Source organism: Pseudomonas sp. HLS-6 TE3448 (assembly GCF_053629555.1).
On sequence record NZ_JBRJIO010000001.1, the window covers coordinates 1,946,840 to 2,003,580 of the forward strand.

General features: G+C 62.4%; 47 protein-coding genes and 1 pseudogene (1 of these 48 cut by a window edge). 14 read left to right on the forward strand and 34 right to left on the reverse strand.

The genetic code is table 11. From position 1 onward, the window contains the following. The 11 genes from purD to AB7M23_RS09065 all read right to left on the reverse strand — a co-directional run. A protein-coding gene (purD, locus tag AB7M23_RS09015; RefSeq protein WP_065757940.1) for a phosphoribosylamine--glycine ligase crosses the window boundary here: on the reverse strand, positions 1–1,266 show its 5' portion. The gene continues 30 nt to the left of window position 1, outside the view; only the first 1,266 of its 1,296 coding nucleotides appear in the window; it begins with the start codon at positions 1,264–1,266; the stop codon falls past the left edge of the window. Between the two features lie 121 nt (positions 1,267–1,387). Beyond that, the gene (gene purH / locus AB7M23_RS09020) at positions 1,388–2,989 is read right to left on the reverse strand and encodes a bifunctional phosphoribosylaminoimidazolecarboxamide formyltransferase/IMP cyclohydrolase (protein ID WP_065757941.1); all 1,602 of its coding nucleotides are present in this window, start codon (positions 2,987–2,989) and stop codon (positions 1,388–1,390) included. Positions 2,990–3,071: 82 nt separating this feature from the next. Then, positions 3,072–3,392: a DNA-binding transcriptional regulator Fis gene (gene fis / locus AB7M23_RS09025; RefSeq protein ID WP_003186237.1), complete on the reverse strand. Its 321-nt coding sequence runs from the start codon at positions 3,390–3,392 to the stop codon at positions 3,072–3,074. Then, positions 3,389–4,402 carry a tRNA dihydrouridine synthase DusB gene (gene dusB / locus AB7M23_RS09030; protein ID WP_065757942.1) on the reverse strand — a complete coding sequence of 338 codons (1,014 nt, stop codon included), beginning with the start codon at positions 4,400–4,402 and terminating at the stop codon, positions 3,389–3,391. Before dusB ends, fis begins: the two co-directional genes overlap by 4 nt. Positions 4,403–4,576: 174 nt before the next feature. Continuing rightward, the gene (locus AB7M23_RS09035; protein ID WP_454240645.1) at positions 4,577–5,836 is read right to left on the reverse strand and encodes a DUF3426 domain-containing protein; all 1,260 of its coding nucleotides are present in this window, start codon (positions 5,834–5,836) and stop codon (positions 4,577–4,579) included. A 40-nt stretch (positions 5,837–5,876) separates the two neighbouring features. After that, positions 5,877–6,755 (reverse strand): 50S ribosomal protein L11 methyltransferase, encoded by an 879-nt coding sequence (gene prmA / locus AB7M23_RS09040; RefSeq protein ID WP_099773437.1) that lies wholly within the window; start codon positions 6,753–6,755, stop codon positions 5,877–5,879. A gap of 151 nt (positions 6,756–6,906) precedes the next feature. Further along, positions 6,907–7,971, reverse strand: a complete 1,065-nt coding sequence (locus tag AB7M23_RS09045) for a 2,3-butanediol dehydrogenase (RefSeq protein ID WP_245704297.1) — start codon at positions 7,969–7,971, stop codon at positions 6,907–6,909. A 31-nt stretch (positions 7,972–8,002) separates the two neighbouring features. Next, positions 8,003–9,124: an acetoin dehydrogenase dihydrolipoyllysine-residue acetyltransferase subunit gene (locus tag AB7M23_RS09050; protein WP_454240646.1), complete on the reverse strand. Its 1,122-nt coding sequence runs from the start codon at positions 9,122–9,124 to the stop codon at positions 8,003–8,005. Then, positions 9,121–10,140 carry an alpha-ketoacid dehydrogenase subunit beta gene (locus AB7M23_RS09055; protein ID WP_409277273.1) on the reverse strand — a complete coding sequence of 340 codons (1,020 nt, stop codon included), beginning with the start codon at positions 10,138–10,140 and terminating at the stop codon, positions 9,121–9,123. The genes AB7M23_RS09050 and AB7M23_RS09055 overlap by 4 nt, the downstream gene beginning before the upstream one ends. A gap of 35 nt (positions 10,141–10,175) precedes the next feature. Further along, positions 10,176–11,153, reverse strand: coding sequence for a thiamine pyrophosphate-dependent dehydrogenase E1 component subunit alpha (locus AB7M23_RS09060; protein WP_065757977.1), 978 nt, complete (start codon positions 11,151–11,153; stop codon positions 10,176–10,178). 22 nt (positions 11,154–11,175) lie between these two features. Continuing rightward, entirely contained in the window at positions 11,176–12,234 is a 1,059-nt protein-coding gene (locus AB7M23_RS09065) for an ATP-NAD kinase family protein (RefSeq protein WP_065757948.1), read from the reverse strand. 280 nt (positions 12,235–12,514) lie between these two features. Between AB7M23_RS09065 and AB7M23_RS09070 the strand changes: the two genes are divergently transcribed. Next, a complete protein-coding gene (locus AB7M23_RS09070; protein ID WP_454240647.1) occupies positions 12,515–14,395 on the forward strand; it encodes a sigma-54-dependent Fis family transcriptional regulator in 1,881 nt (626 codons plus the stop codon). A 63-nt stretch (positions 14,396–14,458) separates the two neighbouring features. Here AB7M23_RS09070 and accC read toward each other — a convergent pair whose 3' ends face one another. From accC to AB7M23_RS09100, 6 genes are all read right to left on the reverse strand, one after another. Beyond that, positions 14,459–15,820, reverse strand: coding sequence for an acetyl-CoA carboxylase biotin carboxylase subunit (accC, locus tag AB7M23_RS09075; protein ID WP_065757950.1), 1,362 nt, complete (start codon positions 15,818–15,820; stop codon positions 14,459–14,461). Positions 15,821–15,837: 17 nt separating this feature from the next. Beyond that, positions 15,838–16,296, reverse strand: coding sequence for an acetyl-CoA carboxylase biotin carboxyl carrier protein (gene accB / locus AB7M23_RS09080; RefSeq protein ID WP_065757951.1), 459 nt, complete (start codon positions 16,294–16,296; stop codon positions 15,838–15,840). 90 nt (positions 16,297–16,386) lie between these two features. Next, entirely contained in the window at positions 16,387–16,839 is a 453-nt protein-coding gene (aroQ, locus tag AB7M23_RS09085) for a type II 3-dehydroquinate dehydratase (RefSeq protein WP_065757952.1), read from the reverse strand. Between the two features lie 172 nt (positions 16,840–17,011). Beyond that, positions 17,012–18,793, reverse strand: coding sequence for a protein-disulfide reductase DsbD (locus AB7M23_RS09090; protein ID WP_454240648.1), 1,782 nt, complete (start codon positions 18,791–18,793; stop codon positions 17,012–17,014). A gap of 113 nt (positions 18,794–18,906) precedes the next feature. Continuing rightward, on the reverse strand, positions 18,907–20,868 hold the full coding sequence (locus tag AB7M23_RS09095; protein ID WP_454240649.1) for a methyl-accepting chemotaxis protein: 1,962 nt from the start codon (positions 20,866–20,868) through the stop codon (positions 18,907–18,909). Between the two features lie 107 nt (positions 20,869–20,975). Continuing rightward, positions 20,976–22,592 carry a diguanylate cyclase gene (locus AB7M23_RS09100; protein ID WP_454240650.1) on the reverse strand — a complete coding sequence of 539 codons (1,617 nt, stop codon included), beginning with the start codon at positions 22,590–22,592 and terminating at the stop codon, positions 20,976–20,978. A gap of 282 nt (positions 22,593–22,874) precedes the next feature. Here AB7M23_RS09100 and AB7M23_RS09105 point away from each other — a divergent pair, with 282 nt between their 5' ends. From AB7M23_RS09105 to AB7M23_RS09125, 5 genes are all read left to right on the forward strand, one after another. Further along, on the forward strand, positions 22,875–23,948 hold the full coding sequence (locus AB7M23_RS09105; protein ID WP_454240651.1) for a DUF2333 family protein: 1,074 nt from the start codon (positions 22,875–22,877) through the stop codon (positions 23,946–23,948). A gap of 4 nt (positions 23,949–23,952) precedes the next feature. Further along, the gene (locus tag AB7M23_RS09110) at positions 23,953–24,489 is read left to right on the forward strand and encodes an NUDIX hydrolase (protein ID WP_099773444.1); all 537 of its coding nucleotides are present in this window, start codon (positions 23,953–23,955) and stop codon (positions 24,487–24,489) included. 193 nt (positions 24,490–24,682) lie between these two features. Further along, on the forward strand, positions 24,683–25,054 hold the full coding sequence (locus tag AB7M23_RS09115) for a translation initiation factor Sui1 (RefSeq protein WP_065757957.1): 372 nt from the start codon (positions 24,683–24,685) through the stop codon (positions 25,052–25,054). Positions 25,055–25,208: 154 nt separating this feature from the next. After that, entirely contained in the window at positions 25,209–27,122 is a 1,914-nt protein-coding gene (speA, locus tag AB7M23_RS09120; RefSeq protein ID WP_454240652.1) for an arginine decarboxylase, read from the forward strand. Between the two features lie 371 nt (positions 27,123–27,493). Then, the gene (locus AB7M23_RS09125; protein ID WP_454240653.1) at positions 27,494–27,811 is read left to right on the forward strand and encodes a DUF3077 domain-containing protein; all 318 of its coding nucleotides are present in this window, start codon (positions 27,494–27,496) and stop codon (positions 27,809–27,811) included. 106 nt (positions 27,812–27,917) lie between these two features. Here the strand turns inward: AB7M23_RS09125 and AB7M23_RS09130 are convergent, their stop codons facing one another. Then, the gene (locus AB7M23_RS09130; protein WP_454240654.1) at positions 27,918–29,282 is read right to left on the reverse strand and encodes an MATE family efflux transporter; all 1,365 of its coding nucleotides are present in this window, start codon (positions 29,280–29,282) and stop codon (positions 27,918–27,920) included. A gap of 171 nt (positions 29,283–29,453) precedes the next feature. On the opposite strand from AB7M23_RS09130, the gene AB7M23_RS09135 reads away from it, so the two are divergent. Continuing rightward, a complete protein-coding gene (locus tag AB7M23_RS09135) occupies positions 29,454–34,352 on the forward strand; it encodes an alpha-2-macroglobulin family protein (protein WP_454240655.1) in 4,899 nt (1,632 codons plus the stop codon). Between the two features lie 66 nt (positions 34,353–34,418). Here the strand turns inward: AB7M23_RS09135 and AB7M23_RS09140 are convergent, their stop codons facing one another. Beyond that, complete coding sequence (locus AB7M23_RS09140; protein WP_065757961.1) at positions 34,419–34,712, reverse strand: hypothetical protein; 294 nt, start codon at positions 34,710–34,712, stop codon at positions 34,419–34,421. 104 nt (positions 34,713–34,816) lie between these two features. Here AB7M23_RS09140 and pbpC point away from each other — a divergent pair, with 104 nt between their 5' ends. Continuing rightward, positions 34,817–37,171, forward strand: coding sequence for a peptidoglycan glycosyltransferase PbpC (gene pbpC / locus AB7M23_RS09145; protein ID WP_454242159.1), 2,355 nt, complete (start codon positions 34,817–34,819; stop codon positions 37,169–37,171). Positions 37,172–37,183: 12 nt separating this feature from the next. Here pbpC and AB7M23_RS09150 read toward each other — a convergent pair whose 3' ends face one another. After that, complete coding sequence (locus AB7M23_RS09150; protein ID WP_065757963.1) at positions 37,184–37,633, reverse strand: DMT family transporter; 450 nt, start codon at positions 37,631–37,633, stop codon at positions 37,184–37,186. Positions 37,634–37,813: 180 nt separating this feature from the next. On the opposite strand from AB7M23_RS09150, the gene AB7M23_RS09155 reads away from it, so the two are divergent. Further along, positions 37,814–39,481: a ShlB/FhaC/HecB family hemolysin secretion/activation protein gene (locus tag AB7M23_RS09155; protein WP_454240656.1), complete on the forward strand. Its 1,668-nt coding sequence runs from the start codon at positions 37,814–37,816 to the stop codon at positions 39,479–39,481. Between the two features lie 397 nt (positions 39,482–39,878). On the opposite strand, the gene AB7M23_RS09160 is transcribed toward AB7M23_RS09155, so the two are convergent. The 7 genes from AB7M23_RS09160 to AB7M23_RS09190 all read right to left on the reverse strand — a co-directional run bounded on the left by AB7M23_RS09160 (position 39,879) and on the right by AB7M23_RS09190 (position 45,016). Next, positions 39,879–40,349, reverse strand: a complete 471-nt coding sequence (locus AB7M23_RS09160; RefSeq protein WP_099773448.1) for a prepilin peptidase — start codon at positions 40,347–40,349, stop codon at positions 39,879–39,881. A 93-nt stretch (positions 40,350–40,442) separates the two neighbouring features. Continuing rightward, positions 40,443–41,003 carry a DUF4136 domain-containing protein gene (locus tag AB7M23_RS09165; protein WP_454240657.1) on the reverse strand — a complete coding sequence of 187 codons (561 nt, stop codon included), beginning with the start codon at positions 41,001–41,003 and terminating at the stop codon, positions 40,443–40,445. A gap of 26 nt (positions 41,004–41,029) precedes the next feature. After that, positions 41,030–41,650 carry a DUF4136 domain-containing protein gene (locus tag AB7M23_RS09170; RefSeq protein ID WP_454240658.1) on the reverse strand — a complete coding sequence of 207 codons (621 nt, stop codon included), beginning with the start codon at positions 41,648–41,650 and terminating at the stop codon, positions 41,030–41,032. 20 nt (positions 41,651–41,670) lie between these two features. Further along, positions 41,671–42,420: a methyltransferase gene (locus AB7M23_RS09175; RefSeq protein ID WP_065757968.1), complete on the reverse strand. Its 750-nt coding sequence runs from the start codon at positions 42,418–42,420 to the stop codon at positions 41,671–41,673. Beyond that, the gene (locus AB7M23_RS09180; protein WP_065757969.1) at positions 42,417–42,722 is read right to left on the reverse strand and encodes a MazG-like family protein; all 306 of its coding nucleotides are present in this window, start codon (positions 42,720–42,722) and stop codon (positions 42,417–42,419) included. The genes AB7M23_RS09175 and AB7M23_RS09180 overlap by 4 nt, the downstream gene beginning before the upstream one ends. Positions 42,723–42,800: 78 nt before the next feature. Then, entirely contained in the window at positions 42,801–43,661 is an 861-nt protein-coding gene (locus tag AB7M23_RS09185) for a MaoC/PaaZ C-terminal domain-containing protein (RefSeq protein WP_454240659.1), read from the reverse strand. A gap of 2 nt (positions 43,662–43,663) precedes the next feature. Then, positions 43,664–45,016, reverse strand: a complete 1,353-nt coding sequence (locus AB7M23_RS09190) for a 3-oxoacyl-ACP reductase (protein ID WP_454240660.1) — start codon at positions 45,014–45,016, stop codon at positions 43,664–43,666. A gap of 119 nt (positions 45,017–45,135) precedes the next feature. On the opposite strand from AB7M23_RS09190, the gene AB7M23_RS09195 reads away from it, so the two are divergent. Continuing rightward, positions 45,136–46,413 carry an acetyl-CoA C-acetyltransferase gene (locus AB7M23_RS09195; protein WP_102053409.1) on the forward strand — a complete coding sequence of 426 codons (1,278 nt, stop codon included), beginning with the start codon at positions 45,136–45,138 and terminating at the stop codon, positions 46,411–46,413. Here the strand turns inward: AB7M23_RS09195 and AB7M23_RS09200 are convergent. Next, positions 46,400–47,419 carry a bile acid:sodium symporter family protein gene (locus AB7M23_RS09200; RefSeq protein ID WP_454240661.1) on the reverse strand — a complete coding sequence of 340 codons (1,020 nt, stop codon included), beginning with the start codon at positions 47,417–47,419 and terminating at the stop codon, positions 46,400–46,402. The two genes, AB7M23_RS09195 and AB7M23_RS09200, sit on opposite strands and share 14 nt — an antisense overlap. Before the next feature lie 85 nt (positions 47,420–47,504). On the opposite strand from AB7M23_RS09200, the gene AB7M23_RS09205 reads away from it, so the two are divergent. After that, positions 47,505–48,293 carry an AraC family transcriptional regulator gene (locus AB7M23_RS09205; RefSeq protein ID WP_065761618.1) on the forward strand — a complete coding sequence of 263 codons (789 nt, stop codon included), beginning with the start codon at positions 47,505–47,507 and terminating at the stop codon, positions 48,291–48,293. A gap of 21 nt (positions 48,294–48,314) precedes the next feature. On the opposite strand, the gene AB7M23_RS09210 is transcribed toward AB7M23_RS09205, so the two are convergent. Beyond that, a complete protein-coding gene (locus AB7M23_RS09210) occupies positions 48,315–49,082 on the reverse strand; it encodes a methyl-accepting chemotaxis protein (protein WP_371918254.1) in 768 nt (255 codons plus the stop codon). Between the two features lie 90 nt (positions 49,083–49,172). After that, positions 49,173–50,261 (reverse strand): annotated as a pseudogene (locus AB7M23_RS09215) (cache domain-containing protein); the annotation flags it as partial. A 221-nt stretch (positions 50,262–50,482) separates the two neighbouring features. Between AB7M23_RS09215 and AB7M23_RS09220 the strand changes: the two are divergent. Next, a complete protein-coding gene (locus AB7M23_RS09220) occupies positions 50,483–51,364 on the forward strand; it encodes a PA4780 family RIO1-like protein kinase (RefSeq protein WP_099773457.1) in 882 nt (293 codons plus the stop codon). Between the two features lie 7 nt (positions 51,365–51,371). Here the strand turns inward: AB7M23_RS09220 and cueR are convergent, their stop codons facing one another. From cueR to AB7M23_RS09235, 3 genes are read right to left on the reverse strand one after another with little or no spacing between them, the layout of a single operon-like run. Continuing rightward, positions 51,372–51,773 (reverse strand): Cu(I)-responsive transcriptional regulator, encoded by a 402-nt coding sequence (gene cueR, locus AB7M23_RS09225; RefSeq protein ID WP_065761621.1) that lies wholly within the window; start codon positions 51,771–51,773, stop codon positions 51,372–51,374. Next, a complete protein-coding gene (locus AB7M23_RS09230; protein ID WP_454240662.1) occupies positions 51,770–54,172 on the reverse strand; it encodes a heavy metal translocating P-type ATPase in 2,403 nt (800 codons plus the stop codon). Before AB7M23_RS09230 ends, cueR begins: the two co-directional genes overlap by 4 nt. 55 nt (positions 54,173–54,227) lie before the next feature. Continuing rightward, positions 54,228–54,614: a hypothetical protein gene (locus AB7M23_RS09235; protein ID WP_099773459.1), complete on the reverse strand. Its 387-nt coding sequence runs from the start codon at positions 54,612–54,614 to the stop codon at positions 54,228–54,230. A gap of 148 nt (positions 54,615–54,762) precedes the next feature. Here AB7M23_RS09235 and AB7M23_RS09240 point away from each other — a divergent pair, with 148 nt between their 5' ends. Continuing rightward, complete coding sequence (locus tag AB7M23_RS09240; RefSeq protein ID WP_065761624.1) at positions 54,763–54,960, forward strand: heavy-metal-associated domain-containing protein; 198 nt, start codon at positions 54,763–54,765, stop codon at positions 54,958–54,960. Between the two features lie 119 nt (positions 54,961–55,079). After that, positions 55,080–56,261 (forward strand): multidrug effflux MFS transporter, encoded by a 1,182-nt coding sequence (locus AB7M23_RS09245; RefSeq protein ID WP_454240663.1) that lies wholly within the window; start codon positions 55,080–55,082, stop codon positions 56,259–56,261. Here the strand turns inward: AB7M23_RS09245 and AB7M23_RS09250 are convergent. Continuing rightward, positions 56,245–56,409 (reverse strand): hypothetical protein, encoded by a 165-nt coding sequence (locus AB7M23_RS09250; RefSeq protein ID WP_176717476.1) that lies wholly within the window; start codon positions 56,407–56,409, stop codon positions 56,245–56,247. The genes AB7M23_RS09245 and AB7M23_RS09250 overlap by 17 nt on opposite strands. Positions 56,410–56,741 lie beyond the last annotated feature (332 nt).

A 56,741-nucleotide genomic window follows, 5' to 3' on the forward strand; every position in this document is an offset into this window, starting at 1 on the left:
AATGGCACGGTAGCCAATGTCGTTGCGGTAGAAGCTGCCTTCCCAGCTGATTTCACGGGCCAGGCGGTACGCTTGCTGCTGTGCGGCTTCAACGGTTTCGCCCAGCGCTGTGGCACAGAGTACACGACCGCCGGTGGCGACGATTGCGCCATCCTTGAGTGCGGTACCCGCGTGGAACACCTTGCCGGTCAGTTGGGCAGCAGCGTCCAGGCCGTGGATCGGTGCACCCTTGGTGTAGTCGCCCGGGTAGCCGCCAGCTGCCAGGACCACGCCCAGGCTTGGCTGCGGGTTCCACTGTGCTTCGACCTTGTCCAGCGCCTTGGCGAATGCGGCTTCGATCAGCAGCACCAGGCTCGACTCCAGGCGCAGCATGACGGGCTGGGTCTCCGGGTCGCCGAAACGGCAGTTGAACTCGATGACCTTCGGGTTGCCCGCTTTGTCGATCATCAGACCGGCATAGAGGAAGCCCGTGTAGACATTGCCTTCCTCGGCCATGCCGCGAACGGTCGGCCAGATCACCTGGTCCATGACCCGCTGATGCACCTCGGCGGTTACGACCGGTGCTGGCGAGTAGGCACCCATGCCGCCGGTGTTCGGGCCTGTATCGCCGTCGCCGACGCGCTTGTGGTCCTGGCTGGTGGCCATCGGCAGCACATTATTGCCGTCGACCATGACGATGAAGCTGGCTTCTTCGCCATCGAGGAATTCCTCGATCACGACGCGCGAACCGGCTTCACCGAAGGCGTTGCCGGCGAGCATGTCGCGTACGGCGTCTTCGGCTTCTGCCAGGGTCATGGCAACGATCACGCCTTTGCCCGCGGCCAGGCCGTCGGCCTTGATCACGATTGGTGCGCCTTTTTCGCGCAGGTAGGCCAGTGCCGGTTCGATTTCAGTGAAGTTCTGGTAATCGGCGGTCGGAATCTTGTGGCGTGCCAGGAAGTCCTTGGTGAACGCCTTGGAGCCTTCCAGTTGGGCGGCACCCTTGGTTGGGCCGAAGCAGTCCAGACCACGGCTGCGGAACAGGTCGACGACGCCAGCGACCAGCGGACCTTCCGGGCCGACGATGGTCAGGGTGACGTTTTTCTCGGCGAAGTCAGCCAGTTGCTCCAGCGCGGTGACGTCGATGGCGACGTTCTCGCACTTGGCTTCGGTAGCGGTACCGGCGTTGCCTGGGGCGACGAAGACTTTCTCGACGCGTGGGTCCTGGGCAACTTTCCAGGCCAGGGCGTGTTCACGACCGCCGCTGCCAATAATCAAAACCTTCATGTCAAAACCTCGATGACGCTAATTCTGGAAACTGCGGGAGCCAGCGTTGTGGCGATGGGCGCGTTGCAGTCCTGGGGACTGCACGCGGCCTGTATCGCTGACAACGCCGGCGCCTGAGCGCTTAGTGGCGGAAGTGGCGCATGCCGGTGAAGACCATTGCAATGCCGGCTTCGTCAGCGGCAGCAATGACTTCTGCATCGCGCATCGAGCCGCCTGGCTGGATCACGGCAGTGATACCCACTTTAGCTGCATTATCGATGCCGTCACGGAACGGGAAGAACGCGTCCGAGGCCATGACCGCGCCCTGCACCTGCAGGCCGGCGTGCTCAGCTTTGATCGCAGCAATGCGCGCGGAGTTGACGCGGCTCATCTGGCCTGCGCCAACACCGATGGTCTGACGGTTCTTGGCGTAGACGATCGCGTTGGACTTGACGAACTTGGCCACTTTCCAGGCGAAGATCAGGTCGTTGATTTCCTGTTCGGTCGGCGCGCGCTTGGTCACGACTTTCAGGTCGTTGGCCGAGATCATGCCATTGTCGCGGCTCTGCACCAGCAGGCCGCCGTTGACGCGCTTGTAGTCCCAGGCGGCAGCGCGCTCGGCAGGCCATTCGCCGCAGGTCAGCAGGCGCACGTTGGCTTTGGCTGCAACCACGGCGCGGGCTTCGTCGCTGACGCTTGGGGCGATGATCACTTCGACGAACTGACGCTCGACGATGGCTTTGGCGGTTTCGCCGTCCAGTTCGCGGTTGAAGGCGATGATGCCGCCGAAGGCCGACTCGGTGTCGGTGGCGTAGGCCAGCTCGTAGGCCTGGCGAATGCCGCCCTCAGGGCTGACAGCCACGCCGCACGGGTTGGCGTGCTTGACGATGACGCAGGCCGGCTTGACGAAGCTCTTCACGCACTCCAGCGCGGCGTCGGTGTCGGCCACGTTGTTGTACGACAGCTCTTTGCCTTGCAGCTGTACGGCCGTCGAGATGCTGGCTTCGGCTGGCTTGGCTTCAACGTAGAACGCCGCGCTCTGGTGCGGGTTCTCGCCGTAGCGCATTTCCTGGGCTTTGACGAACTGGCTGTTGAAGGTGCGCGGGAATTCGCTGCGGCCTTCGGTGGTCAGGGTTTGCGCCGACTGGTTGATGGTGCCCATGTAGTTGGCAATCATGCCGTCGTAGGCTGCGGTGTGCTCGAAGGCCTTGAGCATCAGGTCGAAACGCTGAGCGTAGGTCAGGCCGCCGGCCTTGAGGTTTTCCAGGACGCTGGCGTAATCGCTGGCGTTAACCACGATGGCGACGTCTTTGTGGTTCTTGGCCGCCGAACGCACCATGGTCGGGCCGCCGATGTCGATGTTCTCGATAGCGGTCGGCAGGTCGCAACCTGGCTTGGTGATGGTGGCTTCGAAGGGGTAGAGGTTGACCGCGACCAGATCGATCGGCTTGATCCCGTGCTGTTCCATGATCGCATCGTCGGTACCGCGACGACCGAGGATACCGCCGTGGATTTTCGGGTGCAGGGTCTTGACCCGGCCGTCCATCATTTCAGCGAAGCCGGTGTAGTCGGCGACTTCGACTGCAGCAACGCCGTTGTCCCGGAGCAGCTTGAAGGTGCCGCCGGTGGACAGGATCTCGACACCGAGTTGTTCCAGTTCGCGGGCGAATTCAAGGATCCCGGTCTTGTCGGAAACGCTGATCAAGGCGCGGCGGATCGGCAGGCGGGTGGTCTGGTCGGTCATTTCAGATTCCATAACGCGGTGGTTTCAGCAAAAAAGGCGACCTCATCGAATGGGAGCCGCCTTTTCTGGTTTGGATTCATGCTTAGAGCAGGTCGTACTGCTTGAGTTTCTTGCGCAGCGTGCCACGGTTGAGCCCGAGCAGTTCGCTGGCTTTGGTCTGGTTGCCCTTGACGTAGTTCATCACGCTTTCGAGCAACGGCGCTTCGACTTCCGAGAGCACCAGGTTGTATACGTCCGTGACGGCAGCACCCTCGAGGTGCGCGAAATAGTTGTGCAGCGCCTTCTCCACGCTCCCGCGAAGGGTCTGGCCCTCTTCGCTCGGGGTGTTGAGGTGCTGTTTCAGGTTGACGTTGTCGCTCACGGGCGTTGTTCCACTCACTAAAGTCTCGGTCATCATCGTCATGCGGCCACCCCTTGTCCGTCCTCTGTCTCAAGGCTTTGTTCACGTTCACGGAAAAAGGCGTGAACGTGGGCGCACTGCGCTTGCGTATCGTCCAAACGATTGAACTGGGCGCGAAACTCCTTGGCGCCCGGCAGCGTTGCCAGATACCAGCCGACATGCTTGCGGGCAATGCGTACGCCCATCACATCGCCATAGAAGGCGTGCAGCGCGGCCAGGTGCTCCAGCAGAATTCGTTCCACTTCATCCAACTGCGGTGCCGGCAAGGTTTCACCGGTGCGCAGGTAATGCTCGATCTCGCGAAAGATCCATGGCCGCCCTTGGGCAGCCCGGCCGATCAACAGGCCGTCGGCTCCAGTGGCGTTCAACACCACACGGGCCTTCTCTGGCGAGGTGATATCGCCGTTGGCAAAAACCGGTATCGACACCGCCTGCTTGATCGCCGCGATGGTGTCGTATTCGGCTTCGCCGGTATACAGGTCGGCGCGGGTGCGTCCATGGACCGCCAGCGCCTGGATGCCGGCCTGCTCGGCGATTTTCGCCACGGTCAGGCCGTTCTTGTTTGCACGGTCCCAGCCCGTGCGGATCTTCAGGGTGACAGGTACGTCCACCGCGGCAACCACCGCATGGAGGATTTCACTGACCAAGGCTTCATCTTTCAATAAAGCAGAGCCTGCGGCTTTGTTGCAGACTTTTTTTGCCGGGCAACCCATATTGATATCAATGATCTGGGCGCCAAACTCGACGTTGGCCCGGGCCGCCGCCGCCAGCATCTGCGCGTCACCACCGGCGATCTGTACCGAGCGTGGCTCGGGATCACCTTCGTGGATCATGCGCAGACGCGACTTGCGGCTGTTCCACAGGCTCATGTCGCTGCTGACCATTTCCGAGACAACAAGCCCCGCGCCCATGCGTCGGCAAAGCTGACGAAAAGGCTGGTCCGTCACCCCGGCCATCGGCGCGAGGATCAAGGCATTCTGCAGTGTGTAGGGGCCGATGCGTACCGCCGACATAGGAGTTCCCTGTTGTGGGGCCGGATCATTGGAGTTCGAAAAAGGGATCGCATGATACCCGCTCTCGATGACTGGATAAAGGTCGATTTGGATAAAATCTGAACAGCTATGAGCTTATTCCGACCGGTTACGAGGGCTCGGCAGGCGCCACGAATATGGCGCCGGAGCCCGGAATTACTCGGGCGAGCGGAAACTCAGGCTGTAATTGACGGCCTTTGGCCCCGGATCGAGGATGTCCAGTGCGATGTGAATAGGCGTCTGGCTGGGCATTTCCCCCTTGCCCGCCAATTCGCCACTGAGGTATTCGGCCGGCTTGAAGCGGCGACTGGCAATCAACTGGCCATTGAGGTCGGCGAAGCGCAGTTCCAGCAGGGGAAACGGCTGGGAGAAGGGAGCACGGTTGTAGATGATCGCGTCGACGATCAGTGCGCCAGTGAAATCCGGGTGGCTGCGGACCACCAGGTTGCTGCTCTTTATTCGAGCGATATCGACTTTTGACGGCACGTTGCAGCCCAATTGCGGGCACAGTTGCTGGAACCACGGGCGGTACTGATCCTGGCGAGCCAGTTCATCGAAGTGGTACGCAATGTACTGGGCGGCGAGGCCTGAGGCGGCCAGCAGGATCAACAGGCTCCAGAGCAGGCGACGGCCCCACGAGCTGCGTGGCTTTTGCCAATCGAGCTGCAAAGGGTCGTCTACCAGGTCAAGCAATGGCTCCTTGCGCGCGGGTCGACCGGACACTGCCCCCAACGCGGGTTCCTGACGTTCCTGTTCGACCGCTGGTGCTTCATCATCAGCATGCAGGGTGTCGTGTGCCGACAGACGGTCACCCGGCAGGTCGGGCTCATCGTCGTCGGCGCCATGCGCGCGGCGTGGCTCGTCATCGAAGTCGTTTGAGTCGAGCGACAGGGAGGGTTCTGTGCGCTCACCATGAGCCGGTTCGTGGTCTACCGGCTCATTGTCTATCACGGGGGGATGAGACGCTTCCTCCGCGGCTACGGGTGGCTCGTCTGCCGGGTTGCCGAACAGGTCATCGGCCAGTGGCGGTTCATCACCGTCGCGGCTGGCGCTGAGGCCGGTATCACGTCGTGCTGGCCCCTTGAGCTCGGTGATGGGCTGGATTTCGCGTTGTTCCAGGCGCGCCAGCTCTTCATCGAGGTCAAGGTGGTCGAGGTCCAGTTCGGCCGCGCGCCATTCCCGTTGGTTGATCGCCGGGGCTGGCGGATTTGCCGCCGGCGCGCTGAGCGGCGCAGGTGGCTGCTCGGTTTCGGCGGCTTTGTTCGCAGCCTGCTGCTCAAGCAGTTGGCGGGCAGCGTTGAACACTTGCAGACAGTTGCCGCAGCGCACCACACCGCGCGCCACACTCAGTTGAGTGTGGCTGACGCGGAAACTGGTCTGGCAATGGGGGCACTGGGTGACGAAACTGTCGGTCATGCGGCGATCCGAATTGTGCAAGCGTCCATTCTAGGTGCTCTTAGCGACGGCGACCACTGATACGCACCCAGCCATCGCGTTCGACGATTGGGTCCAGCTCGAAGTCATTGGCATAGGCGGCTGCGACCTCTGCGCCTTGCTCGGCGAGAATGCCGGACAGTGCCAGCAAACCACCAGGGCGAACCAGGCTGGAGAGTTGCGGCGCCAGCGAAACCAGTGGGCCGGCGAGGATATTGGCGACCAGTACCTCGGCCTGCATGGCGGGCATCTGCTCTGGCAGGTAGAGCGGGAAGCGTTCATCGGCGATGCCGTTGCGCCCAGCGTTGTCGCGGGAGGCCTCGAGGGCCTGCACGTCGATATCGGTACCGACGGCCTGGCGCGCACCGAGCAACAGTGCGGCGATGGCGAGGATGCCCGAGCCGCAGCCGAAGTCGAGGACTTCACGGCCTTGCAGGTCCTGGCCGTCCAGCCATTCCAGGCACAGCGCGGTGGTCGGGTGGGTACCGGTGCCGAAGGCCAGGCCCGGGTCGAGCAGCAGGTTGACCGCTTCGGGCTCGGGTGCGGCATGCCAGCTTGGCACGATCCACAGGCGCTTGCCGAAGCGCATTGGCTGGAAGTTGTCCATCCAGCTACGTTCCCAGTCCTGATCCTCGATCACCTCGGCGTGGTGCTCCGGCAGCTCGGCGCCGGTCAGCAGGCGCAGGTGGGCAAACACCGCGTCGGGCTCGGCATCGGCTTCGAACAGGGCCAGCAGGTGGGTGTGCGACCACAGTGGGGTGGTGTTGAGGTCCGGTTCGAAAATTGGCTGGTCTTCGGCATCCATGAACGTGACGGAGACGGCGCCGACTTCGAGCAGGGCGTCTTCATAGGTTTCGGCTTGTTCCGGGCTGATAGCCAGACGTACTTGCAGCCAGGGCATGGCGTTTACCTTTGGGAAATCTACAGGGGCAGCCAACGGCTGCGTCAAGCGCGCCAGTTTACATGAGTGCGAAGGGTTTGGCGTAGAGGGGATGCATCACCGGCAAGGCCGGTGTCTGCAGACGCGCAGGCACCGACATTGTTGGTGTGATTCAGCGTTTTGACGGCGAGACGATGATCTTCACGTTTTCCTCTTTATTGTTCACCAGCTCGTCAAAGCCGCGCCCGACGATCTGCTCCAGGTCGATACGCCCGGTCACCAGCGGGGTAATGTCCAGCCGCCCGTCGGCGATGAACGCGATGACGTCAGCAAACTCACCGTTGTATGCCAGGGCGCCGAGGACCTGTTTCTCGGTCGAGACCAGCTCAAAGAAATTGAATTCGCTCGGCTCTTCGAAGATCCCCACCAGTACGCACTTGCCCGCCTTGCGGAGGGTGTCGATGGCCAACTTGGCGGTGTGTTTGTTGCCGATGCACTCGAAGCTGACATCGGCACCCAAGCCGTTGGTCAGGGCACGGATCTCGGCCAGGGCATCGCACTCCTTAGGATCGAGCACTACGCTTGCGCCCACCTCCAGGGCCTTGGCCTTGCGTGCGGAGGACATTTCCAGGGCAATCACCTTGGCTGCGCCTGCCGCTTTGGCACACATGATGGTGCACAGGCCAATGGTGCCGGCGCCAACCACGACGACAGTCTGGCCAAGCAGGTTGCCGGCTTTCTTGACCGCATGCATGCCCACCGCCAGGGGCTCGATCAGTGCTCCGGCCTCCCGAGGGAAACCGGCCGGGAGTTTGTACAGCAGGTTGGCCGGTACGTTGACGCGTTCGGCGAATGCACCGTTGTTCATCAGCCCGGTAAAGGCCAGGCGCTCGCAGATGTTGTACAGGCCGTGGGTGCAGTAGTAGCAGGTGCCACAGTGCTGGCAGGCATCGGCGGCGACCGGGTCGCCGACGGCATAGCCTTCGACGCCGTCGCCGAGCTTGAGGATTTCGCCACAGAACTCGTGGCCGAGGATGCATTGGCCCTGGATGCCGGTCAGCGGGTGCGGCGCTTCGACCGGAATGAATACCGGGCCGGCCACGTATTCATGCAGGTCGGAACCGCAGATGCCGCACCAGTCCACTTTGATCTGAACCCAGCCCGGCGGTGGGTCGGCGGGCAGTGGTACGTCTTCGACGCGGATATCGTGGCGGCCATGCCAGACGGCGGCACGCATGCTAGCGGTGTTGGAAAGGTCGTTCATGGCGTTATCTCCCTGATTGCTCGACGGCCTGAAGGAATGCCAGCAGGCACTGGTTGACCTCTTCGGCGGCTTCCATCTGCAGCATATGCCCCTGGCCGGGGAGGATCTTGACCTGTGCCGGTAGACCGTCCACATGGGTGGCCGGGATGATTGCGTCTTCGGCGCCCCAGAGCAGCAGGCTCGGCTGCTGCTCGACCACCGCACGCAGGTCATGCCGTTGTTGGCCGTTCTCGCAGATCATTTGGGCCAGTTGTCGCAGCGCGCTGTCTACGCCTTCAAGGCGCTTGAACTTGAGCATGTCTTCGAGCATTTGCCGGGTGACCAGCCCGGGGTCGGAGAACAACTGCACCAGTTGCGGTTTGAGTGCGTTGCGGTTGCTGGCCTCGACAAAGCCTTGCAGGTAATCGGCATTGATTTCCCGGCCCAGGCCTGCGCTGGCCAGCAGGCTCAACGAATGCACCCGGGATGGCGCCAGGCGTGCCAGGTTCATTGCTACCGCGCCGCCCATGGAGTGCCCGGCCAGATGCACCCGTTCGATGTCCAGATGGTCGAGCAGGGCCAGTACGGTTTGGCTCAACTCATCCAGATCGCCCCGTTGCAAGGTCTTGCCGGACTCGCCATGACCGGGCAGGTCGAGGGCAATGACGCGGCGTTCGGCGGCCAGGCTCGGGTGATTGAACAGCCAGTTGTTCAGGTCGCCGCCAAAGCCATGCACCAGCACCAGGGGCGTGCCACCCTGGCCGAGCTCGAAATAGCGCAGGGTGCGCCCGTCCAGATCGATTTTCTGCGGTGCCGGGCCGCTGTCCTGTTCGCCATCGCCGCCGGGGACGAACGCCTCCTGGAAGCGCTGCACAACCTGATCGATGTCTGCGTCGCTGGCCTCGCCTTCGACCACCACCGCGAGCAGGGCACCGACCGGCAAGGTTTCGTCGGGCCGGGCGATCTGTCGGCGCAACACCCCGCTGAACGGGGCTTCGACGCTGCTGGAGATCTTGTCGGTCTCGACATCCAGCACTTCGTCGCCCTTGTTGATTTGCGCGCCTTCTTCCACCAGCCAGGCATCGACCCGGCCTTCGGTCATCGACAGGCCCCATTTGGGCATGGTCAGGGTGTGGATCTGGCTCATGCCGCCTTCCTCCCGGCCATGACCTTGTGCACCGCGGCTTCGATCTTCGCGGCTGTCGGGATATAGAGGTCCTCAAGGGCATCGGAGAATGGCACCGGTGTATGTGGTGCGGTGACCATTTCAATCGGCCCTTTCAGCGCGGCGAAGGCTTTTTGCGCGACCAGCGCGCTGATGTCGGTGGCCATGGAACAGCGCGGGTTGGCTTCGTCGATCACCACCAGACGACCGGTTTTCTCCACGCTTTCCAGAATGCTGTCTTCGTCCAGCGGGCTGGTGGTGCGCAGGTCGATGACTTCGCAGTCGATACCCTGGCGGGCCAGGCTGGCGGCCGCGTCCATGGCCAGATGAACCATACGCCCGTAGGTCACCAGGGTGATGTCGTCGCCGTCACGCAGGTAGTTGGCCTCACCGAACGGAATGGTGTAGAGCTCTTCCGGCACCTCGCCTTGCATGCTGTAGAGCAGTTTGTGTTCGCAGAAGATCACCGGATCGTTGTCGCGGATCGCCTGGATCAGCAGGCCCTTGGCGTCATAGGGCGACGATGGGCAGACCACTTTAAGGCCGGGGATATGTGTCCACAGCGAGGTGAGCATTTGCGAGTGCTGGGCGGCCGCACGCAGGCCCGCACCCACCATGGTTCGCATGACCAGCGGGGTGACCGCCTTGCCACCGAACATGTAGCGGAACTTGGCCGCCTGGTTGAGGATCTGGTCGAGGCAGCAGCCGGCAAAATCGACGAACATCAACTCGCACACCGGGCGCAGGCCTTGGGTGGCGGCCCCGACAGCGGCGCCGACATAGCCGATCTCCGACAGCGGGGCGTCCAGTACGCGCCCGGGAAATTGCGGGTACAGGCCTTTGGTTACGCCCAGTACGCCACCCCAGGCATCCTCGGCGCCGGGTGCGCCGGCACCGCCTGCGACGTCTTCGCCAATGATGAAAACGCTGGTGTCGCGACGCATTTCCTGGGCCAGGGCTTCATTGATGGCCTGCTGGTAAGTGATCTTTCTCGCCATGATGATTCTCCACGTATTCTTGTTGTTGGGGTGGCTCAGGGGTAGGACACGTACACGTCGCTGAGCAGGTCGGCGGCTTCGGGTTTGGGGTCGGACTTGGCGCGGCGTACCGAGTCTTCGATCAGGTCCTCGACCTGGCCATCGATCTGGTCCAGTTGCTCGGTGCTGAGCAGGCCGGCGCGCACGGTGCGTTCACGGAATTGCATGAGGCAGTCACGGGTTTCTCGCAGGTTTTTCACCTCGTCCGGGGCCCGGTAGGTCTGGGCGTCACCTTCGAAGTGGCCGTAGTAGCGGGTCAGCTTGACCTCTACCAGTGAGGGGCCTTGCCCGGCGCGGGCGCGGGCAATGGCGGCACCGGCAGCTTCATGTACGGCAAAGAAGTCGTAGCCATCGATGGTTACCCCTGGCATGCCGAAACCGGCAGCGCGGTCGGCGATGTGATCGCAGGCCACCGACCAGTTCGATGCGGTGGCTTCGGCATAGCCGTTGTTCTCGGCGACGAAGATGCAGGGCAGGTTCATGATCGACGCCAGGTTCATGGCCTCGAACACTGCGCCTTCGTTGGAGCCGCCATCGCCGAAGAACACCACGGCAACGTCATCGGTGCCCTTGAGTTTGGCCGCCAGTGCCGCGCCTGCTACCAGCGGCGCACCCGCACCGACGATACCGTTTGCTCCGAGCATGCCTTTCTCCAGGTCGGCGATGTGCATCGAGCCGCCCTTGCCGCCGCAGACGCCGGTTTTCTTGCCGTAGATCTCGGCCATCATCCCGTACACATCGACGCCCTTGGCAATGCAGTGGCCGTGACCACGGTGGTTGGAGGCAATGCAGTCGCTGTCGCGCAGGTGCGCCATCACCCCAGCGGCGGACGCTTCCTCGCCGGCATACAAGTGGACGAAACCGGGAATCTCGCCGGTGGCGAACTCCACGTGCAGGCGTTCTTCAAAGGCGCGGATGGTGCGCATGACCTGATAGGCATGCAGCAGTTGTTCGGTGGACAGGTGAGTGGACATCTTGTTGTTCTCCAGGGTTGTCTCAGCACGGTTGATTCGCAGGGTGTTGCGGGTGTTCACGGCCAACGGCCAACAGGCGATGGCGGGCGGCGTAGGCGAGCACCGCTTCGACATCGATGCTCAACGGGCCATGGCCGTCGAGGGTGATAGTGGGGCGGTCCTGCTCGCTGAACTCGATTTCGCGTTCACCGTCCAGGGCCAGGGTGCCGCTGGCCAGGCTCAGTGAGTGGGCCACGCCAGGTGTCAGGGTGCCGGCGGCGGTGACTCCGCAGCCCAGTAGCAGGCCTGGTGCCAGCGGTGCCAGCAGGGCCTGGTCGGCGTGGGGGTGCAGGCGTACCCAGGCGCCCTCGGGGGCATTTCGAGGTACCGGACACCACAGCCCGCACAGCGCCGAAAGGCCGATGGCATGAGGTTCGGCGAAGGTCACGAAGACTTCCGCAAGGTCTTCCGTGCGGCTGATGGCGCGGGCACCGACAAAACGTTGTGGCGACACCGCGACGTCCACCAGCGCCCATTCACAGATACCTCGGTTGGGCTCGCGCACCAGCAGGCGTTTGTTGCGCCGCAGGCTGACCGGTGCCGGCACCCGGCCACTGGCATAGAGGCCACCGGCCAGGCCGGCGCTGGTGGCTTCGCGCAGTTCCGGAAAGGCATTGTTGGTACCGGTGGAGAGCGTCAGTAGTGGGATGTCACCTACCTCGGCCGCCACTGCCTTGTGGGTACCGTCGCCACCCAGCACCGCAATGAGCGTGGCGCCCTGTTCGACCATCAGACGGGCGGCCAGGCGGGTATCCTCGACGGTCTGGCGCAGCGGCATGTCGAGGATGCGCAGCTGTGGCCAACGCTGCTGGGCAGCCTGTGGCCCGAGGCCCGCCTTGAGTACGGCAGCGGCGATACCGGTCATGTCTGGCGGCAGCAGCACCTGGTCAACCCCAGTCGCGGCAAAGGCCGCCAACAGGCGTTGCACGGCCGAGGCCTTATCGGTGCTGGAATAGAGCCCAGCGTTGGCAGTCAGTCGGCGCAGATCGCGACCCGAAGCCGGGTTGGCGATGATGCCTACGGTGAGAACGGGATGGCTCATGGGCACACCTTTGGTTTTGTTTGTCAGGGCTAGAGCAAGCGCGGTGCCAAGGTGCCTTGAGTGATGCGCAAAGGGCCGTTCCAGAGCGGTTTTGTAGCGAGATTTGGCGCGCGCGTGGCACGGTGCGGCAAGACGCTGGGTGTCAGGCGCAGGGGCTGTTGGCTGAGACGCCGAGACGCTGCGTCTCACAAAGGCCATGGCGCAGGCAGTGCTTGTCGAGGGCCGGCAATGGGCGCTTAATGAGCCGCATAACGACAAGAACACGAGAACCGGAGGCCCCATGCTTGCCGCGAACTCCAAGGCCCACGTCGATTGCGTCAGCCGTGTGCTGAAGAATGCCGATCGTCTGCCTCAAGCGCCGGTCCCGGCGCCTATCCTCGACTCCTGGCGCCGCTCCATGGAGCAGCACCGTCTTGACCCGGCCTCGCTGCAAGGGCCACGTATCCTCTCGCAAAGCTCGCTGAATGAATGCCGCGAGCGTGCCGAACTGTTCCTGCGTATCGCCAGTGATGCTGTGGCACGCCTGCATGGGCGGGTGCGTGATGCCGACTACTGTGTGCTGTTGACCGATGCCCAGGGGCGCACCATCGACTACCGCGTCGAGTCGACGATTCGCAATGACTGCCGCAAGGCGGGCCTGTACCTGGGTACCTGTTGGTCGGAAGGCGAGGAGGGCACTTGTGGCGTGGCTGGGGTACTGACCAGTCAGGCTCCGGTCACTGTGCACAAGCGCGATCACTTTCGAGCAGCCTTCATCGGCCTGACCTGCTCGGCTGCCCCGGTATTTGACCCTCAGGGCGCCCTGTTGGGCGTGCTCGATGTCTCGGCGCTGCAATCGCCGGACGACCGTCGCAGCCAGCACTTGATTCGGCAGATGGTGGTCCAGAGTGCGCGTGAGATCGAGAACGCCTTTTTCATGCACAACGCCGAACAGCATTGGGTGTTGCGTGCTCACAGTGCGCCCGGCTACGTCGACAGCCAGCCAGACTTTCTCCTGGCCTGGGATACCGACGGGCGCTTGCAGGCGCTAAACAGTGTGGCCCGGCGGGTGGTGCTTGAGCAGTGCGGGCAGGTGCCGGAGCACATTGGCCAGTTGTTCGACCTGGAGACCCTGCGGGCCGCGACCGACGAGGCGGCCCAGCGTTTGAACTGGACTGCCGCCGGTGGCGAAGTACACGCCCGGGTCAGTTCGCCACGACGCCAGCCAGTGCGGCGGGCGACCCGAATTGGACAGCTTGCGGTCGATCCGCGAGTGACGGAAGCCTTGCGCCTGGCGACGCGGGTCAAGGACTGCAACCTGGCGGTGCTGGTCCAGGGTGAGACAGGCTCGGGCAAGGAGGTTTTTGCCCGCCAGTTGCATCAGCGCAGTGCGCGAGCGGAAGGGCCTTTTGTGGCGCTCAACTGTGCGGCAATCCCCGAGAGCCTGATCGAGAGTGAGTTGTTCGGCTACGTCGCCGGAGCCTTCACGGGGGCCTCGACCAAAGGGATGCGTGGGCTGCTGCAGCAGGCTGATGGCGGTACGCTGTTTCTCGACGAGATCGGTGACATGCCGCTAGGTCTGCAAACGCGTTTGCTGCGGGTGCTGGCTGAGGGTGAAGTGGCCCCTCTTGGGGCTTCACGGCGTGAGCGGGTGGATATTCAGGTGATCTGCGCCACGCACCGCGACCTGGTTGCAATGGTGGCTGCAGGCAGTTTTCGAGAGGACCTGTACTTTCGGCTGGCCAACGCCCGTTTTGAACTGCCGCCGTTGCGCGAGCGTAGTGACTTGTTGGTATTGATCAATCAGGTGCTGGAAGAGGAGGCGAAAGCCTGTGGTGTGCAGGTGGGGCTTGGGGCGGCGGCGCTGGAGTGCCTGTTGAGCTACCGCTGGCCGGGTAATCTGCGTCAACTGCGGCAGGTGTTGCGGTATGCCTGTGCCGTATGCAGTGCCGGCACCTTGCAGGTGGAGGACCTGCCGCTGGACGTGCGCGGTGCGCAGTGCCCGGCACCCGAGCAGCAGCGGGTCAGCCCGCAGCGGCAAGTGCTGCTTGACGCGCTGGTGCGTCATCGTTGGAAACCGGGTGATGCTGCGCGCGCGCTGGGAATCTCGCGGGCGACGTTGTACCGACGGGTGCATGAACATGGCATTGAAATGCCAAGGATGCAGGCGCCGCGTACGTGAGTCCCCGATAAAACAAAAAGCCCCTGGCCTTTCGGTCAGGGGCTTTTGCGCATCACTTTCGGATCACTCCTGGTTAGCCAGTTTGTGTTCCAGATAGTGAATGTTTACGCCGCCTTTGCAGAAACCTTCATCACGCACCAGGTCGCGGTGCAGTGGAATGTTGGTTTTGATGCCATCAACGACGATCTCGTCCAGGGCATTGCGCATACGGGCCATGGCCTCGTCGCGGTCTTTGCCGTAGGTGATCAGCTTGCCGATCAGCGAGTCGTAGTTCGGCGGTACGCTGTAGCCGCTGTACAGGTGCGAATCGACACGGATGCCGTTGCCGCCTGGCGCGTGGAAGTGCTTGACCGTGCCTGGGCTCGGGATGAACTTCTTCGGGTCCTCGGCGTTGATCCGGCATTCCAGCGAGTGGCCGCGAATCACGACGTCTTCCTGGGTGAACGACAGCTTGTTGCCAGCGGCGATGCTCAGCATCTCCTTGACGATGTCGATGCCTGTGACCATCTCCGAAACCGGGTGCTCCACCTGAACACGGGTGTTCATTTCGATGAAGTAGAAGTTGCCGTTTTCGTAGAGGAACTCGAAGGTGCCAGCACCACGGTAGCCGATCTCGATGCACGCCTGGACGCAGCGGGCAAAGACTTCCTGACGGGCTTTCTCGTCGATGCCTGGTGCTGGTGCTTCTTCCAGCACTTTCTGGTGACGACGCTGCAGCGAGCAGTCACGGTCGCCCAGGTGGATGGCATTGCCTTGGCCGTCGGACAGTACCTGAACTTCCACGTGACGTGGGTTGGTCAGGAACTTCTCCAGGTAGACCATGGAGTTGCCGAACGCAGCACCGGCTTCGGTACGGGTCAGTTTGGCCGAGGCAATCAGGTCCTCTTCCTTGTGCACCACACGCATGCCGCGACCACCACCGCCACCGGCGGCCTTGATGATCACCGGATAGCCGACTTCACGGCCAATGGCCAGTGCAGTCTCTTCGTCTTCCGGCAGTGGGCCGTCGGAGCCTGGTACGGTCGGTACACCGGCGCGCTTCATGGCGTCCTTGGCCGAAACCTTGTCGCCCATCAGGCGAATGGTGTCGGCTTTCGGGCCAATGAAGGCAAACCCGGAGTTTTCTACCTGCTCGGCGAAGTCAGCGTTTTCCGCGAGGAAGCCGTAGCCTGGGTGAATGGCGGTAGCGCCGGTCACTTCAGCCGCGGCGATGATTGCCGGGATGTGCAGGTAGGACTGGCTGGCCGAAGCCGGGCCGATGCAAACCGATTCGTCGGCCAGGCCCAGGTGCATCAGCTCGCGGTCAGCCGTGGAGTGTACGGCGACGGTCTTGATTCCCATCTCTTTGCAGGCACGCAGGATCCGCAGGGCAATTTCACCGCGGTTGGCGATCAGAACTTTTTCCAACTTCGCAGGTTTCAACATCGTTGGCTCTCCGCGGTTCAAACGATGGTGAACAGCGGCTGGTCGAACTCAACCGGCTGGCCGTCTTCTACCAGAATGGATTCAATCACACCGCTGGTTTCAGCTTCGATGTGGTTCATCATTTTCATGGCTTCGACGATGCACAGTGTGTCGCCTTTCTTCACGGTCTGGCCAACTTCAGCGAAGTTTGGCGAGGTTGGCGAAGGCTTGCGGTAGAAGGTACCGACCATTGGCGAGCGAACCACGGTGCCGTTCAGTTTTGGCGCGGCGGCAGCTTCGGCAACCGGGGCTGCAGCAGCGGGTGCAGCGGCAGGTGCGACGGCAGCAGCCATAGGGGCTGGCGCGTAGTACTGCTGAGCTGGCGTCTTGCTGTGGCGGCTGATCCGTACGGATTCTTCGCCTTCCTTGATCTCCAGCTCGTCGATGCCGGACTCTTCCAGCAGTTCGATCAGTTTCTTGACTTTACGGATATCCATGAATCATCAACTCCCAAGGTTCGGTCAGGGGCGTATAAACGTGTAATCAAACGTTTCTATGAGCCCGGCCAATGGGCCAGGTACTCGTTATCAGGGCTTTGCGTTCGCTGCCAATTGCTCCAGTGCAGACTCCAGGGCCAGCCGGTAACCGCTAGCGCCCAGGCCGCAGATCACGCCTACGGCGACATCTGAAAAGTAGGAGTGATGGCGAAAAGGTTCACGCTTGTGCACGTTAGACAAATGCACTTCGATGAATGGGATGCTCACCGCCAGCAGCGCGTCACGTAATGCGACACTTGTGTGCGTAAAAGCCGCCGGGTTGATCAGGATGAAGTCCACGCCTTCGTTGCGTGCGGCGTGGATACGGTCGATCAACTCGTATTCGGCATTGCTCTGCAGGTACTGCAAGTGGTGGCCAGCGGCACGGGCGCGCTGTTCCAGGTCCTGGTTGATCTGATCCAGGGTCACGGCACCGTAAACACCAGGCTCGCGGGTGCCAAGCAGGTTCAGATTGGGGCCATGCAGTACCAGTAGCGTTGCCATCTGCGGATCCTTTTTTATTCGTGCGAACACATCAGCGCGGCGACTATGCCGCAAGCACGGGGCAGTGTCCAGTTACCTGCAATAGCCAGCACGATGAGCGAGATTCACGCAAAATATATGACCATTTTGTTAATTTTGGTCATGCATGCCGCTTTTTTACGACCACAGCAAGTTATAGACGTAGTTCGCTACGAATGCGCAACAGATGCTCAGCAAATTCGCCGGCGTTTGTCTCGCCAACCACTCGGGCGTCGGTTTTTTCGCTGCCGTTCGCCGCAAAAAACATCAGCGCAGGTGGGCCGAACAGGTGGTAGCGGTCGAGCAGGGCACGTTGTTCAGCGGTGCTCTCGGTGATGTCGAACTTGATCAAGCGAAAGCCCTCCAGGTGCGCCTGGACAGCAGGCGCACTCAGTACCTCGCGCTCGATCACCTTGCAACTGATGCACCAGTCGGCGTACCAATCCAGCACCACGGGTTGCCCTGCTGCTTTGGCCTCGGCCAGGGCGGCGTCGAGTGCTGCGGGTGTGCGCACCTTCTGCCACGCGTCGGCCTGGGCGCTGGCGATGGCACTGGCGCTGCTTGGCAGGTGCGTTTTGCCCAGTGGCCTGAACGGGTCGGTCTGGCCACTGAAGGCGCCATACCAGCAGGCCACTGCATAGGCGAGCAGTAACAGGCCGAGCAATTGCGTCAGGCGTCGGGCCGGGCTTTTCTCGATGAACTCAAGGGCACCGAGGAACAGTGCGACACCCGCCGTCAGCAAGCCGATCAGCACCAGGGTCACTTCGCCCGGCAATATCCGGCTTAGCAGGCCGATGGCCAGACCCAGCAGCAAGACACCAATGGCATTTTTCACGGTGACCAGCCAAGGGCCGCTTCTTGGCAGCCAGGCGGCACCGCCGGTGGCGACCAACAGCAGCGGCGCCCCCATGCCCAGGCCCAGGGCAAAAAGCTTCAGCGCGCCGCCCAGCGCATCGCCACTGGCGCTGATGTACAGCAGGGCGCCGGCCAATGGTGCGGATACGCAGGGCGATACCAACAAGCTGGAGAGGATGCCAAGCACCGCCGCACCAAGCAGTGAGCCGCCGCGTGTACGCCCGGCAATATGGTCGAGGCGGGTGCTCACGGCCAGCGGCAAGCGCAGTTCAAACAAACCGAACATGGCCAGGGCAAAGACCACGAAGAACAGCGAAAACGGCACCAGTATCCAGGCCGATTGCAGGCGCGCCTGCAGGTTCAGTTCGGCGCCGAACAGCCCCATCAATGCGCCCAGCAGGGCAAAGCAGGCGGCCATCGGCAGGACGTAGGCCAGTGACAGGCTCAAGCCTCGCCACCCACCGATATGGCCGCGCAACACCACGCCGGAGAGAATCGGCAGCATTGGCAGTACGCACGGGGTGAAGGTCAGGCCTACGCCGGCGAGGAAGAACAGCAGCAAGGCTTTCCAGTCGGTATGGGTACTGGTTTTGGCCGTGTCTGCTGGCGCCGCGCCGCTGCCCGAAATGCTCAGGCGCTCAGTTTCCGGTGGGTAGCACAGGCCTTTGTCGGCGCAGCCCTGGTAGGTCACCAGCAGGGTGAAGGCGCGCTTATCGGCGCCCCGTGGCAGGGTGATGTCGAGGATGCCGTGATACACCTCCACATCGCCGAAGAATTCGTCGTGCTTGGCTTCGCCTTTGGGCAGCTGTGCGCTTCCCAGTGCAATGTCGGCGGGTTCGCTACGGAACTGAAAGCGGTGTCGGTAGAGGTAGTAACCCTCGGCGGCGACGAAGCGCAGGGTGATGGACTGCGTATCGTCCTTGACCAGGCTGAGCTTGAACGCTTCGCGTACTGGGAGGAAATCGGCGCTGTTGTTCAGCGTGGTGGCGCCCAGCGTTGCACTCGGACGGCTGTCGAGCAGGCCGGCGGCGGCAACGGGCAGGGCCAGGAGCATAAACAGAAGGCAAAGCAGACGGCGCATGACAATCTCGCGGAACGGGTATGGGCGCATCATAGCGGAGTGTGCCGAGACGTGCAGGCGCCGCGCACCCCCTTACATCCCGCGGATGCCTTTACAGGCATCCGGTGCGCCACTCAAACCCTGAATGCGCGAACGGCAGCGTTCAGTTCGCCCCCCAGCCTGAGCAACTGTTCGCCCTGTTCACGGCCCTCGCCGATACGATGCAGGTTGTCTTCACCCAAGGTGTGGATGCGCTCGCTGTGATCACGAATTTCACTGACCGCGCCACTCTGTTGAGCCGTGACATCTGCGATACGCTCGGCGGTGGCAGCGATGGTCTGGATTGCCCCGACGATTTCATCCAGTGCGCCGTCGGCGGCCTGGGCCTGGCTGGCGGTCGCTTCAGCATGTTCAACCTGCGCACGCATACCTTCCACCGAATGGCGTGCGGCCTGTTGCAAGCGCTCGATCAGCGTTTGAATTTCTCCAGTAGCCCCCGTCGTGCGCTGCGCCAGCGAGCGGACTTCTTCGGCGACCACGGCAAACCCCCGGCCCATTTCGCCAGCCCGTGCGGCCTCGATGGCCGCGTTGAGGGCCAGCAGGTTGGTCTGTTCGGCAATCGAGCGGATCACCGTCAGTACACCCCCGATGGTTGCCGACTCCTGAGCCAGTTGTTCGATCATCTGGGCGTTGCCCTGCACCTCGCCGACCAGCGAGTGCAGCCCGGTCAGGCTTTGGCCAATGACTCGCTGCCCCTGCTCGACGGCACGCCCGGCACTGCGGCTGGCATCGGCAGCCTGGCTGGCATCGCCAGCGACCTGGACAATCGTGGCCTCCAGCTCACCCAGCGCGTCGCGTATCTGCGCTGTATCTCCGGCCTGGCGCTCGGCGCCATCGTGCAGGGCACTGCTCATGTCGGCCAGGGCATGGCTGCTGCCGGCCACTTGTTCGGCATTGCTGCGCAAGGTGCCAACCAGTTCCACCAGATAGATGCGCAGGCGATTGAGCGAGTCCTGAATATCGCGCAACTCGCGGTTGGTTGCGCCCAGTGCGATGGTTTGGCTGAAGTCGCCTTCCGCCCAGCGCGACAGTGCCGGGGAGAGGTTGGTCAGCACCCGCGCCAAGCGTCTCTGCAGGGTGTCGATCAACAGGGCAATCAGCAGGATCATGGCAATCATGCCGCCCTGAATCAGGCGTACTTCACCCTGTATTTGCGCGTGCTGGCTACGCACGCCTGGCTCCAGTTCGGCAATCGCCTGTTGTACCGCTGCAATGCGCTCATGGGTGCTGTTGGCCAGCTCGGCGCGGCGCTGAATCTGTTCGCGGGTGCGTTGAAGCTCGCCCGGATAACGGCTTAGCAGGCTGTTAAGCTCGCGTTTCAGGGCGATGCCGCTGTCTTCGGCGACGGCGGTGGTTTCGCTCTGCAAGCCCATCAGCGCGGCGAAGTCGTCTGTGCTCGAGGCCGTGCTGGCGGTGACACCCAGCAATGGCAACTGGTCGAGTGCGCGGGCTTGGCCGACGATGCTTTGCAGCTCGCGCTCGACCTCGTCGGCCAGTTCGCTGCGACCACTGCTGACCAACTTGTCGCGTGCCAGTGAGAGCCTGCCCAAATGCACGCTGGCATTGAGCAGCGCTTGTGGGTAGTGCCCAGCGTCGGGGCTATTGCTGCTCTGGGCATACTGCGCCAGTTGTTCAAGTGCAGCACCAAGCTCGCGTTCGGCTTGCAGCAACAGGGCCTGAGGGTCGCCGGCAAGCTTGCCGGCGGCCAGCAGCTCGGAGCCGGTAAACGCCTGCAGGCTGTCCAGGCTTGGGCGCAGGCGAGCGGCCAGGTCGTCGGGGAGAACACTCAGTTGTGCCTGCAAGTCGACGATAGCCTGCTGTGCTTCAGCATGGCGCAGCGCATCGCCGCTATTCAGGTAGTCCTGAATGTTGCGCGCGGCCTGGTTCTGAAACTGCTGGGACAGGCCCAGGTAGCGCTCCATCAGCAGATAGGGGCGCTCCAGCGCATGCTGTGACCACCACAGTGTCGCGCCCAAGGCCAGGCAGACGGTGACCAGCAACAAGGTGTTGAGATTGGTAAGCAGCTTCAGGCGCATATCCAGGGTCTACCAACGGCTGAATGGTAAGCCTCTGAAGTTATTGCGTTTTTGTTACGAGGTTATGACGAAGGCGCGGAAGAACTAAAAAAACTGGCACATTGCCTTTATGGTTCGCTGCGCAGCACGGTGTTGCGCCCTGCAGCCTTGGCCCGGTACAGCGCCTCATCGGCGGCGGTTGCCATGCTCAACGCATCGAGCCCATCGTTCAGTTGTACAACCCCGGCGCTGAACGTGCAGTACAAGTCGCGCGGCTGAGCCGGGTAATGAATTTCGGAGAAGCGCTGGCGGATCTCATCCAGTACTTTGTGTGCGGCATTCAGGTCCGTATTGGGCATGACGATCGCAAACTCTTCGCCGCCATAGCGACCAATAAAGTCGGTCTTGCGCAGGCGTTGCTTCAGAAACAGCGCCAGGCTTTTGATCACGCGGTCGCCCATGGGGTGGCCGTGGCTGTCGTTGACCTTCTTGAAGTGGTCGATGTCGAGCATTGCAAAGCTCAGTGGGCGCTCTTCGCGACGGGCGCGGAAGCTGCAGTCTTCCAGCAATTGCAGGATGTGCGTGTGGTTGTACAGGCCGGTGAGGCTGTCGCGGACCATGCGTGCATTGAGGTTGCGCGCCCGTGCCGCACGGTTGCGTACCGTGGTGATCAGATGGTGCGAACGGATGGGTTTGGTCAGGAAGTCGTCGCCGCCCTCGCTCATGGCTTCGAGCTGCTTGTCCAGGTCGTCCTCGGCCGACAGGTAAATGATCGGCACACTGACATAACGATCGTTCTGTCGGATGACCTTGGCCAGCTCTGGCCCCGTGCAGCCCGGCATGTACAGATCAAGGATGATCAGGTCTGGCTGGAAGTCGGCCAGCTCAGCCATGGTTTGAATCGGGTCGGTGAGGGTGCGGGTAACGATGCCTGCGTTGTTCAGCAAGCGCTCCGTGTAGATGGCTTGAGCCCGCGAATCATCAATGACCAGTACCCGGAACGGCTCGTACTGAGTCACGCTGGTCAGCAGTTCGACCTTTTCCAGCAGGCTGGAGGCTTCCAGCGTGCCGGTCAGGAATTCCTGGCCGCCAGCACGCACGGCAGCCAGGCGCGTCGGCGTATCGGTTTCGTGCAGGCTGAAGAACAATAGCGGAAGGGGCTGCTCCAGCCCCTGTTGGGCCTGGGCTGCCAGATGCAGGCCTTGCCCGCTGCCGGTGAAGTCGACGTCCATGACTAGGGCGGCCGGCAGACGCTCGGCCATCGAGGCCCGAAAGGCTTCGGCGCTGTTCAGCGCCTGTACCCCTAGGCCAAAGAACTCCAATTGCGTCGCCAGTCGCTCTGCCCGGTCATGGTCTTGCAGCATGATGTAAACCGGCTTGCGCAGCGGCGGCAGCGGGGTCTGCTCAAGCTGGTCGCCCTGGCGCAAGCCAGTGCGCGACAGGCGTTGCATCAGGCGGTTGAGTTCATTGATCAAGCCGCTGCTCAGGCGTGCACCGTTGGCCTCTATGGCCTTCAGGGTTTGCCCTATTGCCTCGGCCAGTTGACTGTGCTCAGGCTGGTCAAAGCGCTCGGCATAACGCTGCAGTCGCAGGTTGGCTTCGCACAGTTCACCGAGGTCATTGCTCGACCACTCGCTACGCTGCAGGCGTTGCCAGATCTCAAGTATCTGCCGAGCCTGGTGAATGACCCGCTGGGCAAAGTGCTGTTTGAGGCGCTCACGATTTGGGTCTTCTGGCTCGGTCATGTCCTGACTACTTATATAGGGGTGAGGCTGAGTTCCAGTGATGGCTCTATGCTAGCACTACTTTTCAGGCGTTCGCGTGTCTTGCGTCAAATTCCCGCGTTGCCTGCAAATTCAGTTCGTGACCGGATAGTCGCTTATGCGAAGCAGCCGGGTTGATTTATAGTGCAACGCATGATGCCGACCCCCGGCAGGCGAGCGGCTGTGAAAAGCACAGGGTACGCCGGCGCAATGCCCGGGCTTGCGGTCGAACCTTTGAACCGACGTGACTGAAAGGACAATGCCATGCTGGACTGGAAAAACCGTACAGGCAAAGCCGAGGTGCGCGAGCGGGCTGGTACCCGTGAAACAGCAGCGGGCAGCTATTTCAGCGGCCTGTTGTTCAGCCGGGCGCTGGGAACACTCATTGCCATTTATCTGTTGGTGACGATTGCCCTGGGCTGGTACTGGAGCGAGGAGCCTGACCTGTTCCCGGTTCAGCAGAACGCCCAGGCTGCAGCTGAGCGCACGGGCAAGCAGATGGTGATCGGCTATACCACCATCGAAACTCTCAAGACTGTTTCCGGTACGTTGCTGCACAAGCCCGGTGGCTATATCTCCAACGACCGTTTCCCGCCAGGCCTGTGGATGGACAACATGCCGAGCTGGGAGTACGGCGTGCTGGTCCAGGTGCGTGACCTGAGCCGCGCCCTGCGCAAGGACTTTGCCCGCTCCCAGTCGCAGTCCACCGAGGATGCTGACCTGGCCAAGGCCGAGCCGCGCTTCAACTTCGACAACAAGAGCTGGATCTTGCCGTCGAGCGAGTCGGAGTTCCAGGAAGGCATCAACAGCCTGACCCGTTATCAGAACCGCCTGGCCTCGCCTGACCAGCAGGGCGCGCAGTTCTATACCCGTGCCGACAACCTGAACAACTGGTTGGGCGATGTCGCCACGCGCCTGGGTTCGCTGTCCCAGCGCCTGTCGGCCAGCGTCGGCCGGGTCAAGCTCAATACCACCCTGAAAACCGAGTCTGTGGTTGCCGGCCAGGTGCCGCAATTGGATGAGGAAGTGGTCGAGACCCCGTGGCTGCAGATCGACAACGTGTTCTACGAGGCCCGTGGCCAGGCGTGGGCGCTGTCGCACCTGCTGCGCGCCATCGAGGTCGACTTCGCCGACGTGCTGGCGAAGAAGAACGCCACCGTCAGCGTGCGTCAGATCATCCGCGAGCTGGAGGCCTCCCAAGAGTCTCTGTGGAGCCCGATGGTACTCAACGGCAGTGGCTTCGGCATGTGGGCCAACCACTCGCTGGTGATGGCCAACTACATTTCCCGGGCCAACGCCGCAGTGATCGACCTGCGCCAACTGCTGTCCCAGGGCTGAGGCGGTGGCCATCTCTTCCCGCGAGGCGGCGCATCGCGCCGCTTCAGATGCTGAGCGCATCGTCTGGGTCGACCGCGACGATGCCGAGCTGGGTGCCATGCAACGGGCCGAGTTGCGCGAGCGCGGCTTGATCGGTCGTGGCACGTTCATTCTGCTGTTCAACTCGGCCGGGCACCTGTGCGTGCACCGGCGCACACTGAGCAAGGCGCTTTATCCGGGCTATTGGGATGTGGCCGCTGGCGGCATGGTGGCGGTGGGTGAAAGCTACGCCGCCTCGGCAGCGCGAGAGCTGGAAGAAGAATTGGGCGTAACCGGCGTTGAACTGACGGCCCATGAGCGTTTTTTCTTCGATCAGCCCGACAACCGTTTGTGGTGCGCGGTGTTCTCGGCCGTCTGGGACGGCCCACTGCGGCTACAGCCGGAGGAGGTCAGCGAGGCTCGTTTTCTGCCCCTGGAAGCGGTCATGGCCGACAGCCTGGTGCAGCCGTATTGCCCCGATTCACTGGCCGCGTTGAAACGTTACCTCGACCGTCAATCCTGAGGTCGCTAAATCTGCCTAAAATGGCGCAGATTTGTACTTAGCATTTGCTGCATTTGTCGTTACACTGCGCGGCCTTTTAAAGCCGGGACTGTTCGCAGACCCGGTTGCGCTGCCCCTGCCAGAGTGGGGCTTCGCGGTCGGTACCCCGCTCGGGGCATCGACCAGTTTTTGTCCTCACGATAGAGGATCAAAAGTGGCCAAAAAAGCCGCATCATTCGCTGCCCTTGGCGGCCTGGTGTTCTCCACCGATGCAGGTCGGCATTGCCCGGACTGCAGCCAACCCATCGATGCCTGCATCTGCAAGCAGACGGCCATCCCCGAAGGCGATGGCATTGCTCGCGTGCGCCGCGAAAGCAAAGGCCGTGGCGGCAAGACCGTTACCACCATCAGCGGCGTGCCGCTGCCCCTCGAAGCACTCAAGGATCTGGCCAGCACGCTCAAGCGCCGCTGTGGAACCGGTGGTGCCTTGAAGGACGGTGTCATCGAGATCCAGGGCGATCATGTCGAGCTGTTACTGGCAGAACTGGTCAAACAGGGCTTCAAGGCGAAAAAATCCGGTGGCTGATCGGCCCCGTCGCGATTTTTTGCATTCCCGTTTCTAAACTCGTTCCCGTAGGAAGGGTCTACCCCTGAACACGGAAGACCGTCATTTTCAGGATTTACACTGCGCCCGCTCCGGGCTGGCCGGTGTTCTTCGATTTTTTATATAGGGGACTTCGATGTCCGTACGACGCACACGCAAAGACGATGGCAGCCAATGGACCGTTGCGGACAGCCGCAGTGTGTATGGGATCCGCCATTGGGGGGCCGGGTATTTCGCGATCAACGAGGCCGGGCGCGTCGAAGTACGCCCCAACGGGCCGGGCAGTGCGCCGATCGACCTGTTCGAGGAAGTCGATGAACTGCGCAAGAGCGGCTTGTCGCTGCCATTGCTGGTTCGTTTCCCCGACATCCTGCAAGACCGCGTACGCCAACTGACCGGTGCTTTCGACGCCAACATCGAGCGCCTGGAATACCAGAGCAAGTACACCGCGCTGTACCCGATCAAGGTCAACCAGCAGGAAGCGGTGGTGGAAAACATCATCGCCACCCAGAACGTGTCCATCGGCCTTGAGGCAGGCTCCAAGCCTGAGCTGCTGGCCGTGCTGGCGCTGGCGCCGAAGGGCGGCACCATCGTTTGCAACGGTTACAAGGACCGCGAGTTCATCCGTCTGGCGCTGATGGGCCAGAAGCTGGGCCACAACGTCTTTATCGTCATCGAGAAAGAGTCGGAAGTGGCGCTGGTGATCGAAGAAGCCGCCGAACTCAAGGTCAAGCCGCAGGTTGGCCTGCGTGTGCGCCTGTCGTCCCTGGCTTCGAGCAAGTGGGCTGACACCGGTGGCGAAAAATCCAAGTTCGGCCTGTCGGCGGCACAACTGATCTCGGTGGTACAGCGCTTCCGTGATGCCGGCCTGGATCAGGGTATCCGCCTGCTGCACTTCCACATGGGTTCGCAGATCGCCAACCTGGCGGACTACCAGCACGGTTTCAAGGAAGCCATTCGCTACTACGGCGAACTGCGCGCCCTGAACCTGCCGGTCGATCACATCGACGTCGGCGGTGGCCTGGGCGTGGACTACGACGGTACCCACTCGCGCAACGCCAGTTCGATCAACTACGACATGGACGACTACGCCGGTGTCGTGGTCGGCATGCTCAAGGAGTTCTGCGATGCGCAGGGCCTGCCGCACCCGCACATCTTCTCCGAGAGCGGTCGCTCGCTGACTGCCCACCACGCCGTACTCGTGGTGCAGGTGACGGACGTTGAGAAACACAACGATGAAGTGCCGACCATCGAAGACAAGGAAAGCCTGCCGGAAACCGTGCAATGGCTGATCGACCTGCTTGGCCCGACCGACATCGAGATGGTCACCGAGACCTACTGGCGCGCCACGCACTACATGAGTGACGTCGCTGCCCAATATGCCGATGGCAAGATCACCCTGGCCCAGAAAGCCCTGGCCGAACAGTGCTACTTCGCCGTCTGCCGCCGCCTGCACAACTCGCTGAAGGCGCGCCAGCGTTCGCACCGTCAAGTGCTGGACGAACTCAACGACAAGCTGGCCGACAAGTACATCTGCAACTTCTCGGTGTTCCAGAGCCTGCCGGACACCTGGGCCATTGGCCAGGTACTGCCGATCCTGCCGTTGCACCGTCTTGACGAAGAGCCGATGCGCCGCGCAGTGCTGCAGGACCTGACCTGCGACTCCGATGGCAAGATCAACCAGTACGTCGACGAGCAGAGCATCGAGACCAGCTTGCCGGTGCATGGCATCAAAGAAGGTGAAGACTACCTGCTGGGTATCTTCCTGGTAGGTGCCTACCAGGAAATTCTGGGGGACATGCACAACCTGTTCGGTGATACCGATTCGGTGAACATCTACCAGAACCCGAACGGCAGCGTGTACCACGCCGGTATCGAAACCCACGACACCATCGAAGACATGCTGCGTTACGTGCACCTGTCGCCGGAAGAGCTGATGACGCACTACCGCGACAAGGTCGCCAGCGCCAAGATCAGTGCCCGCGAGCGCACCCAGTTCCTGGATGCCCTGCGCCTGGGCCTGACGCGTTCTTCGTACCTGTCCTCGTAATACGGCGTCGGCTGCCATCGCGGCCAAGGCCGGCTCCTACAGACAGGGAGTCGGCCTTCACAAATACTGCAACACAGCGCCGCTGGTGCTGCAGTTGTCCTAGGACCTATCCTACGAATTCTGTCGTTGTGCGGATGATTGCTCCAAGGGAAGCATGTCACTAGGCTTTCTGAGTCACTGACATCTCGGTGATCGGGTTTGGCGACTCGGGGTAATCAAAAGGTCCGCACCATTTTTATGGTGGCTGTGTGCGGGAGGGTTTCGGCCCTGCCGGGTTTTCCTTTTGTCTCGGTTCGCCAACCCGCGTACAGCTGCCACCTTATTGTTTGGCGATGATCGGGTGGTGGCTCCACTTCAAAAGGACCTCGTGCATGAAAAAAATCGTCCCCGATCCTCCCGATTTTCATCTCCTTCAAACCACCGAAACGCCTTTCGGCCTTTGCGATGTTGGCCATCCACCGTTGTTTGCCGTACGCGCGGGTATCAACCCTGAGGATGCGCTGGTGCATGCCGGGCTGTACCTCAAGTGCGCCAGCCTGACGGGACCGTTGATGGTCGAGCAGGCCAGTGAGTCCGGGCGAGGCTTCGCCCAGTCAACCTTGCACTCGGTGGAGATGGCCAAGGCGCTGGTCGATGCGTTGCTCGATAGCCTGGAGCAGCAAAGCCTGGACGCGGCGAAGGGGCGCTGAGGTCAGACCTTGCAGGCGCGGCGCCCGCATCGTTGGCAAGCCAACTCCTACAGGGATCAGTGTGGAACACTGCATTGTCTGTGTGGCAGGCTTGCCTGCGATGGCATCAGTGGGATTTCAGTGCGTGGGTGGGCTCTTTGAACCATTCATTGCGTTGCTGCATCCGCCAGCTCATCAGGCCCAGTGTCACGCCGCGCAAGGCCATGAACAGCAGAAAACCCAGCCACAGCCCATGGTTGCCCAGCCCGCTTATGGCATAGGCAAAGGGGACGGCGAGGACGACGCTGAGCAGCATGCCGTTGCGCATTTCCCGTGCGCGGGTGGCGCCGATGAAAAGGCCATCGAGCAGGTAGCTCCACACGGTGATCAACGGCAGCACTGCCAGGTACGGCAGGTACTCGAAGGCGGTTTCACGCACGCTTTGGATGTCGGTCTGCATTTCAATGAACAGGTGGCCGCCAAGCATGAACAGCAAGGCAAACCCCAGGCTCGCCAGCAACGACCAGCCCGCCGCCACGGTCAAGGAGCGACGCAGGGCGGGACGGTCGCCGGCCCCGATGGCGTGACCGCAAAGCGCTTCCACGGCGTGGGCCAGGCCGTCCAGTGCATAGGCCGTGAGGAGCAAGCCGTTGAGCAGCAGGGCATTCGCTGCGACGGTGGCATCGCCCAAGCGGGCGCCCTGCACGGTGATCAGGAAGAACACCGCCTGCAAGGCCAGGCTGCGAATGAAGATGTCCCGGTTGACGCTCAGCAGCGGTCGCCAGCTCTGCCAGCGGCGTAGCGCTGCCCAGGCCAGTTTGCCCGGGTAGGCGCGCAGGGCCGGGCGGGTCAAGGCCAGGCCGAGCAGGGCAGCGCTCCACTCGGCGACCACCGACGCCCGCGCCGAGCCGATAACGCCCCAGTCCAGGCCCATCACGAACCAGAGGTTGAGCACGATGTTCAGCAGGTTGGTGGTCAGCAGGATCGCCAGCGGTGCACGCGCATTCTGGGTGCCGAGGAACCAGCCTACCAGGGCGAAGCTGGCCAGGGCGGCCGGCAGGCCGAGCAAGCGGGTCTGGAAGAAGTCATGGGTGGTTTGTGCCAGCGCCTGCGAGGGTTGCATCACGCTCAACGCCAGGTGGCTGAAGGGGATCGCCAGCAGGCCCAGCAACAGTGCAAAGCACAGCGCCAGTGCCAGCCCTTGCAGCAGTACCTGGCGCAAGGCAGCGCCGTCCTCACGGCCGGCGGCTTGTGCGGCAAAGCCGGTAGTGCCCATGCGCAGGAAGCCCATCACCCAGGCCAGGACGGTATAGAGGCTGGCACCGACAGCCACGGCACCGAGTTGGTGGGCATGGGGCAGGTGGCCGATCACGGCACTGTCGACCAAGGCCACCAGCGGTACGGAGATGTTCGAAAGAATCATCGGCGCGGCCAGCGCCCACACGTTACGGTGGGTAGGTCGGTCGCGCCAATCGGCGATCAGTGAGGTCATGCAGGCTCCTTGTCAGCCCGCATTGTAGTGGACAGACGGCACTAATGGGCCGACAGGCGGTCTGAGCGCCTGGCCTGTGGCTAAAGCGTGCATTTGCGCACGCTTGCCCTGGTGCTGATGAGATATAGTTCACCCCTTAAAGACACTGCTGCCCAAGAGAGTTCATCTCCCATGTTCAACAAAGGATTGTTGCTGGCCTGTGCGCTGGCGCTATTGAGTGCCTGTGACTCGTCATCCGTGGACAAACCCGCGCCTGCACCGGCAGAGAAGGCGGCGCCCAGCGCGCCCAAGCCCGCACGTGAAGACGCTGCAACCCTGGCTCAACGCTACGCCGGACGCGAGTTGAGCGTGGTGGATGTGTCCGAGGTGCAGTTGGATGGCTCGAGCACCTTGTCGGTGTCGTTCAGCGCACCACTGGACGCTCAGCAGCCATTCGCCGAGCGCCTGCACCTGGTCGATACGGTAAAGGGCAAGGTTGACGGTGCCTGGGAACTCTCCGATAACCAGATGGAGCTGCGACTGCGGCACCTGGAGCCCAAGCGCAAACTGGTGCTGACCATCGACGCCGGGCTGTTGGCGGTGAATGGCAAGCGCCTGGCTGCCGAGTCGGTCAGCCGACTGGAAACCCGCGACCTGGAGCCGACCGTCGGTTTCGCCAGCCGCGGCTCGCTGTTGCCGACCCGCGTGGCCGAAGGCCTGCCGGTGATCGCGCTGAACGTCGACAAGGTCGATGTCGAATTTTTCCGGATCAAGCCTGAAGCGCTGCCGACCTTCCTGGGGCAGTGGGGCCGCAACAGCAGCCTGCAGACCTATGAGTCCCGCGAGCTGTTGCCGATGGCCGAGCTGGTTTATGGTGGTCGTTTCGACCTGAACCCGGCGCGCAATACCCGTGAAACCCTGCTGTTGCCGATCGCGGGCCTCAAGCCGCTGCAACAACCGGGGGTTTATCTGGCGGTCATGCGTGCCTCGGGTACCTACAACTACTCGCAGCCGGCCACGCTGTTCACCCTCAGTGACATCGGCCTGTCGGCGCACCGTTATCAGAACCGCCTCGATGTGTTTACCCAGGCGCTGGAGGGCGGTAAGGCCCTCAGCGGCGTGGAGGTCGAACTGCTCGACAACGAGGGCCGTGTGCTGGGCCAGGGCAAGACCGATGGCAGCGGCCATGCGCAGTTGCCGGCAGCGGCCAAGGCTGAAGTGCTGTTGGCCAAGCAGGCTGAACACACCACGATGCTGCGGCTGAACAACGCCGCGCTGGACCTGGCCGAGTTCGACATCACCGGGCCTCTGGCCAACCCTTTGCAGTTTTTCGTGTTTGGTCCGCGTGACCTTTATCGCCCGGGTGAGACGGTGCTGCTCAACGCGCTGCTGCGTGATCAGGACGGTAAGCCGGTCAAGCCGCAACCGGTCACGGTAGAAGTGCGTCGCCCGGATAACCAGATCAGCCGCAAGTTTGTCTGGGAACCGGGTAGCGAGGGCCTTTATCAATACGCCCTGCAACTGGCTGGCGAAGCGCCGACCGGGCGTTGGGAGTTGCTCTTCGACTTCGGCGGCGGTCAGCGCCAGGTCTACGGCTTCATGGTCGAGGACTTCCTGCCCGAGCGTCTGGCGCTCGAACTCAAAGGCAGCCCGACACCCCTGAGCCCTGATGAAACTGCCGAGATATCGGTCAATGGCCGTTACCTCTACGGCGCCCCAGCGTCGGGCAATCGCCTGAGCGGCCAGGCCTACATCCGCCCACTGCGTGAGGCGGTGCCGGCCTTGCCCGGCTATCAGTTCGGTTCGGTCACCGAGCAGGAGTTGAGCCAGGATCTGGAGCTGGACGAAACGACCCTGGATGCCTCCGGTGATGCCACGCTGAGCATCGAGAGCAAATGGTCCGATGCCCGTTCGCCTTTGCAGTTGACGGTGCAGGCGAGCCTGCAGGAGTCCGGAGGCCGGCCAATCACTCGCCGGCTTGAACAGCCGATCTGGCCTGCCGAGCGGCTGCCGGGGCTGCGTGGCCTGTTTGAGGGTGAGGAAACCGACGGTGACGGCCCGGTCGAGTTTGAACTGCTTGTCGCCGATCGCAACGGCAACAAGCTGGCGGTGGATAACCTGCGCGTGCGCCTGGTGCAGGAGCGCCGTGACTACTACTGGAACTACTCCGAAAGCGATGGCTGGAGCTACAACTTCAATGAGAAGTACCTGACCCAGAGTGAAGAAACCGTCAGCATCAAGGCCGGCGGTACCGCCAAGATCAGCTTTCCGGTCGCGTGGGGCCCGTACCGTGTCGAGGTGGAAGACCCGCGCACCGGGCTGGTCAGCAGCCTGCGTTTCTGGGCCGGCTACCGCGCCCAGGACAACACCGACGGCGGCGCCGTACGCCCAGACCAGGTCAAGCTGGCGCTGGACAAGAAAGCCTATGCCGATGGCGACACCGCCACGGTCACCGTGACCCCGCCTGCTGCAGGCAAGGGTTACTTGATGGTCGAGTCCGCCGATGGCCCGCTGTGGTGGGAGGAAATCGACGTGCCGGCCGAAGGCAAGGCCTTCGAGGTCAAGCTGGACCGCAAGTGGGCGCGGCACGATCTGTATGTCAGCGCCTTGGTGATTCGTCCGGGTGAGCGCAAGGCCAACGTCACGCCCAAGCGTGCCGTGGGTATTCTGCACCTGCCACTGGAGCGTGCCGAGCGCAAGCTGGCGGTCAGCCTGACGGCGCCAGAGAAGATGCGTCCCAAGCAACCCCTGACGGTCAAGGTGCAGGCGCGTAACGCCGATGGCAGTGTGCCGAAGCAGGTGCATGTGCTGCTGGCAGCGGTGGACGTTGGCATTCTCAACATCACTGAATACGCAACGCCTGATCCATTTGCCGCGATGTTCGGGCGCAAGGCCTATGGGGCCGATCAACTGGATATTTACGGCCAGTTGATCGAAGCCGGTCAGGGCCGCCTGGCCAGCCTGGCATTCGGTGGTGACGCCGGCCTGACCAAAGGTGGCAAACGCCCGGACACCAGCGTCACCATCGTTGCCCTGCAAAGCGCGCCGGTGACCCTGAACGAGAAGGGTGAAGGCCAGGCCAGTGTCGATATCCCGGATTTCAACGGTGAGCTGCGGGTGATGGCCCAGGCCTGGACCGAAGACCGCTTCGGCATGGCCGAGGCCAAGACTGTCGTCGCCGCGCCGCTGATTGCCGAGCTGTCGGCGCCGCGCTTCCTTGCCGGTGGTGATCGCACCACCCTGGCGCTGGACCTGTCGAACCTCTCCGGCAAGGCACAGAACCTTACCGTGCAGTTCAGCGCTGACGGTCAGCTCAGCCTGATGCGCGCCGCCGAGCAGCAAGTGCCGTTGGCTGAAGGCCAGCGCAAGACCTTGCTGATTCCGGTGCAGGCCGTTGGTGGCTTGGGGCAAGGGCAGGTCAAGGTGCAGGTGCAAGGCCTGGTGCTGCCAGGCGAGCCGAACACCGTGTTCAGCCGGGAGTGGACCTTGGGCATACGCCCGGCCTACCCGGCGCTGCTCAAGCATTACCGCGCGACGCTCAGCGATCAGCCATGGAGCCTGCCGCAGTCGGAACTGGCGGTGTTCGAGCCGGCCGGCCTTGAGGCGAGCCTGGCCTTGTCCAGCCGCCCACCGCTGAACCTTGGCGAGCAGATTCGCGCGCTGGAAGCCTACCCGTATGGCTGTGCCGAGCAGACCACCAGTGGCCTGTACCCCTCGCTTTATGCCGATGACGCGACACTTAAGCGCCTGGGCCTGAAAGGCGAGGCTGCGGATAAACGTCAGCGCAAGATCGAAGTTGGTATCGAGCGTTTGCTGGGTATGCAGCGCTACAACGGCAGCTTCGGCCTGTGGAGTGCTGACGGTGAGGAAGAGTACTGGTTGACCGCCTATGTCACCGACTTCCTCCTGCGTGCCCGTGATCAAGGCTATGCGGTGCCGGCCGAAGCCTTGAAGAAGGCCAGTGAGCGCCTGCTGCGTTACGTGCAGGAGCGTAACCTGATCGAGGTGCGCTACAGCCAGAACGCCGAGCACAGCCGCTTTGCCGTGCAGGCGTATGCCGCGCTGGTATTGGCGCGCAGTCAGCAAGCGCCACTGGGCGCCCTGCGCAGTTTGTTCGAGCGTCGCAGCGATGCGCGCTCGGGCCTGCCGCTGGTGCAGTTGTCCGTGGCTCTGGACAAGATGGGTGACAAACCGCGTGCCGAACAGGCCATGCAGGCCGGGCTGGCGGTTACCCGTGATAGCCGCTACTGGCTGGGCGACTACGGTAGCCCGCTACGGGATCAGGCCTTGATTCTGGCCCTGCTGGAAGAAAACAACCTGGCGGCGGGCAAGCGTGAGGCTCGGTTATTCGAGCTGTCGGACCTGTTGGCGGCCAATCGCTGGTTGTCGACGCAGGAGCGCAACGCCCTGTTCCTGGCCGGGCGCGGTTTGCTCGGCAAGCCAGAGCAACCCTGGACCGCTCGCCTGGAGGCTGGCGGCGAGGTGCGAGAGCTGAGCCAGGCACAGCCTGCAGTGAAGCTTGAAAGCACTGCGCTGGCTCAGTCGTTGACCGTACAGAACAACGGTGACCAGACCCTCTACCAGCAACTGACCTTGTCGGGTTATCCACAGGTGGCGCCACCTGCCGGTGGCGAGAACCTGAGCATCCGCCGCGATTACCTGGGCATGAACGGCCAGCCGTTGGACCTCAATGGCCTGAAGAGCGGCCAACTGGTGTTGGTACACCTTGCGGTGAGTGCCAGTCAGCGTGTGCCGGATGCCTTGGTGGTCGACCTGCTGCCTGCCGGCCTGGAGCTGGAGAACCAGAACCTGGCGCAAAGTGCGGCCAGCCTGGACAACGCCAGCAGTGCGGTGAAGGAGTGGCACAGTGCGATGCAGAACGCGACCTTGCTGCATCAGGAGTTCCGTGACGATCGTTATGTCGCGGCGGTGGACCTGGATGGATACGGCACCACGCACCTGCTGTACCTGGCCCGTGCAGTGACCCCGGGTGTTTACCGGGTGCCACCGCCACAGGTCGAGTCGATGTACCGGCCAAACTGGCAGGCGGTCGGCGAGGCGCGTGGGTCGTTGGTGGTCAAGGAGCGCTGAGTCTGCTGGCCGGTGCCTACAGGGTGATATCTGTCCTGTAGGCACCGGCCTTGCCGGCGAGGGTGGTCAATGCACCACCCAGCTCAGAATCCACAACCCCAGCAGCAACCAGATGATCCCGATAATGATCGAGGCGCGCATGAATGCGCGAACCGCCGAGTACAGCACCAGCAGCCCGACGATCAGCGTGAGGATGCTGACCAGCGAGGTGTCCATGCCCAAGGTGCGCGAAAGGCCTTCGATAAAGCTGCCGCCAGCGTTGGACAGCAGGCTGAACAGGCCATTGAGGCCATCCACTACAAAGCGGATCAAGGCGCCCAGCGCTTGGCCGAGCCATTCGAAAAAACCTTCTACATGCATAATCGCTTCCTGATAATCATCATGGCAGTTTCGCCATTTTCCAGCCTTTGGCCACTCACGGGCCGGCTCGGTTCCCTGTGCCCGGAACAAGGTGTCGGCACGTGATGTTCAGCGTAGTTCGCCCTGATAGTCGCACGGGTAGATGGCTTGCGGGCATCGCGGCGGGTGGGTTGCTGCTGTGCGCGCTGCTATGGCTTGCCGACCGTATCTGGCCGCTGCCGTTGCCTGCAGATGACCTGGCCCGGGTGGTGTTGGCGGAGGATGGTACACCGTTGTGGCGCTTCGCCGATGCCGATGGCGTGTGGCGCTACCCGATCACCCCTGAGCAGGTGTCGCCCCTGTACCTGCAGGCCTTGCTGACCTACGAGGACCGCTGGTTCTATCGCCATCCCGGGGTGAACCCCTTGGCCTTGGGGCGCGCTGTCTGGCAGAACCTGCAGGGTGGCCGCGTGGTGTCCGGTGGCAGTACCTTGTCGATGCAGGTGGCGCGACTGCTCGACCCGCATGCCAGAACGCTGCCCGGCAAGTTGCGCCAGCTCTGGCGTACCGCGCAGTTGGAGTGGCACCTGTCCAAGGACGAGATCCTGCAGATCTACCTCAACCGCGCGCCCTTTGGCGGCACATTGCAAGGGGTCGCGGCAGCAAGCTGGGCGTACCTGGGCAAGTCACCTCAACAACTGACCCCGGCCGACGCCGCGCTGTTGGCGGTGTTGCCGCAAGCACCGAGCCGCCTGCGCCCTGATCGTCACCCGCAGCGTGCCCAGGCTGCACGTGACAAGGTGCTGCAGCGGCTGGCCGAATACCGGGTGTGGCCTGAGCAACAGGTTGCCGAAGCGGCACAGGAACCACTGTTGCTGGCGCCACGTCAGGAGCCGACACTGGCCCCGCTGTTGGCCCGGCGCTTGAACCGTCCGGGCAGCCCGCCATTGATACGCACCACCCTCGATGCCGCCCTGCAACGCCGTCTGGAGGACCTGCTGCTGGGGTGGCGCGCGCGCCTGCCTGAACGTACGTCGGCAGCGATTCTGGTGGTCGAGTCGCAGACCATGGCCGTGCGCGCTTACTTGGGCTCGGTCGATCTCGGCGATACCCGGCGCTTCGGTCATGTCGACATGATCAGTGCCCTGCGCTCACCCGGCTCGACCCTCAAGCCGTTTCTGTTCGGAATGGCGCTTGATGAAGGGTTGATTCACTCCGAGTCGCTGCTGCAGGACGTACCTCGGCGTTACGGCGACTACCGTCCCGGCAATTTTTCTCAGGGTTTCAGCGGGCCGGTTTCGGCCAGTTCGGCGCTGGCCTTGTCTCTGAACCTGCCCGCGGTGCAATTGCTTGAAGCCTATGGGCCGAAACGCTTTGCCGCGCAGATGCGTCAGGGCGGCATGCCGTTGACGTTGCCACCACTGGCCGAGCCCAACCTGTCGTTGATCCTGGGCGGTGCGGGCAGCCGCCTGGAGGATCTGGTCAGCGGTTACAGTGCCTTTGCCCGCAACGGCATGAGTGCCGCGCTGCGTTTGCAGCCCGACGACCCACTGCTGGAGCGGCGCCTGTTGTCGCCGGGTGCGGCGTGGATCACGCGGCGCATTCTCAGTGGCCAGGCCCGCCCAGACCTCGACCCCCATGCCGAGTTGGTGCAGCGGCCACAACTGGCCTGGAAGACGGGCACCAGTTATGGCTTTCGTGACGCCTGGTCGATTGGCGTTGGCCCACGCTACCTGATCGGGATCTGGATCGGGCGCCCCGATGGTACACCGGTGCCGGGCCAGTTTGGCCTGGCCTCGGCGGCGCCCTTGATGCTGCAGGTGCATGACGTGTTGAGTAACCGCGACAGCCAGCGCGGCATCACCGCACCGGTAGCAGCCGTACCGGCCAACGTTGGGGTGGCAGCGATCTGCTGGCCACTGGGCCAGCCGATGGCCCGGCAGGATGACAACTGTCGGCGGCAACGTTTCGCCTGGACGCTTGATGGCACCACGCCGCCGACGTTGCAGGCGCTTGATCAGCCCCTGAGTGTGGGCTTGCTGGAAAAGGTCTGGGTCAATGACCAGGGCTTGCGTGTCGATGCGGCGTGCCCCGGTGCCCATGCTCGCGACATCGCCTTGTGGCCTGCGCCACTGGAACCGTGGTTGCCCCGGGTGGAGCGACGCGAGGCACGGTTGCCGGCCATTGATCCACGGTGCCCGCCGAAGGTGCCGGACGCCACCGCGCCGTTGTCGATTGTTGGTGTGCGCAACGGCGACCAATTGCGCCGACCGGCGACCAGTCGCGACGCGCTGCAACTGAAAGTGTCGGCCTTGGGTGGCAGTGGCCAGCGCTGGTGGTTCCTCAACGGCGCGCCGGTGGGCGAGACCGCCGCACAGGATAGCCTCACGGTCAGTTTCGAGCAGGCCGGCCGGTATGAGTTGAGTACACTCGACGCCAGCGGGCAGACCGCACGCATCGAGTTTCAGGTCAACGACTGAGCCTCAGTCTATTCAGCCGCGACGAATCATCCAGACGCCGGCCAGTACCAGCAGCAAGCCGGCGACCTTGCCCAGGCTGGCCGGCGCTTCGCGAAAGCCGGCCCAGCCGAAATGGTCGAGGGTCAAGGCCATTGCCAACTGTCCAGCCAGTACCAGCGCCATGAACAGCAATGCGCCGATGCGCGGGCCGGCAAAGGCGGCCGTTGTAATGAAAAATGCACCCAGCAGACCACCGCACCAGTGCCACCAGGTCAGGCTCTTTAGGGCGTTGAAACCAGGCACTTCGCGCTGCAGCAACACCAGCGCAAGCAGCGCTACCGTGCCGACACCAAAGGAAATCAGGGCGGCGGCGAGTACGCTGGACACCTGTTTGGCCAACTGGCCGTTGATACCGGCTTGCAGCGGCAGAAAGGCGCCAGCGACGAACGGCAGGCAGAGCAGCCACCAGGCAGGGGCGGGCATGGCAATCTCCAGAAAAAAGGGGCGCGGATTATAACGGCAGGCGGCGAGGGGTGCTCGTCTTGCCTCTGGCAACTGTAGACCGTATGGCCAATTAGACGGTTGTTCGGGCAACACCTACGCTTGGGTTAGACGAAACGCACCGTCGAGCCGCCCCGTACATTCAGGGTCAAGGAGTGTCCTATGCGTTCGATGACCCTCGCATTGCTGGGCCTTTCCTGGGGGTGTGGCGTGTGCGCCGACGCCCTGCAGAATGACCTCAATCGCAGTGCGATCGAACGCTACCTGCCAACGTCCAACCTGCCGATCGATGCCTATCGCCCGGTCGCAGCCGATGTGTTTGTCGCGCCTGCGAAGCCGCCTTTATTGCGTTTGCCGACCGGTACCCGGGTGTGGTTTCGAAAGGTGCATTTTGAGGGCGGTACGGTCTACCCACTGAGTGATTTGAAAGACAACTATCAGGACCTGATAGAACGCGCCGTCACCCTTGACGAGGTGCTTGAGGCCACGGCGCGATTGACCGAGCGTTATCACCGTGATGGCTATTTTCTGTCTTATGCGGTGGTGCCGGATCAGGACTTCAGTGAAGGTTCCTTGCGGGTAGTACTGGTTGAAGGCTACGTGCGCGACGTTGAACTGCGCGGTGATGTCGGCCCTGTGTCGGCCTATGTGACACGCCTGGCAGACAGGATCAAGGCGCAAAGACCACTGACACGGCAAACCTTTGAGCGTTACACCAGTTTGATGAACCACGTGCCAGGCGTGACCCTGAAAGGCTTGTTGAGCCCCGCCAGCCCGTCGGACGGTGCTGCCCGGTTGATCGTCAGGGCATCGCGCCAACCCTTGGCGGCGGCGGTGGTACTGAACGATGGCAGCCGTGCAGACCCTCAAGCGTTATTGAGCCTGGACAGCCAGTCGCAGACGGCGCTGGGTGAGCAATTGAGTGTTCGTGGCTTGTTTGCGCCGGGCGATGATCATCAGCGTTACTACCATCTCGACTATGCCCAGTACCTGGACAGCGAGGGCAGCCAGTTGAACCTGGCTGCCTCGACCTTCCGCACGGAGTCGGACACGCCGCTACACCTTCGCAATGGCCAGGAGCTGCTGCGGGATTGGCGTAGCGACACTGTATCGGCGGGGCTGAGCCAGCCACTGATTGCCGCACCTGACGAATGGCTGAATGTTGCGGCAAGGCTCTACGCGGTGCGTGACCGCATTGACTATCGGGCTGACGGTACGCCGCTCAATACCTCAACGGATACCGATACCCGTGTGCTCAGCTTTGAGGGGGATTGGCGCAAGGCTGATGAGCGGCAACTGCGGATGATCAGTGGAGGTGTGTACCAGGGGCTTGATTACCTGGGGGCCAAAACCAACAGCGATTACGACCTGGATTTTTTGCGCCTGCGCGTGTCCGGCGTCCAGCGTGACCGTTTCTTCGACAATTGGCAGGGTGTGGCCTCGGGGGCTCTGTACTGGAGCGACGACAGCCTGCCGGACAGTGAACGGGCCGTGTTTGGTGGGCGGTATTTTGGGCGAGGTTACCCGGTCGACCAGGCCTCGGGCGACAAAGGATGGGGCTTGGCTTATGAGGTCAACTACAGCGTCATGGGGGAGGGTGGCCTACTGAACGTGGTGCAACCCTATGCTGTGCTGGATACCGCCCAGGCCTGGTTCAACAAACTGGATGTACGCAGTGCGCACCTGGCATCGCTGGCGCTGGGGGTGCGCATGGGGGATTTGCGTGACTACAACCTGTCACTGGAGATCGCCAAACCTTTGGCCGATGTGGCGTTTGACAGCGTTGATCGGCAGCCGCGTTTTACCGTGAGCTTCAGCCTGAAGTTGTAAACCTGTAGGGGATGGCATTTCGTTTTCCTTGCGCTACCGTCAATTAACGAAGCCATTGAATGCCGCTGCAGGGTTGGGGCGCTGCCTGAAAAGACACTGTGAGTGGTCGTTTGAGCAGAGGGGGCCGACATGAGTAGTCGCATTACCATTAGCCTGGTGAGGGCGTTTCTGCTGGGGGCGCTTGTGGCCTGTTTCTGCGGGCAGGTGCTCAGTCGGGATCCTGGCGTATCGGAGGCCGTGCCGGTGTTCATGAGTGAGCGGTTGATCGTACCGCCCTCAGGCAATTTTCAACGTCTTGAACAGGTTCTGGGGCGCAGAATCTGGCGGGCACTGGCCGCCGGTCCCTGGCGGGAAGCGTGTCATTTTGAAGCGCGAGCGCTAAGCAGGGGCGGTTCGGTTACTGGATCCACACCGCAGCCAGAAGAAAGCCTGCCATCAGGAACGGTGCGAAGGGCTGTTTGCTCGATGACGCTTCACGCAGTTGCGTGAGGCGTTTTTTCACTCGCAGGCTCAAGAGCGACCACAGCCAGCGCCGGCTCAATAGCCAGATCACCAAGGCCACGCCCGCACCGATAAAGGTGCCCAGGACATGCATCTTGTCGGTGGCCAGTGCCAACGCGGCGAGCAGCTTGACGTCACCCGCACCCACATGGCCAAGCATGTAGCCGGGCAAGGTCAGCAGCATGACCAAGGCCAGCGCCCAGCCGCCTTCGCTGGCGTCGGCGCCTATCCAGGTATGCCCGGTGGTGAACAGGTAAGCCAGTGCGCACGTGGCGGCACCCAGCGTCAGGGTATCGGCGACCTGGCGTTCACGTACATCCTGTTCGGCACACAAGGCGAGCCACAGCAGCAGGACGATGCTTTGCATGGGTGAGTTGCCATCCTTTTCGATGATTGATTCTAGGAGCCGTCTGCGCTCTCTTTCAGGGTAGACGCCTTCAGCCACGGCGGAAAAAAAAGCTCAGCGCGGTGGGTAGTTGGCCAGGACCTTGGCGACGGTTTTCTGGATCGCACTGCTGCGCTCTGCAGGGCTGGGCGGGTAGTTGCTCATGACGTGTTCAGCGCTGCCGCGCCAGACCAGCTTGCCGTCGCGACCGTCGAACAGGTCGACCTGAATGGTGGCCACCGTGTAGTCGACGCTGCGGGTTTCGTTGTAGGCCGGCCCGCCCCAGTAGCCGCCCCAATAGCCGTTCCATGCGCCACCATAGTTGGTCGTGACCTGCTGCTGGCGGTTTTCGACGATCAGGTAGGCCTGTACGCTCAGATCGGCATGGCTGCTGCCTTGCGCTGGGCGCAGGCCGCGTTGATCGAGCTGACCACTGATGGCCTGGCGAATGCGTTGCTCGGTCAAGTCACTCTGGATGCGCGGATCGTCGGGCCGGTACTGCAAGGCCGGTTCTTTCCAGGCCCAGCTACGGTAGCTGGCGAAGTCTCGGCTGGCGTCGAAGTCCTGGGTGACATTGTTGCTCTGGCAAGCACTCAACAGGGCAAACAAGGCAAGTAACGCAATACGGCGGAACATGACGGTTCTCCGGTGGCCTCTACAACCTAACTGGGAGGATAACCCTCCAGTGCTTTGTTAATTGCGCTACGCACTGCATCGGCACGGCCCCGCTCGGAGCTCGGGTTCGCGGCTTCGGCGCTGGCACTCCAGACCGCTTGGCCATTGCTGGCGTCGAACAGGTGCAGGCGCACCACTAACACTTCGATTTCGTAGGTCCGCACGATGGGGACGCTGGTGTACATGCCATAACCGCCGTGGTGACCATAGCCATAACCGCTGTACCCATAGCCACCATAAGGGTAGTCGTCCTCACGAACCTGGTGCAGGCGTTTTTCCACACTGAGGCTGGCGCTGACCTGCAGGTCGGCGGGCTGCTCGCGGGAGGGCCGTAGGCCGTGTTGGTCAAGTGCGTTACTGACCGCCTCGGCCAGTTGCGCCGGATCGGCGATGCTACTGCCATCGGGCAGTTGGCCATTGCGCCAGCTCCAGCTGCGGTAGTGCGCATAATCACGGTTCGCTGCCGGGTAGGCGCTGGCATCGAAGGTGTTGGCTGCATGCGCGGGTGCTGGCGGCATTGGCAGAGCGCTGGCGACATAGGGGTTGCTGCCCTGACAGCCAACCAAGGCCAGGCAGATCAGGCTCGCAGCAACAGGACGGTACGACATGTCGTGCTCCAGTCGACCCGCTACAGGGGCCGGCAGATCCAGTGCAGGTAACGGCCCAGCCCGGCGAACACCGGATGGCGGCGGTGCGCCAGCTCCATTTCCAGCAGGTCGCTCAACGCGGCCTTGGCCTGGAACTCGCTCGGCATGTAGTCGTGGAAAACCCGCACGCCGCTTTCGTTTTCAACCTGCCACAGGCGTTCAAGGTGCACCTTGAGTTCGCGTGGATCAAGTGGTTTTTGCGGGGTCAGGCTCTGCTTTTCGCCAGCCATGCTGTTGCGCCGCATTTTGCGGAAATGGCCCTTGAGCAGGTTGCGGTACACCAAGGCATCACGGTTGTAGAACGCCAGCGACAACCAGCCGCCGGGGCGGGTCAGTTGATGCAGGACCGGCAGAATGGCCTCGGGCTCGGCCAGCCATTCAAGCACGGCGTGGCATAACACCAGGTCATAGGGCTCGGTGAGTTGGCCGAGCAGGTCTTGCCAGGGGGCCTGGATGAACGTGGCGTGCTGGCCTGCGTCGGCAAAACGTGCACGGGCACCGTCAAGCATCGGCGCGGCGGGCTCGGCCAGGGTTACCTGGTGGCCGCGCTCGGCCAGCCACAAGGCCATATGGCCCAGGCCTGCACCAATATCGAGAACGCGTAGTGGGCGCTCTGGCAGGCTCTCGACAAGGTCGGCCTGGAGCACCGCCAGACGAATCGCACCTTTTGCTCCACCGTAGATCTTTTCGGCAAAACGGGTCGCCAGCTCATCGAAGTGACGGTCATTCATCGGGCGAAACGCCTCTCGCTGTCAGCCAACTTGAGTGTGACGACCTGCTCCATGTCCAGGCCCAGTTCACTGCACAGTAATAGCAGGTAGAGGACGACATCGCCGACTTCCTGGCCGGCGTGTTCCAGTTGCTCCCTGGAGAGTTGGCGCGATTGGTCTTCACTCAGCCACTGGAAAATTTCGACCAGTTCGGCCATTTCCACGCTGGCCGCCATGGCCAGGTTTTTCGGGCTATGAAAGCCGCGCCAGTCGTTGTTGTCACGAATGCGGTGCAGTCGTTCGGTCAATGCTTGCAAATTCATGGGGTAGTCTCCTCAGGCTGCATAGCTTCAGCCTGAGCGCGCTGCAACGCAAGGACCTCAAGGCCAGAGGTTGCTGGTTCAGCGGGCTTCAAGCGCTCGCCATGTCCCCTGTATATGCACCAACCCGCCATGGCCACTCAGACGCAGTTGCCCGGTGGGTGCGACAGGGCTGGCGTCGAGTACCACCTCGCTTGGCAAGCGTACCGGTTTGTGGAAATTGACCTCAATCGCGTAACCACCGGTTGGCAGGTGGCCACGCAAGGCGGCCAGGGCCATGGCTTTGCTCCACATGCCATGGGCAATGGCTTTGGGGAAACCAAACAGGCGGGCGCTGATGGCGCTCAGGTGGATCGGGTTGTAGTCGCCACAGAGGCGTGCATAGCGTCGTCCGATGTTGCTGTCGGCGTACCAGCGGGTCAGTTCGCTCAGGGGCAGGGCTTCGGCTTCAGGTTCGCGGGCGGGTTCGCCTGGAAGTTTCACGCCTCGGCACAGCATGCGGCTGGTTTCGCTCCAGAGTAGCCCGAGACCATCGCGGGCTTCGGTGATGAGGTCGAAGGTTGCGCCTTTCTCATGGGCCTGCAGGTTATCCACCCGCACCGCGAAGTGCAGTCGGGTGACACCGCCCAGCGGTCGTATGACGTGAATGCTGTTGCTCAGGTGAACCAGGCCTGGCAGCGGGAACGGAAAGTCGCTGGCAGTGAGCAACTGCAGTTGCAGGGGGAATGCCATTACATGCGGCCAGGTCGCGGGCAGCAGCGGGTCGTCACCAAAGTGGCACAGCGTGCGGTAGGCGGCCAGTCGCTCGGCATTGACCTCAAGGCTGCAGCGTAGCCCGGTCGTCGGCAGGGTGGTGCCGCTGATCTTGCGCTTGCGCGCTGCTCGCAGGTACAGCCCAGGCAGCGCGGCGGTCGTGCTCAGTTCATGCCATTGATGCGTCATGCTCAAGCCCCCATGACCGCTTGCCCGCAGACCCTCAGCACCTGTCCGTTGACCGCGCCGCTGCCCGGCTGCACCAGCCAGGCCACGGCTTCGGCGACATCCTGTGGCAGGCCGCCCTGGCCCAGTGAACTCATGCGCCGGCCTGCCTCGCGCAGGGCAAAAGGAATGGCGGCGGTCATCCGCGTTTCAATGAAACCCGGGGCGACGGCGTTGATGCTGCTCCCCGTGCTGGCCAGACGTGGCGCCCAGGCCTGGGCCAGGCCAATCAGGCCGGCCTTGCTGGCGGCATAGTTGGACTGCCCGCGGTTGCCCGCAATACCACTGATCGAGGCCAGCAGCACGATGCGGGCGTTGGCGTGCAGGGCGCCCCTGTCGAGCAAGGCCTGGGTCAGGATCTGCGGTGCTTTCAGGTTAACGGCCATGACCGAGTCCCAGTACTCCGGGGTCATGTTGGCCAAGGTCTTGTCACGGGTTATTCCGGCGTTGTGAACGATGATATCGAGGCCATCAGGCAGGCCTGCGATGAGCTGTTCTGGAGCATCGTCCGCACAGATATTCAGGGCCAGGCTGCGTGCCCCCAGGCGGGTTGCGAGCGCTTCAAGCTCGGCCTTGGCCTGCGGTACGTCGAGCAGCACAACGTCTGCACCGTCACGGATGAGGGTTTCGGCGATGGCCGCACCAATACCGCGTGCGGCGCCGGTCACCAGTGCCTTGCGCCCGGCCAGGGGGCGCGTCCAGTCCTGAACGTGGCTGGTGCAAGCATTCAAGCGCAGCACCTGGCCGGAGATGAAGGCACTCTTGGGCGACAGGAAGAAACGCAGTGCGCCTTCAAGCTGGTCCTCGGCACCGTCGCCGACATACAGCAGTTGCAGTCTGCCGCCGTTGCGCAGTTCTTTCGCCAGCGAACGGCTGAAGCCCTCCAGGGCACGCTGGGCAACACTGGCCAGCGGCGCTTCGAGCTGTTCCGGGGCACGCCCGAGAATCACCACTGACGCATTGGCATCAAGGCTACGTAGCAGCGGCTGGAAGAACTCGCGCAGTTGCTTGAGCTGGTCGATGTCCTCCAGTTCGCTGGCATCGAACAGCACCGCCTTGAGCGATGGCCCCAGGCCCGCCACCCACGCCGGCAGTTGCAGGCCCTCATCGGCATAGCTGTAGACCTCGTCGGTCAGGCGTGTGGCAAACCCGGCGACCTGCCGCGACAGTGCGCCACCGCCCAGCAGCAGCGCCCCTTCGATCGGACGCATCCGGCCGGCCTCCCAGCGCTCCAGGCGGGCCGGTGTCGGCAAGCCGATGACACCGACCAGGCGGCGACCGAAGTCGGAGTTGGCGAAGTCGAGATAGCGGTCGGACATGAATGAGGCCTCCATGAGATCAGCCTCAAAGTGTGGACCATGTTTTGCCGTTGGTCGCTTGAAGGTGGAAAAAACACCTACGCTGTATCGAGTCTGCCCTCAACACAAGGAGGTTGTGCATGCGTTCTTTGCGCCGGGTCGCAATCATCGGTGGTAACCGAATCCCCTTTGCTCGCGCGAATGGCCCTTATGCCAAGGCCAGCAACCAGGACATGCTCACTGCGGCCCTGGAGGGGCTGATCGAGCGCTTCAGCCTGCACGGCGTGCGCCTGGGCGAGGTGGCCGCTGGCGCGGTGCTCAAGCATTCACGGGATTTCAACCTGGCCCGCGAATGTGTCCTCGGCTCGCGGTTGTCAGCGCAAACGCCGGCCTATGATGTGCAGCAAGCGTGTGGCACTGGGCTGGAAGCGGCGTTGCTGGTCGCCAACAAGATCGCTCTGGGGCAGATCGAATGCGGGGTTGCCGGGGGTGTTGATACCACTTCGGATGCGCCGATTGCGGTGAGCGAAGGCTTGCGTCGGATCCTCTTGCAGGCCAATCGGGCGAAAGGTACGGGTGAAAAGCTCAAGGCACTGTTGCAACTGCGCTTTCGGCACCTGAAGCCCGAATTGCCGCGTAATGGCGAGCCTCGCACAGGCCTGTCGATGGGCCAGCACTGCGAGTTGATGGCGCGTACCTGGCAGATTGAGCGTCTGGCTCAGGATGAACTGGCCTTGCGCAGCCATCAGAACCTGGCGGCGTCTTTTGCCGAGGGCTGGCACGATGACCTGCTGACACCTTTCCTTGGTTTGAACCGCGACCAGAACCTGCGCCCCGACCTTACCCTGGACACGCTCGCTGCACTCAAACCGGTGTTCGATCGAAGCAGCCAAGGCAGCCTCACGGCAGGTAACTCGACGCCGTTGACCGATGGTGCCTCGGTGGTCTTGCTGGGGAGTGAAGCCTGGGCGCAGGAGCGTGGTTTGCCGGTGATGGCCTGGCTGGTCGACGGCGAGAGCGCGGCGGTGGATTTTGTCCGGGGCCAGGAGGGGCTGTTGATGGCCCCGGCCTATGCGGTGCCACGGCTGCTGGCGCGCAATGGCTTGAGCCTGCAGGACTTCGACTACTACGAAATCCATGAGGCGTTTGCCGCGCAGGTGTTATGCACGCTCAAGGCTTGGGAAGACCCTGTTTACTGCCGCGACCGTCTTGGCCTTGAGGCGCCGCTGGGCCGCATCGACCGCAGCAAGCTCAACGTCAAGGGCAGTTCGTTGGCGGCCGGGCATCCGTTTGCCGCGACCGGCGGGCGCATCCTGGCCAATATGGCCAAGCTGTTGGCACATGCCGGCAAAGGCCGCGGGCTGATTTCTATCTGTGCCGCCGGCGGCCAGGGCGTGACGGCGATTATTGAGCGCTGAGGGCGGCGCTGCTGTCGACGCGAGTTGTACGGTTGGCGTACTGCTCGGCCATGACTGAGCAGACGATCAATTGCAGCGGGTGGTAGATCATGATCGGCAGCAGGATCAGCCCAAGCCCGGGGTGAGCGCCGAAGATCAGTGCAGCCATGGGTGCGCCGGCGGCCAGGGACTTCTTGCTGGCGCAGAACACTGCGGCGATTTCGTCTGCCGGGCTGAAGTTCAAGGCGCGTGCACTTCGAGTGGTCAGCCATAGCACCAGCGCCAGCAACAATGCACTGCCGAGCAGGGCCATAGCGATCACTGCGGTGCCCTGTTGTTGCCACATTCCCGAGACCATCGAGTTGCAGAACGCGGCATAGACCAGCAGCAGGATCACCAGTTTGTCCAACACGGCGGTGTAGCGCTTGTAACGGGCGAAGAGGTGTCCGAGCCAGGGCCGCAGCAGTTGCCCAAGCAGCAGCGGCAGCAGGAGCATGGCGCACAGGTCGAGCAAGGTTGAGCCAAGATCGATGCCGTCACTGCCGCTGCCAACCACCAGGCTGACCAACCAAGGGGTGATGAAGATACCCAGCACGCTGGACAGGCTGGCGTTGAGAATCGCAGCGGGTACGTTGCCCTTGGCGCTACCGGTAAGCGCCACCGAGGACGAGATGGTTGAGGGCAGGGCGCACAGGTAGAGGAAGCCCAGCATCAGCAGGGCCGGTACCTGGGTACCCAGTAATGTCTTGCCGACCAGCCAGAGCAGGGGAAAGGCCACGAAGGTAAAGCCTTGCACCATCAGGTGCAGGCGCCAGTTTTTCAGGCCGTGACGAATCTGTTCGCTGGACAGGTTGACCCCGTGCAGGAAAAACACCAGGAACACGCCGATGTTGGTCACGTACTCGGCATGCAGGGCACCACCGCTGCTTCCAAAGCGAGGGAACAGCCAGGCGAGCAGGGTGGCGATGAACATGCCGCAGAGGAACCAGTCGGTTACCACGCGCTTGAGGTGTTTGAACGCTTGCATGGGGAGGCCTGTGGATATTTTGTAATTGGCGATGACAGAGGCTAACCTGCGAGGTCTCTACCGTCTTGCGATACCAGGTCAATCGATGCCGCGTAACGGACAACCTTCAGGCCCTCGCCCGATTCCCACGCTGGAGCGCCTGCCCCGGCCGCTGTATGCGCGAGCCGAAAGTCTCAGCGCCGGATCCTGGACCTCGCGCCATCAACATGATTGGGTGCAGTTCTCCTATGCGATCAGCGGTGTGCTTGGGGTCTATACCGCTGAAGGCAGTTACTTTGCACCGCCACAGTGGGGCATCTGGATTCCTGCGGGGGTCGAGCATGAAGTGGTGACGTCGATGCGTGCCGAGATGCGCAGTGTGTATGTGCGACGTGAGGATGCGCAGTGGGCGCCGGACGGCTGTCGGGTGCTGGCCGTCACGCCGCTGGCCCGTGAGTTGATCAAGCAGTTTTGCCAGTTGCCGGTGGAGTACCCCGAAGGCAACAGCCCCGAGGCGCGCCTGGTGCAGGTATTGCTTGACCAGTTGCAGGGCCTGGCAGAGGTGGGCTTTTCCTTGCCGTTGCCACAGCATCCGCGCTTACGTGAACTATGCGACAGCCTGCTTGAGCAGCCAACACAGTCGGACAGTCTTGGCCAGTGGGCGGAGCAGTTGAACATGTCGGAGAAAACCCTGACTCGCCTGTTCCAGCGCGAGACCGGTTTGAGCTTTCGAGGCTGGCGCCAGCGGATGCGCCTACTGTCCTCGCTCAGCGTGCTTGAACAGGGCGCAGGGGTAACGGAGGCTGCGCTGGGGTGTGGTTATGACTCAACCTCTGCCTATATCGCAGCGTTCAAGCGCTTGTTTGGTTTTACCCCGGGGAGCCTGGGCCTGTAGCCGACCCCCCAAGGCAAGGCATCAGGTACGGAAGCGGCGCACCAGCGAATCCAGTTCGTTGGACAACCCGGCCAGGCTTTCGGAGTCATGCCGCGCTGCGCTAGCCAGTTCGGCCACCAGTTGCGCGTCACCATGGATCTGGCTGATGTGCCGGTTGATGTCCTCGGCGACCTGGTGCTGCTCTTCGGCTGCAGTGGCGATCTGGGTGTTCATGTCACGAATGACGTCCACCGACTCGCGGATCTGCCCGAAGCTGGTGCGTGCCATGCCAATACGGCTGACCGATTGTTGCGACACTTCCAGGCTGGCGTGCATTTGTTGCGCAACCTGGCTGGTGCGTTGCGCCAGATTCCCCAGCAAGCCATCGATTTCGGCCGTGGAGTCGGCCGTGCGTTTGGCCAGGGCACGGACTTCGTCGGCCACCACGGCGAACCCTCGACCCTGCTCACCGGCGCGTGCGGCCTCAATGGCGGCGTTGAGCGCCAGCAGGTTGGTCTGTTCGGCGATGGAGCGGATGGTGCCGAGAATCGACTGGATGTCGTTGCTGTCGCGCTCCAGTTGTTGCATCGATTGCGCGGACTGCTCGATTTCCTGGCTCAGGCGATCAACGCTCTGAACGGCTGCGTCGATCTGCTGCTGGCCTTCCCGGGCCTGCTGTTGGCCGCTGTCGGCCGATTCGGCGGCCTGGCTGCAGGAGCGCGCGACTTCGTTGGCGGTGGCAACCATTTCATGGAACGCCGTGGACACCATATCCACCGCTTCACGCTGGCGCCCGGCGGCTTCGACCATGTCGCCGGAGACGCGGGTCGAGTTGCTGGAGGTGGCGAGGATCTTTCCGGCAGCCTGGCCGATATGCTGGATGAGGCTGCGGATGGCCGCGAGGAACTGGTTGAACCAGTTGGCCAGTTGAGCGGTTTCGTCACGACCCCGGACTTCGAGGTTGCGGGTCAGGTCACCTTCGCCCTGGGCAATGCCTTCCAGGCCCAGGCTGACGCTGTTGATCGGGCGTACGATCAAGCGCGCGAAGGTCGCCCCGACTACGGCGAAGACGGCGGCCAGCACCAAGGCAATGGCCGCGATCAACCAGGTCAGTTGCGTGGCCGCGCCCATGACTTCGTCCTGACGGACCAGGCCGATAAAGCTCCAGCCCAGTTGTTCGGACGGCCAGACGTTGGCCATGTAGCGCACGCCATCAAGCTCGACTTCTACCAGCCCTTTCTCGACCTTGGCCAGTTGCGCATAGCCCTCGCCCAGAGAGCCCAGTGTCTTGAAGTTGTGCTCGGGTTGATGTGGGTCGACCAGTACGTTGCCGTTGCGTTCAAGCAGCATCAGGTAGCCGCTTTCACCCAGCTTGATCTGCTTGACCAACTCGGTCAGCTGTTTGATCGAAACATCGACGCTGACCACTCCACCGGGCGAACCCAATGAGTTCGACACGGTGCGTACGGTGCTGAGCAGTACCGCGTCATCAGGTGCCCAGTAGTAAGCAGCAGTGCGCAGTGTTTTGCCTGGGTTGGCCATCGCGGTCTGGTACCAGGGGCGTTGGCGCGGATCATAGTTGGCCAGTTTCGGATCATCTGGCCAGGAGGCGTAACCGCCGTCTTTGACGCCGTAGGAAACATAGGCGTAAGCGGGATGACTGGCGGCCATGCGAGTGAAGAAGTCGACCAGGCGCTTGTCCTGTTCGCCTTGGGCGATACTGGCTGCATCGGCACTGATGTACTGTTTCAATCCCGCGCCGGTGTCAGTGAACAGAGGCTGTGCGGCCATGTAGTCGATGTTCTGGCTGATGCCTTCAAAAAACAGCTGCATGGCATTGGCGACTTGGCGAATCTCGCGGTTGCTGCCGTCGATGAAGGATTCACGAGCGTCCGTGCGCAGGTTCAACACCACCAGCGTGGCGACCACCAGAATGGGCAGGCTGGCAATGACGGCAAAGGCCCAGGTCAATTTCTGTTTGATGTTCATCCGCGCTCCGAATCATTCTTATTAAACACATGAACCCTCTAAAGAGTGGATCGGCAGGGTGCAGAGGAAATAAAGTGTCGTAGAAGAAAACCCCCGTGTTTATTGGCAAAACAGCCGAATCTGACTTTTTGCCGGCGTTTTACTCATAAAAAGAATGGCGGGTCGCGCGGTTTGCCGTTACAAACCCCTATACGCCTCACAAGGAGCCAGAATCAAAGCTGATGAAGACGCCAAAACGGATTGAACCGCTCGTGGAAGACGGGTTGGTCGACGAAGTGTTGCGCCCCCTGATGAGTGGCAAGGAGGCAGCGGTCTACGTGGTACGCTGCGGTCAGCACCTGCGCTGCGCCAAGGTCTACAAAGAGGCTAACAAGCGCAGTTTCCGTCAGGCCGCCGAGTACCAGGAAGGTCGTAAAGTACGCAACAGCCGCCAGGCACGTGCCATGGCCAAGGGCTCGAAGTATGGACGCAAGGAGGCTGAAGAGGCCTGGCAGAACGCCGAAGTAGCCGCGCTGTTCCGCTTGGCGAACGCAGGTGTTCGGGTTCCCAAGCCCTATGACTTTCTCGACGGTGTACTGCTGATGGAGCTGGTCGTCGACGAACATGGCGACGCTGCGCCGCGCCTCAATGATGTGGAGCTTGAGCCCGAGCAGGCCTTGGAGTACCACGCATTTGTCATTCGCCAGATCGTGTTGATGCTCTGCGCCGGGTTGGTGCATGGCGACCTGTCGGAGTTCAACGTGCTGCTGGGGCCAGAGGGGCCGGTGATTATCGACCTGCCGCAGGCGGTGGATGCCGCGGGCAACAACCATGCGTTCAGCATGCTTGAGCGCGATGTTGGCAACATGGCCAGCTACTTTGGGCGCTTTGCGCCCGAGCTCAAGGCAACCCGATACGCCAAGGAAATGTGGGCGCTGTATCAGGCGGGTGAACTGCTGCCGGACACCGAGTTGAGCGGGCAGTTTGCTGAAACCGAGCACAGTGCCAATGTGGCCGATGTGATGCGTGAAATCGATGCCGCGCGCGCCGACGAAGCCCGTCGTCGCGCAGCCCTTGCACAGGAGGGCGTGGAGGCCGAGCCTACCCCGCCCTGGATGCAGTAAGCCAGGGTTAGTGGCAGCAACCGCCGGCAGCCAGGTCCTTGAGGATCGGGCAGTCCGGCCGGTCGTCGCCCTGGCAGTGGGCGACCAGTTCACTCAGGGTGTCACGCAGGCTGACCAGTTCGTCAATACGGCGATTGAGGTCGGCAATGTGTTCATTGGCCAGTGCCTTCACATCGGCACTGGCGCGCTGGCGGTCTTGCCAGAGTGTGAGCAGCCGAGCGACTTCCTCAAGCGAGAAACCCAGGTCGCGTGAGCGCTTGATGAAGGCCAGGCTGTGCAGGTCTTCCGGTTGGTAGAGGCGATAGCCGCTGTCGCTGCGCAGGGCTGGCTTGAGCAGGCCAATCGACTCGTAGTAACGGATCATCTTGGCGCTGAGGCCCGTGTGGCGGGCGGCTTGACCAATGTTCATGAGGCGTCGTCCTGTTGTCGGATCTCGGGTTTCCAGGTTTTAAGCCACAGTGCGTTGCTGACCACACTGACACTGGACAGGGCCATGGCAGCACCCGCCAGCACCGGGTTGAGCAAGCCGAAAGCGGCCAACGGAATCCCGATCATGTTGTAGATAAAGGCCCAGAACAGGTTCTGGCGGATCTTGGCGTAGGTCTTGCGGCTGATCTCCAGGGCCGCTGGCACCAGGCGCGGATCACCGCGCATCAGGGTAATACCGGCGGCCTGCATGGCAACGTCAGTACCTCCGCCCATGGCAATGCCGATGTCCGCCGCCGCCAAGGCAGGAGCGTCGTTGATGCCGTCGCCGACCATGGCCACGGTGCCTGAGCGTTTGAGTGCCAGAACGGTGGCGGCTTTGTCTGCCGGCAACACTTCGGCATGCACGTCTTCGATACCCAGTGCCAGGGCCACCACGCGCGCGCTGCCACGGTTGTCGCCGGTTAGCAGGTGGCTGCTGATGCCTTGCTCACTGAGCTGTTGAACCGCTTGCAGGGCGCCAGGCTTGAGGCTGTCACCAAAGGCCAGCAAGCCCAGCACGCGAGCCTGCGGGGCGCGCTCGATCAGCCAGGAAAGGGTACGACCTTCTGCTTCCCATTCCTGTGCAGCCTTGGCCAGATCGCCCGGTTGCAAGCCACTTTCATCAAGCAGCCGGCGGTTACCCAGCGCCAGTTCGCGTCCATCCAGGCTACCGGCGATGCCGCGTCCGGTGAGGGATTGGCTGGCGCTGATGGGCGGCACTTCCAGGTGCTGTTCATCACAGGCGTCGAGAACAGCCTTGGCCAATGGGTGTTCACTGCCACGCTGCAGCGCACCGGCCAGTTGCAACAACTGCGCCTGATCGCCGACCACCGCTTGGCTGTGGACAATGCGCGGGCTACCGGAGGTCAAGGTACCGGTCTTGTCGAAGACCACGCGATTGACCGCATGGGCGCGCTCCAGCGCTTCTGCGTCCTTGATCAGGATACCGTGGCGAGCCGCCACGCCGGTACCGGCCATGATGGCTGTCGGTGTCGCCAGGCCCAGTGCACAGGGGCAGGCGATGACCAGAACCGCGACGGCGTTGAGCAGTGCAGTTTCCATGGGGGCGCCGACCAGCCACCAACCCGCGAGTGTCGCCAGGGCCAGCAGGAGCACCACGGGCACGAATACCTGGCTGACGCGGTCGACCAGTTTCTGGATCGGCGCCTTGGCCGCCTGAGCGTCTTCGACCAAGCGGATGATGCGGGCCAACACGGTTTCGGTGCCCAGCGCCAGGGTACGCACCAGCAAGCGGCCTTCCCCGTTGATCGCGCCGCCGGTTACACGGTCGCCGGGTTGCTTGGGCACGGGCAGGCTCTCGCCACTGATCAAGGCTTCATCGGCATGACTTTGCCCTTCGATCACCTCGCCATCCACCGGGAAGCGTTCGCCCGGCTTGACCATTACCAGGTCATTCAAGCGCAAGGCGCTGATCGGCACATCCCGCTCCTGGCCATCGATCACCTGCAACGCACGTTCAGGGCGCAGTGCCTCCAGGGCGCGGATGGCACTGGCCGTCTGGCGTTTGGCGCGGCTCTCCAGGTACTTGCCGAGCAGTACCAAAGCGATCACCACCGCTGAGGCTTCAAAGTACAGGTGGGACATGCTGCCGGAGCTGGTGCGCGCCCACTCATAGAGGCTCAGGCCGTAACCGGCGCTGGTACCCAGCGCGACCAGCAGGTCCATATTGCCTGCCCCGGCCCGCACGGCCTTCCAGGCGGCGACATAGAAGCGTGCACCCAGGATGAACTGAACCGGCGTGGCCAGGGCGAACTGCAGCCAGGCCGGCAGCATCCAGTGAATACCGAAGGGCTGCAGCAGCATTGGCAGTACCAGCGGCAGGGCCAAGGCAATCGCCAGGCCCACCGCCCACCGCTCCTTGTGCAAGCGGCGCTCGGCGACGTCCTGATCGGCCTTGCCGGTGAGCGGCAGGCTGGCAGTGTAACCGGCGCGTTCGACTGCGCCAGTCAACAGCGCGGTATCAATCGTGCCGAGAACCTCGACATGGGCGCGCTCGTTGGCCAGGTTGACGCTAACGCGGTGAACCCCGGGCACTTTGGCCAGTGCGCGTTCGACCCGACCGACGCAGGACGCGCAGGTCATCCCGCTGATCTGCAGCTCAAGGCTTTGAGTGGGCACGCTGTAGCCGGCATCCGTGACGGCTTCAAGCAATGCCGGCAGGCTCTGCAGCGGTGCGGTGACGCGTGCCTGCTCAGTGGCAAGGTTGACACTGACCTGTTCGGTGCCAGCGACCTTGCGCAATGCTCGCTCGACGCGACCTGCGCAGCTGGCGCAGGTCATGCCGGCGATTGGCAGGTCGAAGGTGGTAGATTCGGGCATGGGGGCGTTCCTCCTTGGGCGTGCCTCCAGCTTCAACCTTCCCACGCGGGGAAGGTCAATAGCCCAGGCTTGCCTTTTTCAGGTAGAGGCCATTTTGATCCACCGCTATTCGGTACTTATTGATCTGCCCGGCCTGCAGGTTCAATTGGGTGCTGCGTTGATTCTCGATACCCGGCAGGCAGCCGGGGGCTTGCCCTGGCAACAAGCGCATGCGCACTGCTACCGGGCCTGCTGGCAGGTTGAACGAAGTCGATTGTTCCTGGAACAGTCGGCCCGCCAGCTGATCATTGAGGTACAGACCTATCTCGCAGGTCGTCGCCACTTCCAGGCGTTCCCGGGAAATGATCAGCACGCTATAGTCCGAGGGGCCTTCGGCACTGGCCTGGGGGGCGAGGCCGAACATACCCAGCAGGCCGAAAAGGCCCAATGCTGCCCTGCGCATGAGTTGAATCTCCTGAATCATGAATCGTCAGGAGCGCAGCTTGGCCGAGGCGGGCGCCGATTTCCAGCCCGGCAGCAGATCGAGGAACTTGACCTTGCCACGGTGGCAAGCTTGAGACTGCATCAAAACCTGAACGGAGGCACTCCCGATGCATGTATTCAATGTCCAAGGCATGACCTGCGGCCACTGCGTCAAAGCGGTTACCCACGCGGTGCAAAACCAGGATCCGACGGCGGTGGTTGAAGTCGATCTGGGTCAGAAACAGGTACGTGTGCAAAGCACCCTGACACCTTCGAAAATTATCGAACTGATCCATGAAGAAGGTTATCAGGCCGAGGTGGCCTGATGACCTGAAAGGGCGGACGCAGGTTCGCTCTTTTTTTTACAGCAATGGCCAACAGCTCATCTGTAATGGATCCCGTACGGTTAGACTAGCGAACTTGCTTAGCCTGCTACGGATTTCCGATGAACCTGCGAACCGTTTTGATTCTTGGTGCCTTGAGTGCCTTCGGCCCCCTGGCAATTGATTTCTATTTGCCGGGCTTTCCGGCCATGGCTCAGGCGTTCGCCACCGATGAGAAGCACATTCAGGCGACGTTGGCCGCCTACTTTCTTGGCCTGTCCCTGGGGCAGTTGGCCTACGGGCCGGTGGCCGATCGTTTCGGGCGTCGTATTCCGCTGTTGATCGGCCTTGTGCTGTTTACCGTTGCCTCGCTGGCCTGTGCGTTCGCACCGACACTGGAGGCGCTGATTGTGGCGCGTTTTGTTCAGGCGTTGGGCGGTTGTGCCGGGATGGTCTTATCGCGAGCGATTGTCAGTGATACGTGCGATGCCGTTGGCTCGGCCAAGGTCTTTTCCCAGTTGATGCTGGTCATGGGCCTTGCGCCGATTCTGGCGCCGATGTTCGGTGGGGTTCTGGTCAGTTTGCACGGCTGGCAGTCGATTTTCCTGGTGCTGACGGTGTTCAGTGCCTTATGCACCTTGGCGGTGTTACTGGGTTTGCCGGAGAGCTTGCCCGCGCATCAGCCGCGTCAGCCCTTGTCTGGTGCGTTGCGCCAGTATGGGCGCTTGCTCAACGACCGTGTCTTTCTTGGGCATGCCCTGACCGGCGGTGTCGCCATCGCGGGTATGTTTGCCTACATCGCAGGTTCACCGTTCGTGTTCATCAAACTGTACGGTGTGCCTGCCGAGCACTACGGCTGGTTGTTCGGCACCAATGCCGCCGGGTTCATCTTGATGGCGCAAGTGAATGCGCGGTTGTTGGCCAAGCGCGGCCCAGCTGCGCTGTTGTCGCGGGCGGTATGGGTATACGTGACGGCCGGGCTGGTTCTACTGGCGCTCAGCGCTCTGCATCCGGCCGCCTTGTGGCCGTTGTTGATACCGTTGTTCATAGGCATTGCCAGCCTGGGCGCGATTGTGCCGAATGCCTCGGCCTGTGCCATGAATGGTCAGGGCGCGCGGGCTGGGAGTGCTTCGGCATTACTGGGGTGCCTGCAGTTCAGTGTGGCAGCAGGTGCTGCGGCGTTGGTCAGCGTACTGGATGATGGCAGCGCCATACCGATGGCACTGGTGATCAGCTTGTGCGGCGTGATGGCCGTTGTGTTCTCTCAGGTCACACGCTGGCTGATGCTCAGCCGACCCGCTTGAGTGGATGCGGTGCCTGTAGGCGGGCTTGCAGCGTGGTGACGAAGGCGCGTGCTTCGGCTTCGCTGCGAAAGCTCACCACGTGCTGGTCGAGTTGCACTTGCCATGGGCTTCCGGGTTTTGTAGCGACTGCTTTGACAACGATGTTCATCGCACCGACTCCACTTGGCAAGTAACAGGTGAAGTCAGTTTAGCGTTGGTGCACAGGGGGCGACATGACCTGGGTCATCAGGCTGACTGGCGGTCATGCCTGTAGCTCGGAAACCGTCCAGCACATGCATGCCTTTGACCTGGCCTCTTTCCCGCAAGGCATGAGCGCAACGCCGCTCGGTATGCCATTGCAGTTGTCACAGGGCTCATGCAATGAGTGTTGCCGGCAATTACCGGAGGCACGAGTGTTAGTTTCGTATAGTACGTCACTCCGCCCATCTTACAATTACAGACTATTTATCTGCGGGTTTAATGTACTTGCTGCGTAGGCTT

What these genes read in the sequence shown, in the direction of transcription:
- AB7M23_RS09045 (WP_245704297.1), bottom strand. Translation starts at nt 7,971, where the DNA reads ATGCGTGCCGCCGTCTGGCATGGCCGCCACGATATCCGCGTCGAAGAC.
- dusB (WP_065757942.1), bottom strand. Translation starts at nt 4,402, where the DNA reads ATGTCGGCGGTACGCATCGGCCCCTACACACTGCAGAATGCCTTGATC.
- pbpC (WP_454242159.1), top strand. Translation starts at nt 34,817, where the DNA reads ATGTTCAGCGTAGTTCGCCCTGATAGTCGCACGGGTAGATGGCTTGCG.
- AB7M23_RS09190 (WP_454240660.1), bottom strand. Translation starts at nt 45,016, where the DNA reads ATGTCCGACCGCTATCTCGACTTCGCCAACTCCGACTTCGGTCGCCGC.
- AB7M23_RS09070 (WP_454240647.1), top strand. Translation starts at nt 12,515, where the DNA reads ATGCTTGCCGCGAACTCCAAGGCCCACGTCGATTGCGTCAGCCGTGTG.
- AB7M23_RS09140 (WP_065757961.1), bottom strand. Translation starts at nt 34,712, where the DNA reads ATGCATGTAGAAGGTTTTTTCGAATGGCTCGGCCAAGCGCTGGGCGCC.
- AB7M23_RS09105 (WP_454240651.1), top strand. Translation starts at nt 22,875, where the DNA reads ATGCTGGACTGGAAAAACCGTACAGGCAAAGCCGAGGTGCGCGAGCGG.
- fis (WP_003186237.1), bottom strand. Translation starts at nt 3,392, where the DNA reads ATGACGATGATGACCGAGACTTTAGTGAGTGGAACAACGCCCGTGAGC.
- AB7M23_RS09100 (WP_454240650.1), bottom strand. Translation starts at nt 22,592, where the DNA reads ATGACCGAGCCAGAAGACCCAAATCGTGAGCGCCTCAAACAGCACTTT.
- AB7M23_RS09195 (WP_102053409.1), top strand. Translation starts at nt 45,136, where the DNA reads ATGCGTTCTTTGCGCCGGGTCGCAATCATCGGTGGTAACCGAATCCCC.
- AB7M23_RS09240 (WP_065761624.1), top strand. Translation starts at nt 54,763, where the DNA reads ATGCATGTATTCAATGTCCAAGGCATGACCTGCGGCCACTGCGTCAAA.
- purH (WP_065757941.1), bottom strand. Translation starts at nt 2,989, where the DNA reads ATGACCGACCAGACCACCCGCCTGCCGATCCGCCGCGCCTTGATCAGC.
- AB7M23_RS09090 (WP_454240648.1), bottom strand. Translation starts at nt 18,793, where the DNA reads ATGCGCCGTCTGCTTTGCCTTCTGTTTATGCTCCTGGCCCTGCCCGTT.
- cueR (WP_065761621.1), bottom strand. Translation starts at nt 51,773, where the DNA reads ATGAACATTGGTCAAGCCGCCCGCCACACGGGCCTCAGCGCCAAGATG.
- AB7M23_RS09150 (WP_065757963.1), bottom strand. Translation starts at nt 37,633, where the DNA reads ATGCCCGCCCCTGCCTGGTGGCTGCTCTGCCTGCCGTTCGTCGCTGGC.
- AB7M23_RS09125 (WP_454240653.1), top strand. Translation starts at nt 27,494, where the DNA reads ATGAAAAAAATCGTCCCCGATCCTCCCGATTTTCATCTCCTTCAAACC.
- AB7M23_RS09180 (WP_065757969.1), bottom strand. Translation starts at nt 42,722, where the DNA reads ATGAATTTGCAAGCATTGACCGAACGACTGCACCGCATTCGTGACAAC.
- AB7M23_RS09060 (WP_065757977.1), bottom strand. Translation starts at nt 11,153, where the DNA reads ATGTCCACTCACCTGTCCACCGAACAACTGCTGCATGCCTATCAGGTC.
- AB7M23_RS09035 (WP_454240645.1), bottom strand. Translation starts at nt 5,836, where the DNA reads ATGACCGACAGTTTCGTCACCCAGTGCCCCCATTGCCAGACCAGTTTC.
- AB7M23_RS09155 (WP_454240656.1), top strand. Translation starts at nt 37,814, where the DNA reads ATGCGTTCGATGACCCTCGCATTGCTGGGCCTTTCCTGGGGGTGTGGC.
- AB7M23_RS09050 (WP_454240646.1), bottom strand. Translation starts at nt 9,124, where the DNA reads ATGAGCCAGATCCACACCCTGACCATGCCCAAATGGGGCCTGTCGATG.
- accC (WP_065757950.1), bottom strand. Translation starts at nt 15,820, where the DNA reads ATGTTGAAACCTGCGAAGTTGGAAAAAGTTCTGATCGCCAACCGCGGT.
- AB7M23_RS09135 (WP_454240655.1), top strand. Translation starts at nt 29,454, where the DNA reads ATGTTCAACAAAGGATTGTTGCTGGCCTGTGCGCTGGCGCTATTGAGT.
- AB7M23_RS09235 (WP_099773459.1), bottom strand. Translation starts at nt 54,614, where the DNA reads ATGCGCAGGGCAGCATTGGGCCTTTTCGGCCTGCTGGGTATGTTCGGC.
- AB7M23_RS09065 (WP_065757948.1), bottom strand. Translation starts at nt 12,234, where the DNA reads ATGAGCCATCCCGTTCTCACCGTAGGCATCATCGCCAACCCGGCTTCG.
- AB7M23_RS09220 (WP_099773457.1), top strand. Translation starts at nt 50,483, where the DNA reads ATGAAGACGCCAAAACGGATTGAACCGCTCGTGGAAGACGGGTTGGTC.
- aroQ (WP_065757952.1), bottom strand. Translation starts at nt 16,839, where the DNA reads ATGGCAACGCTACTGGTACTGCATGGCCCCAATCTGAACCTGCTTGGC.
- AB7M23_RS09160 (WP_099773448.1), bottom strand. Translation starts at nt 40,349, where the DNA reads ATGCAAAGCATCGTCCTGCTGCTGTGGCTCGCCTTGTGTGCCGAACAG.
- AB7M23_RS09095 (WP_454240649.1), bottom strand. Translation starts at nt 20,868, where the DNA reads ATGCGCCTGAAGCTGCTTACCAATCTCAACACCTTGTTGCTGGTCACC.
- speA (WP_454240652.1), top strand. Translation starts at nt 25,209, where the DNA reads ATGTCCGTACGACGCACACGCAAAGACGATGGCAGCCAATGGACCGTT.
- AB7M23_RS09185 (WP_454240659.1), bottom strand. Translation starts at nt 43,661, where the DNA reads ATGACGCATCAATGGCATGAACTGAGCACGACCGCCGCGCTGCCTGGG.
- AB7M23_RS09205 (WP_065761618.1), top strand. Translation starts at nt 47,505, where the DNA reads ATGCCGCGTAACGGACAACCTTCAGGCCCTCGCCCGATTCCCACGCTG.
- AB7M23_RS09210 (WP_371918254.1), bottom strand. Translation starts at nt 49,082, where the DNA reads ATGGTCGAAGCCGCCGGGCGCCAGCGTGAAGCGGTGGATATGGTGTCC.
- accB (WP_065757951.1), bottom strand. Translation starts at nt 16,296, where the DNA reads ATGGATATCCGTAAAGTCAAGAAACTGATCGAACTGCTGGAAGAGTCC.
- AB7M23_RS09055 (WP_409277273.1), bottom strand. Translation starts at nt 10,140, where the DNA reads ATGGCGAGAAAGATCACTTACCAGCAGGCCATCAATGAAGCCCTGGCC.
- AB7M23_RS09130 (WP_454240654.1), bottom strand. Translation starts at nt 29,282, where the DNA reads ATGACCTCACTGATCGCCGATTGGCGCGACCGACCTACCCACCGTAAC.
- AB7M23_RS09245 (WP_454240663.1), top strand. Translation starts at nt 55,080, where the DNA reads ATGAACCTGCGAACCGTTTTGATTCTTGGTGCCTTGAGTGCCTTCGGC.
- AB7M23_RS09200 (WP_454240661.1), bottom strand. Translation starts at nt 47,419, where the DNA reads ATGCAAGCGTTCAAACACCTCAAGCGCGTGGTAACCGACTGGTTCCTC.
- AB7M23_RS09165 (WP_454240657.1), bottom strand. Translation starts at nt 41,003, where the DNA reads ATGTTCCGCCGTATTGCGTTACTTGCCTTGTTTGCCCTGTTGAGTGCT.
- prmA (WP_099773437.1), bottom strand. Translation starts at nt 6,755, where the DNA reads ATGCCCTGGCTGCAAGTACGTCTGGCTATCAGCCCGGAACAAGCCGAA.
- AB7M23_RS09170 (WP_454240658.1), bottom strand. Translation starts at nt 41,650, where the DNA reads ATGTCGTACCGTCCTGTTGCTGCGAGCCTGATCTGCCTGGCCTTGGTT.
- AB7M23_RS09230 (WP_454240662.1), bottom strand. Translation starts at nt 54,172, where the DNA reads ATGCCCGAATCTACCACCTTCGACCTGCCAATCGCCGGCATGACCTGC.
- AB7M23_RS09250 (WP_176717476.1), bottom strand. Translation starts at nt 56,409, where the DNA reads ATGAACATCGTTGTCAAAGCAGTCGCTACAAAACCCGGAAGCCCATGG.
- AB7M23_RS09175 (WP_065757968.1), bottom strand. Translation starts at nt 42,420, where the DNA reads ATGAATGACCGTCACTTCGATGAGCTGGCGACCCGTTTTGCCGAAAAG.